Origin of the sequence: Ruegeria sp. SCP11 (genome assembly GCF_040329455.1) — a bacterium.
Classification (GTDB): domain Bacteria; phylum Pseudomonadota; class Alphaproteobacteria; order Rhodobacterales; family Rhodobacteraceae; genus Ruegeria; species Ruegeria atlantica_E.
The window spans coordinates 1-57,671 of record NZ_JBDZYG010000018.1; the positions used below are offsets into that span (position 1 = coordinate 1).

The following is a 57,671-nucleotide window of genomic DNA, read 5'->3' on the forward strand; positions in this document are numbered from 1 at the left end:
GAGGCGCATCAGGCATCACTCAAGGCCATGGAGTATCTCCAACATGGCGCGATCCAACCCATCGACGCGGTTCTGGCCGCGATGGAGGCTCAAGCGCAAAGCCATGCCTAGGTCATGTTGACAAATGACGCGGTCAGAGGCGGATTGATGTGATGTCGATGAAGCCGAGGTAACTTTCTGCGGTATTGTCATAACGGTTGGCGCCGCGGCGGGCATTCTTCAGCTTGTTGAAGCAGCGCTCCACCAAGTTGCGCAGGCGATAGAGCGACCGGTCGACACTGACACGTTTCTTGCGTGGTTTCCGCATGGGGATGACTGGCAGTACGTTGCGGTTATCCATGGATTTGCGAATGCTGTCGGCATCGTACCCACGGTCAGCCAGCAGTACGCTCGGCTGAGGTAGATTGTCTGCCATGACGAGATCAAAACCGAGATAGTCGGAGGTCTGGCCTGGTGTAATTTCCGTCCTCATGGGCAACCTGTTGACCGCCATTATCATCTACTGGAACACAAAACAGCTTGGCATCGCGGTTGCCGCGCGAAAAAAGGCAGGGTTGGAAACGCCCGCCTATCTCCTCTCACACATCTCGCCGTCTGGATGGGCGCATATAATCCTCACAGGTGAATACAGATGGCGACAAATGACAGAAGAAACCACTTAAAGGGGGATTTGACACTCAGCTGCACTCGACGCCAATGAGGGTGGGGTCGTGGTTGTGACGACCTCGAACCGGCATCCCGATGATCTGTACAAGGACGGGCTGAACCGGCGACTGTTGTTACCCTTCAGCACGCGCGCATCTCGCGAACAGGGACCTTTGCATGTCGCCAGCGTTCGATTCTGCGGCGTTCCTCAATGCTCAGTTGAGTGTAAACAGCTCCCATGGCACAATCTCATCATTAGATAACTCATTGTTTTCTAATAGGAGTCGCGCTTGAAGGTTGCGCGCGCTAAGGTACAAACTCGATACAGATAAGCTAAATTATGTTCAATCAACTCCAGGTTTGACATCTGACTCCTTCGCAAATCTGGTTGCGGCTAAACCGGACACGAGCCATCTAACCTAATTTCAGCGCTCGATGCTTGCATCCACGATCGGACGAAGCAGAACCACCTGAGCAGGGGGGAGAATTTCGAACAACTTGTTTCCTGTTTTGCACGAACCATGTCAGCCATTGACGATATGTATGATCCTATCAAGTGCAGAGTAAGGATCACTCATGACAAGCCCAGGCAACCTTATCTTGTTCGTAACGGACAATCATGCGCGAAACTTTTTAGGAGTGGCAGGCCATTCTCACGTACGGACTCCGAACCTCGACAGCCTGGCAAAACGCGGCGTCCATTTCAAAAACGCTTACGCTGCCACGACATTATGTTGTCCGGCGCGGGCCGCCATCGCGACCGGTCGCTACCCGCATCAAACCGGTTTTTGGGACAATGCGACAATGTACGACGGCTCGGTCAAGACTTGGCACCATCATCTGCGCGACGCACAGGTATCGGTCACGGCGATTGGAAAACTGCATTACCGGTCAGTAGAAGATGACAATGGCTTTACCGAGGAAATCCACACCATGCATGTGGTCGGCGGCGTTGGTTCTCCACTGACGCTATTGCGGGCAACCGAAGACGGTGTGCCAAGCCGTGCCGGTCACAAGGCGATTTACGGAAACTCGGGGGCGGGCCAGACCGACTATCAGATCTATGACCGTCAGGTTACTGAACGGGCGCTTGATTGGTTGCGCAGCAAGGCGGACAACCCCGAGCCTTGGGCTTTGATTGTCTCATATCCCAGTCCGCACCCGCCGTTCCGGGCTGATCAGGAATTCTGGGATCTATATCCGCCCGAAGACATGCCTTTGCCGTCCACATGGGATGTGCCAAACCGCTATGACCATCCTGCGATGGCCTATCTAGCGTGGATGAACCAGTTACCTGAGGGCATGGACGAAACCTTTATGCGGAACGCCTATGCGGGATATTGCGCCCTAATTACCCAGACCGACGCCGAAATCGGCAAGGTCATCGACATGGCGGACGAACTTGGCCTGACCGACACGACGCGGATGGCATATACATCGGATCATGGTGAGGCAATTGGCGCCCACGGTATTTTGGGTAAGGCCAATCTGTATGAGCATTCTGCTGGTGTTCCCCTGCTTTTGGCAGGCCCCGGCCTGCCCAAGGGCAAGACCGTGTCCGATTTTGCCAGCCATGTGGACTTGTTCCCGACCATTCTGGATCTGTTCGGCGTTCCCAACGAAAGTGGCGGAAACCTCCCGGGCTGTTCTCTGTTGAAGGTGATCGGGGGACAGCAGGGCCCGCGGTCGGGATTTGCCGAATATCATGCGATGGGCAGTGTGAATTCCAGCTTCCTGATCCGTCAGGACAATTGGAAGCTGATCTATCACGTCGATATGCGTAATCAGCTGTTTGATCTGGCCTCGGATCCTGATGAGGCAAATGATTTGCTTGCGGGCGAAGGAACGCACCCGAAAGAGGCGGAGTTGACCGCATTGCTACGCAGGCAGGTCAATCCCGAGGAACTTAATGCACGCAGCAAAGCAGACCAGCTTGCCCGGATCGAAGAATTGGGAGGTTACGACGCGGTAAGAAACGCTGGATCCATTGCGGCCTCTCCCATTCCGGGCAAAGAGGTCCGTCTGGAAAAGATCTGAGTATTGGGGTCAATCGGCGTCCAGCACCTTGTCCAGATGCTTTCGATAGGTCAGAACCTCTTGCCGGATTGCATCCTTGATGAATGCCGCGGCCCCTTCGACCTCGCGGTCGCGGGGGACAACAAAACCGACGGGAACGGATTGCTTCGTCTTTAGGCGGCGCAGCACAAATTTCTGACCCAGCAAAGTCTTGGGGAATATTCCGTCGTTGATCGACAGACTGCCCGCCGCCAATCCGACACGGATCGAGACATCGACCTTGCCGCTTTCATGTCGAACATTGGGGATCAGGCCGGCGCTATCGAATACCCGTGCGATGCGCTTGCGTAAGATAGACCCACTTTCAATCATCGACAGTGGTTCGTCGGCCAGAGCCTGAACTGGAATTTCACGTTCGTCGGACAAGGCATGGTCTCGGGGTAGGATCACACACAAGGGAAAATCGACGATGGGTTCACCACGAACGCTCGGATGGACAACGGGGACTGTTGTCAGAGCGATGTCGAACAAGCGCGATGCTGCCCACCGCTTTATGTTGTGGCGAGCCTCGACGCTGATGTTGATACGGGTTTCCGACCGGGTTTCGCGATAATAGCGCTGAATGGCTGTCGGCAGGATTTGTTCGGCCAGCCGTGGGAAACTTAATATCCGGACCAATTGTTCTCTAGCAGCACCGTCGCGGATCGCGTCAGAGATGCGGGGTAACTCGTCCATTACGCTCAGTGCGCGAATTGCCTCGGGCAAAAGGGTTTCTGCGGCTTCGGTCGGGATCAGGCGCTGCCGTTCGCGGCGGAAAAGCTTCAATTCCAGATCGCGTTCCAATGCCGACAGCATCCGGCTGGCGGCTGACGGCGTCAGGTGCATCTGTTCCGCTACCTTTGCGATGGTACCCGCCTGCATGACCTCGACAAACAGCTTGAGCGAAGTAAATTTGGGCATTCTCGCAGACATCCATAGTCTCCGGTTTTGGCGTCATATTTATTGTGCTTTGGGAAGCATCTGATCAGTATCGTCCAATTTGCGCACGAAGTAACCAGCAAGATTTCGTAAATTTCCGGATTCAAGTGACGTGGCGCCGCAATCAAAAATCATAAGCTCTACCCCATTGGTCGATAGCGATACGTCACTTCCGCTAGGGTCTGGATTGGCTGCAATGCACGATATTCTGGTCGTAATCTTTGGCTTTCGGCGTGCTATCCGAATTTCGTCTGGCGATCATATCTAAAAGATATTTTTGGAACCGAACCCGCACGGATATCGTTCAATCAACGCGAATGCCGAAGACATGTGCGGCGGATATGGAAGTGAGGAAACAATGTACGAGGACGCTGTTGCGGCCGCCAAAGACGTGATGCACCGCCACGTGCAGGCACTGAATGCTCGTGATGCCGCAGCCATATCAGAGACGCTGCATTTTCCGCATTTTCGCCTGGCAGGTGAAACCGTAAAGATCTGGGATAGCCCTGACAGCTATCTGAAAGATTTCCACGCCCGTGCGGGTGACAACTGGGGGCACACGGAGTGGGGACATCTCAGGCCGCTGCAGTTCGAAGCCAGCAAGGTGCATCTGGATGTCATGGTGAACCGGTTCGACAATTCCGGGCAGCCGCTGGTTTCTTTCCGGTCTCTCTGGGTGATCACGCGAATTGCCGGGGTTTGGGCGGCGCAGATGCGGTCCTCGTTTGCGCAGGAGGCGCGCCAGTAAGCGATCACATTTTCTTCTGCCGTGCGCCGGGATATAGTGATCTCGACTGCGAATTGTATTCAGGTGCGCGATGAATATCCGCCAGCTTCGGTATTTTATTTCAATTGTCGATCAGGGCAGCGTATCCAGCGCCGCGCGGGTCCTTCATATCGCGCAACCCGCGCTCAGCCAGCATATCGCCAATCTGGAAGAGGAACTGACCACCGAACTGCTGGTGCGATCATCCCGTGGGGTCAAGCCGACAAAGGCAGGCGAAGTTCTGTATCATCACGCCCGCAAGATCGTTGCACAGATCAAAGAGGCAACTGACGACGTTCGGAAAGAGGCCGATACCCCGCGCGGTGAGGTCTCGATTGTTGTGCCGCCGATGCTAGGTGTTCACGTGGCACCATTGTTGCTGGAACGAGTTGCCGAGAAGTACCCCGAGGTCGAGCTTCGGATTATGGAAGAACTGGCCCTGAACGTAAAAGAGATGATTGAAAACAGCCGGGTGGATTTGGGTGTTCTGGCGACCCGCGACAAAACCCCCAAGGCTGAATACTTACATCTTTATACAGAACCGCTGTATCTTGCGTCCCGCCGGAAATCTGAAGACAAGCCATGCTCGGGGGATGAGACCGTGGATGTCAAAGCGCTGTTTTCCACACCACTAGTCCTGAGCCAACAGTCGCATGCTGTGCGCGAGATTGTCGAAGATGTCGCGGAAAAGATGGGGCGCACGCTGAACCTGCGTGTGACGACCGAGTCCGCACGTCTGCGGATCAGCTACATTCGCAGCGGCGTAACATCCGGAGTGTTGCCCTGGCCCTCAATCGATGGTCTCTGGCGTCGCGGAGAGATTTCGGCAAAACGGCTGGTCAACCCGGATCTGATCCGCGAAGTGTACCTGACCTGGCCGCGCAATCAGCCGCTGAACGCCGCGTCTCGGGCAGTCAGGCAGGAATTGCTGGATATCTGCCACGAACTATTCGAAAGCGGCGTGATCCGGGGCACGTTCCGGCATGTGCAGCCCGAGGATCAGAAACCGTAAAGACGCGCGGGATTGTCCGTCAGGATTGCGTTTCGGGTTGCCGCCGCTGGCGCCCAAAGCGCCAGTTCATCCAACAAATCGCCGTCATTGGGCATCGCCACCGGAATATGCGGGTGCGGCCAATCGGTGCCATAGACGACCTGATCCGGGTTCGCGGCGATCAGGGCTTGGGCAATGGGCGTAACATCGTCAAATTGCGGCGCGGCCTGGCCGGTGATCCGATACGCGCCCGAAAGTTTGGACCAGGCCTTGCCCTCGTGCATCAGGTCCAGCAGTGCCTGAAACCCCGTGGTCCCGATCCCTTTGCTCACCGGAAAGTGCCCCATATGATCAAAGACGGTTTGTACCGGCAGGGATGAGAAATAGGCGTAAGGGTCAGGAAAGGTGCTGATGTCCAACAGCACCTGAAGGTGCCAGCCCAATGGCGCGATCCTGTCGGCTATGGTGCGCACCTCAGCCATCGCCTTGTCGCCGCTGAACAATAGATTAGCCCGGACGCCGCGCGCACCCTGATCGTGCATCTGCTGCAATTGTTCCTCGGTGACTGCACCATCGACGACCACGATTGCGCGGTATCGTTCGCGGTCGGCTTCGGCCGCCTCCAGTGTCGCGCGATTATCGGTTCCATAAATGCTGGGCTGGACGATCACAGCGCGTTCGAACCCAAGAGTGGTCAGTAGATGTTCGTAGGATGCTAAGGATGCCTCGGGTGGAGTGTATAATCTGTCCGGCACCATTGAGTATTGTTCCTGCGGGCCAAACACGTGGAAATGGCAATCACAGGCTAGTGGCGGCATTGCGAATTGTGGCGCGCGGGAGACCGGATCGGGACCGGCGCAGGTGGGAATTTGGGGGTTGCCGACAGTCATGCGATAGCACCCTTCGAAGCGACGAAGTCAGCTTTTGCGCCGGGGGCAGGCGTTGCGCCAAATCCGCCCCGTTCCAGCACCGCCTCGACCCCGCCATGTTTCTCGATGATTGCCGCCTGATCCGTTTTGGCCTGGCGATCGACCGCATCCGGATCGCAGACCTTGAGCAATTCGGCATGTAGTTCAGCTCGGATTGCATCGTGTTCGGGCGCAGTGCCCAGATCGTTGATCTCAGCAGGGTCAGTGTCGAGGTTGAAGAGCTGCGGATTCAGCCCGGTGTAATAGATGTATTTCCACGGCCCTTTGCGGATCATGAAGGCCCCCGACATTGCCCCCGCGGCATGATATTCAGAAAACACGGCGCGGTTCGGGCAATCTTCTTCGGCGGCAATCTGGAACAGCGACCGACCGGGCAGTTCGGGGTCATCGGCGCTGAGCCCGGCGCAATCCAGCACCGTTGGGAAGACATCAGCCAATGACACTGGCGTCTTACTGACCTTGCCGCCCGGCACATCCGGCCCGGCCATGATCATTGGAATGGCGGCGGCCTCTTCATACATGTTGGATTTGCCCCACATGCCACGCTCGCCCATGTTGTCGCCGTGGTCGCTGACATAGATGACATTTGTGTTGTCGTTCAGCCCGGCAGCTTCGATCGCATCCAGAATTCGGCCCACATTGTAGTCCATGAAGCTGATCAATCCAAAATAACCGGTCAGCGCGGCCTGCGTGCGTTCCTCGTTGAAATTGTCATAGACAAAGCAATGGCGCAGTGCCTTGAGCCAAGGGTGGTCATCCTCGCGCGCGGGTTTCGTCGGCTTGAGGTCCATGTCCTTGTAGAGGTCATAGAATTCCTGCGGTGCGGTCAGCGGGAAATGGGGCGCGACCATCGAGATGAACACGGTCCATGGTTTGTCGCTTGCCGGTTCGTTGCCACGCTCGGCAATCCACGCGCATGCCGCGTCGGTGATGTTGCGGTCATAGGTGGTGTACGAGGTTTCTCCCGCGCCGGCGCTGTCCGCCAGATCGCGTGCTTTCCACCGGCGCGGCATCGGCTCGCGAACGCAGCCCAGCACGTCGCCGACACCATTGACCAGATGCATCGGAATCTGCTGGAAATCCAGCCCCACGGGGTCGGATTCGTTGCGGTAATGCAGTTTGCCGATCGAGCCCACTGGGTTTCCGTTCTGCTGCAGGTAGTGCCCCCAGGATTTCGGCTCGCCGGTGTAAGGTGTGGCGTTGTCCCAATGGCCGGTCTGATGGCCGTATTTGCCGGTTGCAAAGCTGGCGCGTGCAGGCACACAGATCGGCGCATTGGTATAGGCGCTTTCGAACAGGGTACCCCGTGCGGCCAGTCGGTCCAGATGGGGTGTCTTGATGAACGGATGTCCAGCGCATCCCATGATGTTGGACGCGTGTTCATCGGACATCAGGACAATCATGTTATGGGCGGTCATGGGGACCTCGTTTCTTCCAGTGGTTACGGTTCAAGCCGCGCCAGAAGCGCAGAGCAGGGATGTGCGGGTTCGGCATCGCCGAACCGTCCGGCCTGGGACCGGCAGGAAAAACCGGTTGCCAACGCGCCGAGCCCGGCAGTTTCCAGAGGTTCACGCCAGGACAGGTCAAAAAGCTGGCCGGACATGGCGCGGTGTTCAGCCTCGTGACCAAACAACCCTGCCATGCCGCAGCATCCGGTATCGGCGATGTCGAGCGTCAGTCCGAAATGCCGGAACACCGACTGCCAGCGTCGGGGGGTGGCGGGGTCGGCAGTTTTTTCGGTGCAATGGGTGAACAGGGTAAATCGAGCGGCCTCGTCGTCGGGCAGCCGGGGCAGCGCGTGCAGATTGTTGGACAGGAACCGGTCGAGCGACAGGACCTGACCTGCGCCCAGATCGTAATCCTTGTTCAGCAGGTCAGTCACCGCGGGTTCAAGGCTGATTAGTGGCAGATCATCCGCCCCAAATTGTGATAACAGAGCAACCGTCTGATCGCGTTGCGCCTGGAAAGCGTCCATCATGCCACGCACCTGCCGGGCCTTGCCGTTGGCGACCGGTGGAATGGCCCAGACGGTAAATCCCAGTCGGCCCAGCAGAGCCGCCGATTGCCCAATCACTTTGGTATCGAACGCACCGGTGAAACTGTCCAGCGCCAACAGAACGGGGCGTTCTCCCCAGTTCGACGGGCGCGTATTGGGAGAGACCAGTTTGCCCCCGGCGTCTTGCACCGCCTGTTCGGCGGACAAAGCGGAATAGCGGGGGATGTCAACCAGGCCGAACCCCCGGTTCAGCACAGCGCGCGTTAGAGGGTTGCCCGCCAGCAGATTGGCCAGTCGCGGCAGCTTTCGCAGGGCCAGCGAAAGTCGCTCCACGTGGCGCAGCACATGGTCGCGCGCGGGGCGGGTGCGGGTCTTGAAATATTCATGCAGGAAGGCGGATTTCATTGCTGGGACATCAACGCGGACCGGGCATTGACCAGTGCAGGATTTGCACGACAGGCACGTGTCCAGACTGTCCTTCAGCGCCTCTTCCACCGGGGCGGCATCCTCGCCGGTCGAACGCAGCCGCGTCCACTCTCGAAACAGACTGGCGCGGCCCTTAGGGGCCTGAACCTTGTCGCGCGTGGCCTTGTAGGACGGACACATCGGATCGCTGGGCGCCCAGTTATGACAGGCCCCATTGCCGTTGCAGGCGATGGCCCGGTCGAAATCGGCATGGGCCGTTTCGTCGATCTGGGCATCGCGCGCTCCACGCATCGGCACGGCGTCCAGCTTCATCACCGTCATGTCACTGTCGGCCGCCGTCGCCAGCTTGCCCGGATTCAGCCGGTTGTTGGGATCGAAGGCTGCCTTGATCCGACGCATCACGGCGTAAAGGTCAGGCCCTACATATGTTTCGACATATTCGCCCCGCATCCCTTTGCCATGCTCACCCCAGATCAAGCCTCCATGCTTTTGGCACAGCGCCGACACCGCGTCCGAGATCGGGCGAATCTGGTCCCGGTCCGCCGGATCGCGCATGTTCAGCATCGGACGCACATGCACACATCCCACATCGGCATGGCCGAACATGCCGTAAGTCAGGCCGCGTGCATCCAGCAACTGGCCGAACTCGGCCACAAAGGCTGACAGGTTTTCCGGCGGCACGGCAGCGTCCTCGACAAAGGGCAGGCCGATGCGGCTGGTTTCCACCGCAGCCAGCAAGCCGACCGAGCGTTTGCGCATCTCCCACAGTGCCGACATCTCGGCAGGCGCGGCGGTTGTAACCTGCGCGGTCAGGGGGATGTGGTTCTTTTCCAGAATGTGCGCCAGGCGGTCCTGACCGGCTAGCACCTCGTCCTCGTTGTCGCCGGTGAATTCGACGAACAGGAACCCACCTGCTTCGCCGACCTGGCCCAGAACATTTTCCACCTCGCTCCACATCGGAGAAGCAGCAGCCAGCGCAAGAATCTTATCGTCAAGAAACTCGATAGCAGCGGGTTCGGCGTCGGCCAGATAGGGGACGTGGTCCAGCGCCGCCACGCAATCGTCATAGGCCAGCACAGTCAGGGCGCGAGTTTTTGGGATCGGCGTGATACGCAACGTCAGTCGGGTGGTCAGGGCCAGCGTGCCCTCTGAGCCTGCCAACAGTTTGATATAGTTGAGATCGCCCGCGCCCGTCCGCGCCTCGTCCAGGTTATAGCCGGTCAAGCCCCTGTTCATGGCGGGAAAGCGGTGGGCGATCTCTTGGGCGTGGGTGTTCAGATCACGTCGGATGGCCTTGCCGGAACGCTCCAGTTCGGCATCCGAAGTTGCGTGTGTGGTGACCGTGGCACTCTGCCCATTGGCCAGAATGATATCGGCGCTCAGAACATGGTCCGACATGCGGCCATAAATCCGACTGCCCTTGCCGCTGGCATCAGTGGCGAACATGCCGCCCACCGTTGCCCGCGACGATGTGGAAACCGTAGGGGCAAAGAAATAGCCCTGCGGTCTGAGATATGCGTTGAGCTGGTCCAGCACAACGCCCGGTTCAACCGTGACGGTGCCCGCATCCGTGTCCAGGGACAAAATGTCGGTCATATGCCGTGACATGTCGATCACCACACCGTCATTCAGCGACTGGCCGTTGGTGCCGGTTCCGCCGCCGCGCGCGGTCAGCGCGATGCCAAATCGATCCGCAAGCGCTGCGGCCTTGGCCACGTCGGCGGCATCCCGGGGGAACAGGATCGCCTGAGGCGCGATGTGATAGATGCTATTGTCGGTCGCCCCGACCAGCCGCGCGGCTTCGTCCTCGGCAATGTCGCCGCCAAAGCCATCGGTGCGCAGGGCGTTCAGATACTGCCGCAGATTGGATGCGGTGTCGTCCAGCATATTTTCAGAATCCCTGTTGGTGTGCCCGAGCGCCGGTCAGGCGCTCGGGCAGGGGTTTGTTAGGTTTGCAATTCGGCGGGAGCGGCCTTGCGGGCGCGCATCCGTCCGATGATGCGGATACCGATTGCGATCACGGGGATGGCAAAGAAGATCAGCGCGACCGGGCGATGCAGGAAGATGCCGAACCCGTCGTCGGTCAGCAACACCGACTGGCGCAATGCCTGTTCGGCACCGGGGGCCAGCACAAAGGCGATGATCGCCGCAGCAGGGCTGAAGTTCAGCGTCCGCATGAAGTATCCGATCAGACCAAAGATGCAGGCCACCAGCACGTCGAACATCGACGACCGCGCGGTGTAGGCCGAGATCAAGGCCACTGCCAGGATGGTCGGGTAGATCAACTGCTGCGGCACCTTGTCGATAACCCGGCCAATGACAGGCCCCAGGAACCAGCCGATCAGACCATAAAGCGCGATACCGATCAGACCGGCGGCAAACAGGCCATAGACGATGTCGCCCGAGGTCTCGAAGATTTTCGGACCAACCTGAATACCATGGATCAGGAACACACCCATCAGCATCGCGGCAATGGTCGAACCCGGAACGCCAAGCGCCAGCAACGGGATCATCGACGGGCCGGATACCGCGTTGTTGGCGGCCTCGGGCGCAGCCACGCCCTCGATGGCGCCTTTGCCCCATTCGTCCTTGTTCTTGGCTTTCGCCTTTGACGAGCCATATGCCACGAAACAGGCCACCGCCGAGCCGACGCCGGGGATCAGGCCCACCAGCGCGCCGATGAACGATCCGCGCCCGATAAAGGGCAGGCAGCGTTTGATTTCGGCCCAGCTAAGCTGGTCATCCTCGGGCTTGCGGGCCGCGATTTCGTCATGATGCGCCTGACCGGACCGCGCGGCTTGAACCTGCGCAAACACCTCGGAAATCACGAACATGCCGATCAGCAGGGGCACCAGCGAGAAGCCGTTATACAGCTCGACCATGCCGAAGCTGTACCGCGGCTCGGATGTGATCGGATCGAGTCCGATCATCGCCAGCGTTGCGCCAAACAGGGTCGAAGCGATGCCCTTGAGGACGGAATCCGAGATCACCGAACCGATAATCAGGAAGGCGCAGACATAGATCGCAAAGTAATCCGGGGGTCCCAGTTCGCGGGTCAGCTGTGCGATGGTCAGCGCACCGAAGATCAGCATGAACTCACCGACATAGTCGCCAATGACCGACGCGGTTGTCGCGGTCTTGAGCGCTTTGCCTGCCTGACCCTTCTTGGTCAGCGCGTGCCCGTCGATCACCGTTGCAGCTGCGGCCGTTGTTCCCGGAGTATTGAACAGGATGGCCGAAATGGACCCGCCGAACCGCCCTGCCTTGCCGATGACATAAAGGAAAGCCAGCGCTGACAGAGGATCGATGTAATAAGTGATAGGCACCAGCATCGCGATCGCAGCCGAGGCCGTCAGACCCGGCACCGCGCCGACGATCACACCAAGGATCGAGCCCAGCACCACGAACATCAATGTCTCGGGTGTGGTGAAAATGGTGTAGAAACCGTTCAGAAGTTCCATGTCACATTCCTCACTTCAGCCCGATCAGGGACAGGGGGTTGAAGATGGTGGCGGCTGGTTCGAACACTGTCATCAGCTTGAAAAACAGCAGATACAGCACGGCTGTCCCGATCACCGGCAGCAGGATCAGGGCCGGGAGGCGCACGGCAAAAAGCAGCGCCGCACAGAACAGCGTTACGAAACAGGCGACAACGTAACCGAACGCGCCGAACATCCAGACAAAGGCCAGCCCCAGCAGGAACAGTGGCACGGCGTCAGAAAAAAAGCGTTTCGCCTCAAAGCTGCTTTTGTCTGCCGGGGCGGTCTGGCCACGGGCACCAAAAACAATCAGGGTCAAACCAACCAGCCCAAGCGCCACACAGATCGCCTGTGGAAAGAACCGGGGCCCGACACCTTCTTCGTCAACAAAATCCAGCGAGATGTTGAAGGATTTCCAGAAAAAGAAGGCGGCCAGCGCGGCCAGCGCGGCCCCTGCCACAATGTTGTGGCGCGCAGTTTTGCGCGCCATGTTGATATCCACGTTCTGGGTCATTCCAGACCTTCCAGGAGCTTGCCCCATTCAACCTTGGACACATCAATATTTGCGGCAGTATCTATACCATTGACGCTTGCGGTCGGCAGACCGGCGGTGTTCAGCGTGTCAAGATAGGCTGCGTCCTGAGTGATCGCGACAATCGCGTCGGACAGTTGCGCTACGACCTCATCGGGGGTGCGGGCCGGTGCCATCACGATCATCTGCGACGAGACCGGGATGAAGTCGATGCCCAGGGACTTGGCGGTCGGTGCATCCGGAGCTGCCGGGTGCGGATCGTTTGACAGAACCGCCAACAGACGAACTTCGTCTTCGAAACCACGACCCAGATGCGCGCCCATGACCCCGAAATCAACTTCAGAACTGGCCAGTGCCGCACGCACGCCCGAACCACCTTTGAACGGGACGTCCTTGGCTTTGACGTCGTTGGGGTTGAGAACGCCGAGACCCGCCATATGCCAGACATTGCCGCGACCAGTATGGCCCCAACGCAACGCAGTGTCTGAGGATTTGCCTGCTTCGAGCAACTCGTCCAGCGATTGGATAGGCGATCCCGCGGGAACGAAGATACCGGCGGTCAGTTCGCCGATAGTGCCAACCATCTTGAAGTCGTCGGTCGAAACAACCTGCGGCTTGATCAGGTTCTTCAGAACCATCGAGCCTGCCGAGGCCAGATACAGGGTATAGCCGGTGGGAGGTTGGTCCGCCACGAAACGGCCACCGACAAGGCCACCGCCACCAGGCTTATTGACAACAACCACGGGCTGTCCGCCGGTATGCGCCTCAGCCGCGCTGGCCAGCGCACGGGCATAGGTGTCGGTGCCACCACCGGCCTTGAAACCTACGATCATATCGATCGGGCGCTCGGGGAAACTGTCGGCCTGGGCCATTGTTCCTGCCACGGCCAATGCCGCACCAGCGGCCAGGCTTTTCATCCATCCTAGTTTTGTCATGGTTCTCCTCCCATCGAGTACGTGGCATTGCACCAGCGACTATTGTTCCATTCTCAGAGGCTATCGCTGATACGGGCCATTCAGGAAATACTATCTTGCGATTTCCTCCATCGGAAAATCCTATTGGAAGATTTCATGGTCCCTCCAACGCCCGGGGCTCATCTGCCCCTCGGCTAAACTCTTTCCAGCAAAAGTGAAATTCCCTGACCGACGCCAATGCACATGGTGCAGATCGCTCGGGTTCCTCCCTCTCGTTTCAGTTGGCTTGTCGCCGTCAAAGCCAGTCTCGCCCCCGACATGCCCAAAGGGTGACCCAGTGCAATCGCGCCTCCGTTGGGATTCACCTTTGGGGAATCATCGGGCAGCCCCAGCGCCCTTGTCACGGCCAAAGCCTGTGCTGCAAAAGCTTCGTTAAGTTCTACAATATCGATCTGGCTTATATTCATTCCTGCGCGCGCCAGTAGCTTCTGTGTTGCTGGCGCCGGACCAAAGCCCATAATCCGGGGTGCGACCCCGGCCGTAGCCGCGCAAACGATCCGGGCGCGCGGCGTCAGGCCATGACGTTTTGCGGCATCTTCACTGGCAATGATCAGCGCCGCGGCACCGTCATTTACGCCCGAGGCGTTTCCCGCAGTCACCGATCCGCCCTCACGAAACGGTGCGCGCAGTTTGGCCAACCCTTCAAGCGTGGTTTCCGGCCGGGGATGTTCATCGGCGTCAATGACCATCGGATCGCCTTTGCGGCGAGGTATGGTCACGGATGTGATCTCTTCCGCGAATACGCCCGCCTTCTGCGCCGCCGCTGCGCGCTGTTGTGAGCGAAGGGCGAAGGCATCCTGATCTGCCCGGCTGATCCCGAATTCTTCCGCTACGTTTTCAGCTGTCTCGGGCATCGAGTCGACACCGAATTGCGATTTCATCTGCGCGTTTACAAAGCGCCAGCCAATGGTCGTATCGTGGATTTCTGCCGCTCGGGAATAGGCAGTGCTTGCCTTTGGCACCACAAAGGGCGCGCGGCTCATGCTTTCGACGCCGCCTGCGATGATCAGGTCGGCATCCCCGGCCCGGATCGCGCGGGCACCATAGCTGACCGCGTCCAGACCTGACCCGCACAACCGGTTCAGCGTGGTTCCTGACACTGTATCTGGCAATCCGGCCAGCAGGGACGACATGCGTGCCACGTTGCGGTTGTCCTCGCCCGCCTGATTGGCGCAACCGAACAGAACATCATCGACCGCCGCCCAATCCACTTGCGTATTGCGCGCCATCAAGGTCCGCAGGGGAACAGCCCCCAGATCGTCGGCACGAACTGAGGACAGCCCTCCGCCGTAGCGCCCGATTGGCGTGCGGATCGCGTCACAGATAAAAGCCTCGGCCATCAGATCACCCCTGCATCGCGCATTGCCAGAATGGCGGCATCGTCATGGCCCAGCCCACGCAGAATCTCATCAGTGTCCTGACCTTTAGCAGGCGGCGGGCGGTTGAACTCGTTCAGACCGGCCGAAAACTTGGTCGGGTACCCGGCCTGAAAGCTCTTGTTTTCACCTTCGCCCAGCTCTCCGAACATGCCGCGATCCTGCAGGTGCGGATCGTCGAACAGGCGCATGTCCTGATAGACGACCGCCCAAGGCAGATCGGTGGGGCGGAACAGCGCCTCCCACTCGGCCAGGGTTTTAGAAGCGAACATTTCGGACATCATCGCATGCACCTCGTGCTTGCGCTGGTTACGCAATTCGTTGGTGGCATATTCGGGGCGGCCGAGTTGTGGGAAATCTGCCTCCATCAACACCGCCAGCTGCACCCAGAACTTGTTTTCAAAGAGACCAATGGCGATGTGTCCACCGTCGCGGGTTTCAAAGATGTCGTTGTCGGGCATGACAAAGGACATTCTGTCCGGATCACCCTCGCAAAGCTCATGCGCGATGCGCACCAAAGGCGCGGACCAGTTTACCATCGCATCGGTGATGGCAACGTCCAAGTATTGGCCCTGACCGCTCATCTTGGCCGAGCCCATAGCCACCGCCAAAGACAGCGCGCCATACATCGCACCCGCATAATCCGACAGGCGTACTTTCGGACGGGCCAGCTTGTCCTTCACCTGACTGGGCACCGCGAAGTAGCCTGACAGCGCAAGGAAATCGATGTCATGACCCGCGCGATGGCGGTAAGGGCCGGTTTGACCAAACCCGGACAACGAGCAATACACGATCGCCGGGTTCAGCGCGCGGACGTCCTCGTACCCGAAACCCAGACGGTCCATCACGCCGGGGCGAAAGCTTTCGATCACCGCATCCGCGTCTTTCAGAAGGTCGGTCAGCACCGCTTTGCCCTCATCGGATTTCAGATCCAGTGTCAGGGATTTCTTGTTCCGGTTCAGGCGCGCGAACATGTCCTTGCCAAGACGGCGGCCCGGATCACCATGTTTGGGCTCTTCAATCTTGATGACCTCGGCGCCCAGATCGGCCAGCGACTGCGTGGCAAAGGGACCCGGCAGCAGGCGCGACAGGTCTATGATGCGCATGCCGTTCAGGAAGGACCAGTCATTCGTCATTGCGCCGCCTCCGGATGTGCCTGTTTCCATTCTTTCTGGATACCTTTACCGATGGTGTTGCGCTGAATTTCAGAACTGCCGGTCAATACGCGGAACATGCGCAGGCGACGGAACACCCACTCGACTGGGTGGTTCTTGGTCATTCCGGTCGCGCCATGGATCTGGATGGCCTTGTCAGCCACCTGAAAGGCGTTTTCGGCGACAAAGACCTTGCACATGGCCGCCTCGGTCCGAATGTTCTCGCCACGATCAGCCTTGGCGGCGGCGGCGTGGATCATCGAATGAGCCGCAAAATTCGCGGTTTTCATATCGGCCAGCATGTGCTGGATCGCCTGAAAGTTGGCGATGGGTTGTTTAAACTGTACCCGCCGGTTGGCATAATCCACCGTCTGTTCCAGAGCAAACTGCGCATGGCCCAGCATGGTGGGGCATTGCAGAAGACGGTTGATGTTGATCCGCTCCATCCCCAGCTTGAACCCGTTGCCCAATCCTCCAAGGATATTGCGCGCAGGCACCCGGACATTTTCCAGAATGATGTCATTGTCGATATGCTGACCGGACATCGGCAGGTAATGCCCTTCGACCCGATACCCGGGCGAGGCCGCATCAATCAGAAACGCGGTTACGCCGCCTGCCCCCGCTTCCGGGTCAGTCACACACATAACGATGGCAAAATCCGCGGTGCGCGACGCGGTGATATAGCGTTTGTGCCCGTTGATGATGTAGTCGTCGCCATCCTTGACGGCACTGGTTTCAATCCGCATCGCATCCGATCCCGCATTGGGCTCGCTCAGCGCAAAACATCCGGCGCGTTCACCGCGCGCGGCGGGATAGAAGAACTCTTCATTCTGCTCATCAGTTGCGCGGGTGATGATGTACCCGATCCGCATCGGCCCGCCGTTTTCACCCAGCACACACCCATAGAGCGCCGCGTTCGACCGCGTGCAGTCGGTCTTGAGCGTGCATAGTTGATCGATGGACAGGCCCAGCCCGCCAAACTCTTCGGGCAGGTTGCAGCCATAGATGCCCAACTCGCGTGAGCGTTTCCACCATTCTTCCAGCTGCGCCCGTTCGAACCGGGTTTCGTGGGTTAGACCATGCACCTGTTCAAACGGGATCATTTCATCATAGAGCAGATTGTTCACTTTCGACCGCAGGTCGGCAAAGGCTTGGCTCTCAAGGCCCGACGTCGCGCGATTTAGTCCCTGAATCATGGTCACACCTTCCGATCCGAGTTGGCCCAATACCCGTCGCGCACCTGTCGGCGCAGGATCTTTCCAGCGTCGTTCTTTGGCAATTCCTCAACAAGATCGACGGAGTGCGGTTTCTTGAATTTGCCTAGCTTGTCGGCGCAATGGGCGATCAGTTCGGCGGTATCGGGCTGACTGCCATCACGAGCGACCACAACGGCCTTGACCGCCTCGCCCAGATCACCATCGGGCACACCAACGACGCAGGCCTCGAATACATCCGGGTGCTCAAACAGGGCATGTTCCACCTCGTTGGGATAGACGTTGAAGCCCCCGGTGACGATCATGTCCTTCTTGCGGTCGATGATGAAGATATATCCGGTGTCATCGATATAAGCGATGTCTCCGGTGTGGTAATAGCCGTTTTTCAGAACCGGCGCGGTCAGTTCAGGGGCGTTGTGATAGCCTTTCATCACATCCTCGCCACGAATGACCAGTTCCCCCACTTCGCCATTCGGCAGCGCGTTGCCGTCGTCGTCCACAACCGAGACTTCGGTTTCAAACAATGCCCGGCCGCAGGATGAAAACAGCTCCGGCCGGCTCTCCAGGGCCAGCAAGTGATCGGCCTCGGTCAGCAACGTGACCGAGGAACATACCTCGCCCGCGCCGTAACCCTGATTGAGGATCGGTCCGAAAAATTCCACCGCTTCGCGCAGCCTTGTGGGCGAGATCGGCGCGGCACCATAACGCAGCAGTTTGAGCGACGATAAATCGTACTGATCCCGGTTCGGCGCGGCCAGAATACGGTTGATCATGGTCGGCACTAGATAGGTCTGGGTCACCTTTTCCCGTTCGAGGGTCGATAGATAGGTGTCCACATCGAACCGGGACAGGATGATATTGGTGTGCCCCTGTGCCAGCAGCGGCATCAGGGCCATGCCTGACACATGCGTGATCGGACCCACATGCAGGTAAACTTCCTGCTGATCCGGATAGAGCCGCGAGCGGAAGGTGATCTTGCGCAGGATGGCCCGGCGGTTGCGTGCCGTGTGCATCGCGGCCTTCAGAACGCCCGATGAGCCCGACGTGTAGTGGTGCACCATGATGTCTTCGGGATCAAGCTCGACGCAAACGCCGGCGCTGTCGGCCTGCGACAGGGCGTCTTCGTAGCTGCCATTCTCACCCATGACCAGCAGGATCAGACCATCGCGTTCGGCTTGCGCACGTTTGGCGGCCTCCAGATGCGCCTCGTCCGTGATCAGAACCTTGACCTGGCTGTCATCGCAGACATGGACCACTTCGTCCGCTGACAGCCGTGCGTTGATCGGAACACGGACAAAGCCGCCCTTCAACAGCGCCACTTCGGCTTCCGCGATTTCAACCCGGTTCCACGCCAATACTGCAACCCGCTCGCCCCTGGCGACGCCCAATCCGGCCAGAGCCGTCGCCAGACGATTTGTCCGGTCGTCCAGTTCCGCATAGCTGCGCGCAACACGTTCATCCTTGAGCGCAATCCGGTCGGCCCAGAAGCGGGCGGCGCGGGTTACAAGATATCCCAGATTCGTCATGACAACCTCTCAGTTCGTTTTCGGGCCCAGCCTGAAGCGGGGGCATCGCTGATTGTCAGGAAAGGTAGAGAGTGGCGTTCAATAAGGAAAATATCATTTTTGACTGCTGGATATAGCAAAACGATATGGGTGTGATTTGCGGTCCCATAGGGTTTGCGTCTGGATGGGATCGGAACTCTCTATGCCCTTTTTCGGTGAGATCTTCGGTAGAGATACCGGCAGAGGATCATACAAACCGGAGGACAAAGCATGAGCGCAGTGACGGTGACACGGGTTGGGCAGGTTGGAGTGATCCGAGTGGATGCCCCGCCGGTCAATGCAATTTCGCAAGCGGTCCGCCAGGGCTTGTGGGATGCAGTTGAGGCCATTGTCGCCGATCCGCGGGTAGCGGTTGGCGTGCTGATCTGCGCGGGCCGGACCTTCATGGCAGGCGCGGATGCGTCTGAGCTGGGCAAGCCGCCGGTGCCGCCGCATCTGAACGATCTGGTGTTGTTTATTGAATCCTGTCCTAAGCCGGTCGTCGCAGCGATCCATGGTCAAGCGCTTGGCGGTGGGCTGGAAATTGCGCTGGCCTGCTCGCATCGGGTCGCGGTTTCGAATGCCCGTCTCGGCCTGCCCGAGGTCAATCTGGGCTTTGTCCCCGGTGCGGGTGGTACGCAACGCCTGCCCAGGCTAATCGGCGTGGAACCCGCGCTTGAGATGGCCGTCGAGGGCAAGCCCGCTACGGCGCAAAAAGCGCTGGAAACCGGGTTGATAAATGCGATCGCCGAGGATCTGGAACCCGACGCGATGGCCTTTGCGGCCACTCTGCTTGAGGTCGATCCGGCACCGGTCAAGCTGAACCGCCCGATTGCCGCTAACAGTTTTGACGCGGATGTGTTTGATCGGTGGCGGACCATGTGCGGCAGGCGCAAACGCGGGCTGGATGCGCCGCTGGCGGTGATCGACGCGGTTCAGGCGGCCACTGGTCCCGATTTTCAGGCCGGGCTGGACACCGAACGCGCCCTGTCGCTCAGGCTGCGCAAAAGTCCGCAATCCACGGCGCTGCGGCATATCTTCTTTGCCGAGCGCGCGACCTACAAGGTCGACGGGCTCGATCTGTCACAGGCGGGCGACATCAGCAGCGTCGCGGTTATCGGTGCCGGAACCATGGGCGCAGGTATCGCGCAGGTCTTTGCGGCGCAGGACATCCCTGTCACCCTAGTCGAGATTTCGGACAGTGCCGCGCAGGCCGGTATCGCCCGTATTCGCAGCAATCTGGAACAGGCGGTCAAACGCGGCAAGCTGGATGGCGCACGGGTTAGGGCCATTCTGGAGCGGGTGACGCCAACCACTGACTATAATGTGCTGGGGTCCACGGATCTGGTAATTGAGGCGGCGGTTGAGGATATGGCGATCAAGAAGACGATTTTTAAGCGGCTGGATCAGGTCTGCCATCCGGGTGCGATCTTGGCCACCAACACCTCCTATCTGGACATCAACGAGATCGCCACCGCCACATCCCGGCCGGACCGCATGGCGGGGCTGCATTTCTTCAGCCCTGCGCAGATCATGAAACTGGTCGAGATCATTCGCACCGACAAGACTGATTCGGCGGTCACGGCGACATTGGCGTCGATGATGAAAAAGCTGGGCAAAATCGGCGTCATCGCAGGGGTTTGCCATGGCTTTATCGGAAACCGCATGTATCAGGCCTATCAGCGCGCGGCGGGTCTTCTGATGCTGGAATGCGGCTCACCCGAGCCAGTCGATGCGGCGTTGCGGCAGTTCGGCATGGCGATGGGGCCATTTGAAGTGCTTGATTTGTCAGGCATCGATATCGGCTATCTGATGCGCAAGGCGCTGCCAGACGGGGCGGTTCATCCTTTTGCGTTTCAGGTCCATGATCGCCTTGTTGAAATGGACCGCAAGGGGCGCAAGACGCAGGCTGGATTTTACAGTTACGGCGCGGGAAGCATGAATTTGGACGACACTGTACTTACCCTGATACGAGACATTGCAAAAAAGGCGACGATTGCGCATCGTAATTTGTCGGTTCAAGAGATAACGGACCGGTGTATCCGTGCACTGCATGACGAGGGAAAAGCCATCTTGTCCGAAGGTATCGCCGCCAAACCGGGCGATATCGATGTAGTCTTTGTCAATGGCTACGGCTTTCCGCGTCACAGGGGCGGACCGATGTATTATGGAAAACACGTCGTCGGCTAAACGACAATGTCACTTCGGCTGACCTGGCGATGAACCCGACGAGCGCGGGATTGGCGCCAAGTCGTATGGTTCGAATGCGGAGTATTTGCCGTATAGTTATAGGAAAAGTTTGATATGACAGATGATGTTGACGCTAACCTGGCGCGTGGGTTGGAACTTGCTTCGCACGGCAGGCAACAAGACGAAGGCGTGCTGGTCATTCGCACTATAGCCATGCCCGCGGACACCAATCCGTCGGGTGATATTTTTGGAGGATGGCTCATGTCCCAGATGGATCTTGCGGCGGGCAACATGGCGGGTCGCGTATCGCAGGGGCGCGGTGCCACAGTCGCCGTCGAAGCTATGAAATTTCTTAGACCGGTAAAAGTGGGGGACGAAGTGACCCTCTATGCTACATTACGGGCTGTCGGGCGAACTTCGATGCGAATTCACGTAGATGCCTGGGCACGACCAAGATACTCTGGCAATGCTGAGAAAGTGACGGATGCAGATTTCGTATTTGTCGCGCTAGAAAAAGACGGTACTCCGAGACTGGTTTTTGACGAACCATGATCGCTGGCTATTTCCGCAAGAGATCAGCTACAAACTTTTGAACATCTACGTTTGCGGCTTTAGGTTTTGGGCCGCATGTACCGTAAATTAGTTGAAGGCCGGGGTATCTGCGCTTTCTTCGAAAAAAGCAGCGTATCTCCAGCCAATTTCAGAGATACCTGATCCGCACGCTTTGATCCCGGTCGTACCCAAGTTCCTCCAGTATCCTTTCCGCGTCCAAATTGAAGTCTTTCATCAAGTCCGCGACCCGAACCGCCTGAAAGCTATCAAGATTCCGCACCGTCCGACCTTCTTCGAATGAAATCAATTCATGAGATCTGCCTGACCAACGCACAATTCCACCGCAAAGCATCCGTCGTTCGGCGTCGACGATTTCAGCTACCGGGTCCGCAAAGAAGTCGCTCCACTTAAGAAAACCGGTACTGACTGCCCGGGCAACCGCCTGTTCGATCGTCCGGCTCTTTAGCTTGGTGGTGATCGAAGCAGTCAGGACTTCTACCGTTCGCGAAGCGTGGCCCGTTTGCCTGGCAATGACGGAAGGTATCAAACCCGACGCGAGCATCTTCAACACATCTAGTTCATCGCCAGACAGGGAATCCGAGGGAAAGTTGAATACGGTTTCAATGACATCAAGGGCAAGCAAGTGCAGAACCTGTGCTTCATGGCGCAGGGTAGGGAGCATTCTCGTGATCAATGCGTCCCACTCGGGGCGCGGCGCATTGGACGTGACGGTAAATACGCCCCGCTCCCCGAAGGGGTTGATAACCGGAATGGAAAGACCGTTGCGTCCAACGCCAAATTTTCGGGCTGCCTCAAAAAGCGCTGCGTAGTCAGCCTGGTTGTCAAACACTGACCAGTCGATCGGTGCGATCATAGTGGCGCCAAACCGAATGAGGGGATCGACCAGAACCAGGTCGTTTTCAACGTAATGCCTAACCCAATCGGCCGGGAACGTGGTGCAACCGTGGACAACGTTGTGATGCTTGTCGATATGGGCGTAAGACGCATTTTCCAATGCAAACCTTTGGCAAATCTCCTGAAGGCGCGCCTCCCCGGTCTGCCTGAAATCCAACTCCGACCTGCCAATATCTGCGATTTTCATAGGTCGTCTTTCTGTTCCGCGTCGCCTTCGCGACCCAGTAGCAACCTAAAGCTGAACAAACCACTCGGGAATTCCCGTAGCCAATCACAGATTTGAATACGGTTCTGTTCTGGAGGCGGAAACAGAGCGATATCCTGCCGATGAGACACGTCAATTTGAGCAGCTGACGGGCATAGTCCGACACAGCCAAAACCCGCTCTAGTGGTCTTGCGGAAGTCCATCCTCATCCTCCCGCGCCCTTCGGGCCAACAAACCCATGAAACTGGAAATCAGGTTCAATTCACCGCGTTCATCCGCTTGGACCATACCGCGAAGATATCCGCCCGGATTAACCACGGGCGGCAGCCGCGGATCACTCAGCCTCGCATCCGTGATCACTCCAGCCAGGATTGCCCCCATGATGGTTAACCGATCAATCGCCGTATGCCAGGCGGAAATTTTGGTGCCGATCTCTGAAAGCCGGGACCAAACGCCGGTCTCGATTGCGTAGAGGCTTGGATTGGAATTCTGATCTCCAGCCCCGGCAATATCGATGTGCATGTTAAGTTCGGGGGATGCTAGCTCATACAGTATACGGTTGTTTATCCGAGGCAGTTTTTGGGCCTTGCGCGGAGCTATCTCCGTCGGATGATTGCTTTCTAAGCAATGCGGAGGGCCGTCAGGCCCGGAGCCAGAACAATCTGGTTCCGAGGCTCTAGCTGAGGACATTTTCTCCTCGCCCTCGGCGTTACAGGACAGAATTTTTTCTTCAATTTGGTCTTGTATATGGCACCCGAAACGGGCTTCGGGTTCACCCGAACGTTCACCGGGTTTTACAACATGCTCTTCGATCCGCTTCCAAAGGTCGTGAGCCGCCTGAACATGTGATCTGAGCCCATCCAGCGAAATGTATTTCAACTTGTCGGCGCGCGGCCACGACCGAAACGCGTCCATCATCTCGTCGAAGCCTTCAGGAGGGCAGGGGAGTGAATTAAGAATTTCCAGACTGTGTTTCGCATATCGGTAAAGCCGTGATCGATCCCCGCGCAGCTCGTCATGCTCTTTCTTCTCGGCCTTGTTTCGCACGTCTGCGTCGAGCATTTCCGGTACGAGATTCAGGGCAGGGGTCAGGAAGAGGCCAAGCCCCTTGCGCTTGCACCGCGCGCCATTTGCCCCAAGCCTGCGTTCGATCAGGCCAATCCTTTCCAGTTCACGTTCGTGATTGTGGATTGTCCGATCTGTCAAGCCACGGCCGGCAATAAGGGTTTCCTGGCGCGCGTAGCAAAAGGGTTCCTGGGATGGGTCTCGAAAAGCACATGGCGTAATCATATCGATGATGATCTCCATGGTGCGAATACACTGGGCTGAAGCTCCGCCGATTTGGGCATAGCACACGCAAAGCTGCCGAAACCTGTCTCAGTTCCAGCCCTCGGGAAGACCGTTGTGGAAGCGTGAATTTTCGCGGTGATGGGCGGATGCGATCTGCCGAAAGCTCATTGTATTGGCTTCCCTTGGCAAAGGTCAGTATTGGCATCGCGGTTTCGCGGGGCTGGGTATTCGAAATGGTTCAACGGTCTCATGGTCTGCTTCTCATTGGGGAAGCAAGGCGGCTCGAACCTCAGCGAAAAGACACAGAAAAACCGTTCGCACAGATGCGTTTATCCTTGTCAGAATTTTGGGAACTTCCTATAAATCAGGTGATCAAACGTGACTTAGGAAGATCCCCGCTGAGGCCCCGCCTTGCGGGGGTTTTTTTGTTTTTGGGATTATGGTGTTCCTCTGGCCCAGACGGCCTCGTTGCCAATGCGGCTGACACGTTCAATGACTTCTGCAGTGGCAATGCATTCACCTACCAGGCAAACAACGTCAGTATCGGATGAGCTCGTAGTTGCTGAACCCGAATATGTCGGTCCATTCAACACCAACGCCGCGGAAATAACTGGGAGGCTCACAGCGATTGCCAAGGGGCAGCCAAGCTGGGATCGGCGCAGGAGCGTGATCGGACCATTGAAAGCTCGCGTTGTCGTTATAGCTGCCAACGACCAGATCAAGCGAACGCTCGCAGTCACCCTCTCGCGACCGACGGCGATAGCTGTAGTGGCGCACATCCCAAACCCTGATGGACCTCACAACGTCGAAATCAGGGGAGGACAGATCGACGCTGATCGGGGTGGCTTGGAGCCCATCACCGTATTGGTCTTGAAGTGACGGGATCGCTTCTATCGAGATCGCTGCATCTACCAGTAATGGCTCAGTGGTATCGTCAGATGGAAGCTCTGGAACTGGGCTAGCACTGGTGCGCTTGATGGCTTCCAACCGTTCCATGGGACCCAAGTCCGAGGGGCTGTGTGACGTATTCATCGGACAGCGCCAGAGTTGAAGCGGGGGTTCAACCGGATAAGGCGTGATACGCCGAATGAACTCCGTTTTGGCAGCGACGCAATCAGGCGAAGCGGGCCAACCTCCTGCCAGACACAGGAATATTGCACAGTCGATTGGATAGGCACTGGCCTGCGACACCGGCAATGCAGCGAGTGCAACTGCAAAGGCCTTCACGTGGGTTCGAATTCCGGGCCTTGAATGGTTCATGATGGTGTCTCCTGCTTGCGAATCGCCTAAGCAATATCCGGCCAATATGCCCCTGACAATCCAATATAGTATATTGGATTGTTTTCTTATATTGACGTAGATTGTGTTTTAGTCCACAACTTTTGGATGTAGAAGGCGGCCCATGGGGGGTCGTCATGGCGGACAATAAGAGACAATACACTGTGGTAACCATTGAGATGGTTCGGGGCCTGAAAGAGGATCAGGTTCCCTTTACATGCCGCTATGAATTTATCGGACTCGCTTCCCTTGGACGACCTAAGTACCACTGCATTTATAGCTCTCCGAACTATGTCGGGGCCTTGTGCAAGTCGAAGATCTCTCGCGCCGGCGCAGAGCCCAGGGAGTTCGATCTCTGGCCAGGGCTTTTTAAGCATCACCAGGAATTTGGGGATGGGCGCATTCTTTGCGTCAAATCAGATTACACAATCGAGTCTATCACTCCAGAAGGTCTGGAAGCGGCGCAGGCACTGGACGCGAATTCCGAAACCTAACGACTGGCCACGCGCGAACGAACAGCGGATCTGTGGCTTGGGTTGCGGCGCATGAAACGGCTTTTGTTTCTCAGCGCTGCACTCGCGTTGCTGTTCATTACCGCAGCATGGATTGAACCAACCACGCAAACAAAGACTCTGAGCGCATCTGAGGTGATTGCTGTTGACGGTGACACGATCGACCACGGCGACGACCGGTATCGGCTTGTTGGGTTTGATGCGCCTGAGACCTTCCGCGCGCAATGTGAAGCCGAAAGAGTTTTGGGCCTGCGAGCCAAGGATCGCCTGACGAAGATCATTCAGACCAACGGGTACGTGGAACTGGAGATTGAACCGAAACTGGACAAGTACGGCCGCTTTCTGGCGATCGCACGCGCTGGCGGAAAACAGGTTGGATCCATCCTGATTTCTGAGGGCCTCGCGCGACGATACAGCGGTGGTAAACGCCAGTCCTGGTGCAGCTGAAGGAAAGGATCAAACAACGACTTGATAACCAAAAAAACGAAACTAGTGAGCAGTGAGCGGTCCTGTCGATTGCGCCAACAACCGACAGGACAAGAAACGCCCCAAAGCCATCCGGGGCATTCCCCAAACATCAAGAGAGAACCGTAACAATGAAGAAAACAGCAACCCGTGATGCCATTCCCAAAAAGAGCAGAGCAGCGTCAGAGTCAATGGGTACGGCGTGGACCGCATGTCTGTGCGTGTGGCCACAAAGCGCTGACTGACGACCGAGGCGAGCAGGGTATCTAGACACTTCGGCCAAACCTTCAGCCTGATTGATCCGAGCAGAACGCGGGTTTTCTACGAAGCCTGTGAAGGGCTCAGTGCTGTGTCGTGACACCCAATACCAGCTGCCCCGGTGATCCTAAGTCGCGCCCCATAATGACTATTATGTAAACACTACTGACCTATTTTCTGGATGAAAAGTAACCAATATGGGCAGCTATACCTCGTCAACTTCCGCGATGAAGCCTGGCGGTCTCCAAGATGACCTCTCTTCGATGCATGTGGCGCTACACCGAAGAGAGCGTGTGGTGACGCCCAGATGGATCTGTACTCACCACGAGACCACAACCTGCAATCCACCAGGTGCGGTGCTTGAAAGGCTATCGAACACAACCTCTTCAAACCAATACAGAAACAAATCCGATCACGGATTTGTTAACGCGCGCCCGAGCAAATTCCTGAACCCAATCAAATTGCTTTTGGCAGCGTGTTTCACAGCCGCAGACCCGGCATTTTGCCAAGTCATCGAATACGAGCCTGATGGAAGCGTGTTTCTGAACGGTGCGCGAGCAGAAATCGTTAACGGCGTCGTTCGCCCGATCCGGATGCGGGAATACGAGCTGAACGAACAGGCAGAAATACCAAAACCCAAGCCGCAGGAAAAGATCGAGATTGCGGGCAAGGCACCGCGGCCTCGCAAAGCTTCGGGTGGCTGGTCGCAGGAACGGATCGTCAAAGAAATTCACGCAGCGGCAGAACGGCACGACATTCCGGCCGAGCTGTTCATGGCGCTGGTCTGGCAAGAAAGCCGGTATCGGGCTGATGCCCTGTCGCCCAAGGGTGCCATCGGTTTCGCGCAGCTCATGCCAGGAACGGCAAAAGACCTGGGCGTGAACCCAAAGAACCCTGTAGAAAATCTCGACGGTGGCGCTCGCTATTTGGCTGCGCAGTACCGTGAGTTTGGAGACTGGAAACTGGCGCTTGCCGCCTACAACGCCGGTCCCCATCGCGTCGTCCAGTATGGCGGCATCCCCCCTTTCACCGAAACCCGCAACTACGTGCGGACCATCCTCAGCAAAGTGAGCACTAACTCATGAAACGAACCCATTTCATCCAACAGACCGCGTTCTTCTCGCTGACACTGATTATCGTCAGTGCGGCACCTGTCTCCGCCGGCTGGCTGCAAGATGCCATTGGTGATTTCATTAACGAAACTCTGGCCGACTCGAAGGTTGTCGGCGTCAGCCTCGCCGCTGTCGGCTTCATCTGGGGCTGTCTCGCCTATGTATTCGGCTGGGGTTCGCTGAAAGGCCCTGTCGTCGCGATCGTTGTCGGTGCCGTCATTGGCCTCGCCGACACCTTCATCGGAGCCTGAATGATGGCCCGCCGCAATACGGTCTTTCGCGGCCTGAGCCGCCCCGCTGAATGGGGCGGCCTACCCGTGATCTATCTGCTGGTGATCCTCGGGATGACCATGCTTTCGTTCTTCATGTTCGGGATAGCGCCAGCAATCATTGCAGGTTTTGTTTTCTATACCGGGCTTCGCCTCTTTTACGAATGGGAACCCGCTTTCTTCCGCGTCCTGTTCGTAACTCTCTCTAGGGTGCTGTCAGACGAATTCGAACCAGTCTCAGCTAAGCCAGTAGAGCTGCCCTTTATGCTGCACCTAGTTCGCGCCACTCGGCAAGAGCAGCGGTGCGGGTCAGCTTGAAGATGTCTCGGCTGGTGTGCGATCGTTCCTGGTTGAAGTGATTGTAGACGGAGGAATGGACGGAGGCGAATTTCTGTAAACTTCGCATGCGCCTGAATCGCTGCATCGCGCGTTCTCTTCGTCGCAAAGGCAGGTGCGAGTTCTCGACGCGGTTGTTGAGCCACCTGCCCGTCCGCTGTTTTTCGGTAGCTCCGAGCTCTCTGAGAGCAGCCCGATACGACGCGAAGCGATCGGTGACTACTTCTTCAGCTTTACCGTGCCGCTTCATCAATTTCCTGAGGAATTTCAATGCCGCCTGCTTGTTTCGGCGTTTGGTAACGATTGCTTCCAGCACTTCGCCCTCATGATCGACGGCCCGCCAGAGGTAGTGTCTCTTGCCATTCACCTTCACGAAAACCTCATCCACGTGCCACTTCCATTTGGAGTATGCTCTCAATTGCTGAACACGCTTTCTTCGGATCTCAGCAGCAAACATTGGGCCAAACCTGTTCCACCAATATCGGACAGTTTCGTGACTCACGTCGATGCCTCGCTCGTGCAACAGATCCTCGACATTCCGAAGCGAGAGCGGGAAACGGATGTACAGCATCACGGCAAGGCGGATGATCTCGGGGCTGGTTTTGAAATACTTGAAAGAAGCAGGATTGGTCATGGGCAAAAGCTACGCAACACCCCTGCCCGCCTCAAGACAAGTTCTTCTGACAAGACCCTTTAGAGCATGCGCTACCAAAACGACGTTTAGTCTGACAGGTGGGAACAAAGTTTGCGACAGAACCCCAAAAATTTGGCTCTATTTTAGGATACCATGAAGTGCCCCTAAGCCAGCACCAATCTTGGCGCCGTCTCGGGCTCCGCGTCCGCCGTCGACTATACCGCCTACCACGCCTCCAACGATGGCTCCCTCAATCATATCTCCTAGGAATGCCTCAGCAGGTTTCGTGGTGCTGACAATTAACAGCATTATCGTTAGTGTCTGAAAAATGGCGGCTTTCTGCATAATGTTCATTCTATTTGCTCTCCATTCTTCCATGTTTGTGACGTCACACTCCCATCGGCCTGAGTGACGGTAATCGTTCCGTCTGGATACCCATCTTTAAAGTCACCTTCAAAAATCGCACCGTCACTATGGAGATAGGTTCCCCGCCCTCCTGGGACACCGGCAACGAAGCCTCCCGAATACAGACCACCGTCTGAAGTTACCAACAATCCCTGACCGGAAGGGACGCCGTCCGAAAACGGCCCTTCATAGCGGTTTCCATTTGGGTACGTTATTGATCCTGAAACAGGTTCATTATTTTCGAACACGCCGGAAAATAATTCGCCATCATTAGTTTGGTAAGTAACTGGTCCGAAAACAAGTCCATCTTTCCAACTGGCTTGCATAAAGCCACCCTTTGGATCGCGATACATACCTGAACCGGTCTCCAGAGATCCCTTTAGCACACCTTCAAAAACATCTCCATTTGGCCAAGTGACATGCGCTTTTCCGTTTGGAAGGCCTTTGACAAAATTGCCGTCGATCAGCAGAAAGCCACCTTCGTATTCAGCCGATACCACTCCGGGACCTTCAAAAAGCCCAGCGGTCATCTGTCCATCATAACGGCCTAAGAGCTTTCCTTCTCCGGAAACATTCAATACGCCATTTCCGTCTGCAAAACCATCGGAACAGGAACCCGACCAGCTCACTATGTCGATAATATCGTCAGGTTCAACGTCCAGTACAACTTTGCACGAAGTGATTGGGTCAACAAACTCGCGAAACTCCGCCTTTGCCGTCTGGCCAAAAGTAAGTGTAACGCATATCAATAGATAATACCCACCTCGCATACCAACACCCATGTTCTGCGTTTAGCAAGAATAGTACGTTTTAGTATACTCTAAAATCTCGCTGAATTGGCAATAAATTTAGGCTGATCAATTCGTTTAATCGCCGTCTTTACTCCGCAGCGTATTAGAAGTCACGACAACGAGAAAGGAGAAGTGGTTTGACGCGTGATAGGACAAGTACCTGCATTCGATTTGTCGGCGCGGTACTATTTGTTTTTTGTGCAGGAACTGTGTTGCCACAAGAAGGTAATGAGTGGTCACCAGGTGTATTGGAAGCTTCGCGCAGTTGGGATGTTTCTTCACCAATCGACGGCTACATCATTGCGATCAATTTTTCTGAGGGTGACGTGGTAAGCAAAGGCGACCTGCTGGTCGAATTCGATAGCCAAATCGCAGAATTCCAACTTTCTCTAGCGAAAATAAACGCGAGCTTGGCCGAAGCAACTTTCGCTGATCGACAAGCCGACTTGGAGCGCCAAAAGACGCTTCGCGATCATGAAAATGTCTCCGTCGCAACGTTTTTGGATACGAAATTGGCCGCTCACGTGGCCGCACTCGAAGTCGAGCGCGCAAAAATCGAAATGGAGATAGCTGCCATTTATCTTGAGGCACACCTAATTACCTCACCGGCTGACGGGCTGATCTCAGGTCCGCTCGTAAACGAAGCTAGTATTTACAATGCGGAGGGCAGCGGGCCAATTGCAACAGTTGTCCAACTGGACCCGATTAATGTTCGTGTCGCAGTACCCTTGGGCGAAGTGCTGTCGAGGTTGAAAAGAGGGGAATTCAATATCGAAGCAGTACGCGAATTGGAGTTCGAGTTGTTTCTTGAAGACGACACTGAATATTTCCACAAGGGCAAAATAGTTGCTGTTGGTTTTGAGGTAGATCCAAACTCCGGCGAAGGCTCAGTGCTCCTTGAATTCCCTAACCCTGAAGGTGTTCTTCGACCGGGTCTTCCAGTAAAGGTCAAATAAAAATACGAATGCTTTAGCCATCGGCTTCCTGACCAGTGCAACTCGTCGCGAGGCGTGCAGAAAACCTATGAGGCAGATGGCCCCTGCTCAATCCGTGTCGAGATGCGCCATAGTGCAACTGTCATCAGGTGCGGATGAGGGAACTGCACCATGGCCGTGTACTGGGAGTTATGGCTTTAAGTCCTTTAGTAGTTCGTTCAACAGGTCCGCTGCGTCCAAAAGGCCATTGCCAAGGTTGAATGTGACAGCTCCCCCTTCGCTATCAATCGAGCCCATTTGGATGATCGTGATGCCGCTGTCCTTGTTGGAATAGAACATCTGCCCACCATATCCGAGGTGGGCCATTCCACCTTTGTCGTTGTAGTACATCTGGTGAGTGTACCACCACTGCGACGTGGTGCCGGCAAAGTACTTGGTGGCGGCGTCGTCCCCGTAGACATGCGTGTCGATATAGCCTTTCGGGAGGATACGTGCTCCGTTCGGTGCAACCCCATCATTGCCGATCGTTGAATACAGCATGGCGGCGTCACGAGGCGTGAACGCGAGGTAACCGGAAGCGTGTCCGAACCCGGTCTGATCGTTCAGGCCGATACCGTTTGCAGACGCTCCGATGTGTTTAAAAAGATAGAAGCTCACCGCGTTATTGTAGTTCATGCCAGTCTTGCGCTCGATGACCCAGCCGAGAACCGAAGTGACAGCAGAGTTGTAAAGCGTGTTGTTTTCGGGATTGTTGCTCGGGTCGTCGGACGTCAGCTCCGTAAGAAAACCTCGAACACCGCGAGGGTCATTCTCACACCCTTCGCCCCAGCACTCGGCCACAAAGATCCGCTGACCCTCGCTGTTTGGGTCGGTGTAGTCCTCACTGAAATTCATCACGACATTCATGTTCAGCGCTTGGTGTACGGTCACGCCATCAAACGCCGTGCCCAGTTCCGGGATGATGTCCTTGATCAAGGTGTCGAGCTGAAGCTTGCCCTCGTCGATCAGGTTGGCGATGACTAGCGCAGCAATGACTTTGGACGAACTCATCATCGAGTGTGTTTGATGCGGCTGCAGCTGGCGCGGGTAGGCTTCGTAGATGATCTTGCCATCTTTCAGAATAACCAACGCGTCCGCGCGGCTCTCGTAGAGGTAGCGCGAGAGGTTCATGTCCTCGGCTTCCCGCCAGGGTTTTATCCTAAAGCCTTCGACATGCCGCCAGCCTTCCGGGACCACAGGCAATGTATGAAATGGCCCCGTGCCCCGGCTGATGATCGACGGGTATGGGTGAACTTTCTCGAAGTTCGAATAAGTGTAGTGCCGGTTCCGCGGATTGTCCCACTTGGCAGTCGTGACTTCCGCGGCCTCGTAGTTTAGCACTGGTTGCTCACGAGGAGCCAGGTCTTCTGATCCGGTCGGGTTTAGGGGAGCCTCTTCGGCAATTATTGTCATACTGCTGGCGACCGTAATAGCAGTAGCCAAGGAAACCAGCGCCGAGTGATTGTGAAAAATCATATGTCTTCTCCTTTTGTCTAAGGAACGTGACTAACACTCCAATTTGAGCGCCCGAGGAACGCCCGTTGGCAAATCCGATAACAAACATCGGGCATTCGGTTCTGGATCAATCGAACGTCAACCTGTTTGGCTAAAGAAGGGCGCGAATTGCTTCGCACCTCCCAATCTATGTCCAGTAATCGATCGATCTCGCGCAACGCGTGATTGGAGGGAACATGAGCACCCAGATCAAACTCATAGAACCGCTGAGACTCGGCTTTCTGAATACCCATCATCACAATATCCTCCAGATCCAAAAAAGCCGAGTGATTCAAGCGACTTGAATCATCGCAACGTAGAGTTTTTCAACACTATTGGCGGTATGCGGACATTAGCTGTGCTGTGCTTCGACGTCCGCTTTGACTGAACCGCGTCACCCACAGAACTCTATTCTGGTTCGGATGTATATCGCGTCCCGGGGTTGAAAGTTGCTTCAGGTATGATCTCATCGACTATGTCGTACGTGGCGTCATAGACCACGTCGCCACCGACCACTGTTCGCTCGACATTTGTTTTCCACAACTGCTGAACGGGTATCTCGAACGGGTTTTCTCCGAGTACGATGAAGTCAGCAAGTTTTCCGGCTTCGATTGATCCGAGCTTGTCCTCCCAGCCCCTGCCGAGGCAGTGCGCTCCTCCTTGAGTAAAGGCATAGATTGCCTCCTCAAGCGAAATCGCCTGATCGGGATTCAGTGATGGACCAGAAGGGTTTTCCGGATCGGTCCGTGTTATCCACGCCTGCATCTGGTGAAAACCATTTGGATCGGGGATTAAGGCCGAAGACCAATCGCTTCCGAAGCCGATTGGAATTCCCATACTGATACCCCTTGCGGTCTGGAAGGCTTTGATGGAGTCGGCGACGTTGAAGAAACTATGATAGCGGTCGCCCACCGGCGGCGCCATGCTTCCTTCGATTTCGGCTGCCGGATAGGCCAGAGCCGGCGAGAAATCTAAGCAGACACCTTCAATTTCTGCTAGAAGTTCGAAATCCTCTAACTGAGTCATCCACGCATGCGAAAAATGTAATAGCGGTCCGTCAGGGCCAATTTCAGCACGAACACGTTCAAATATCCTCGCAAGTTCCCGGCCACTGCCGTCGCCTGCCGTGTGCACAATCACGCCAAGCCCTTTTCTGTTAAAATCTAAAATTGTCGCCTCGAATTCCTCGGCCGGCATCGTCGGACCGCCAGTGAAACCGGGTCGGTCGACATAATCATCAAGCAGGTATGCTGTGAAACTGTCAGGAGAGCCATCATGAAACATCTTAACCGCGTTGGGTATTACCATGGCACTTTGGTAATTAGCCCAATTCGCAATTGTGTCTGCCTGTTCGTCGACTGATTGCTCCATATAATGGCTCAACCAGTCCCAAGAGGCAAAGACACGAATAGTCAAGTCCCCCCTTTTATCGAGCATCTGAGCAGCTCCAACCGGTACTGGATGACCTTCAGCGGCTTTGATTGAAGTGAATCCGAAAGAATTGAATTCGGCCAATATCTTTGCCTGAGCGTCCGCAACTGGTTCCATTTCAACCCCAGGAAGGGATTGTAGGATTATCCCCATTGCGTACTCTCGAATGGTTCCACTTGGTTCATTCGAGTCCGGATATCGGTCAAAGATAATCTTGTCGGTGTTTTCAGTGTTCTCGGTGACCCCCGCAACTTCGAGAGCCTTGGAGTTAACCCAGGCTGAATGTCCGGTTTGGCTAACCAGATATACAGGTCGATCAGGCACAATAGCGTCGAGCAAATCTTTAGTTGGGCTGTCACCATCAAACACGCCGAGGTTCCAACTGCCTCCACGGATTAATTCGAGATCAGGATTTGCCTTGGCGTAAGCCGTAAGTTCGCTCAGCATGGTGTCCACATCCGTCGGATTGGAAAAGCTGAGGTTCGCCCTGTCTATTCCGACGGATAATGGGTGAGAGTGTACATCGATCAACCCTGGCATTGCGAAGGCGCCGCCTAAATCTATAACTTTAGTTGTGTCACCCGCAGTTGCCAGAGCTTCTTCATTTGTTCCAACAACTTCGAAAATTCCATTGTTGATCGCCACAGCCTGAGCCCAAGGTTGGCTTTCGTTGACTGTGTAAAATCTACCATTCATGTAGACGGTGTCAGCGTCCTGCCCAAATACCGAGCTAGCAAAAGTTGTCGCAAAGAGCATCGGCAGAAAAAATACACGCGAGTTTTTCATCGAGGCGCCTCCAAACATAACTTTGGAGTTAGACTACTGGAATGGTAGATTTGAAATAGATGTTACTAACACCATAGTTTAATGATTCATTTTAGTGGGGGAGGCAAAAGTGAAAGGTCACGATCGAACGCTGGAAGTTTCACCTGAACCTTTGAACCGAGCGGTTGAGCGCATCTGTCAAAGTAAGGAATTTCGCGGTTCGTCGTTCCTTGGACCTCTATTGCGTTATCTTGTTGGGTGCGCAACTGGTAATGTTGGGCAAAAGGCAACCGCGCAATCCATTGCTGTTGAGGTTTTCGGACTTGGTGCGGATTTCAGAAGCAAATCCAATTCAAGGGTCCGTGTTGCAACAAGCAGGTTACGGACAGCATTGGAAATCTATGACAGACGATACCTCCCTGAAGTATCAATTATCCTTCACCCAGGTAGCTATGTCCCTGACTTCTCACTCCGTGAGTTCGAACCAACTGAAGTGACAAAGGGATTGATGCTGGCAGATTGGTATCAATGTGTCGCCAGTGAACAGGCACATGCTATTGTGCAACATAGATTGTCGAAATTGGTTGAGATTGCCCCGGAAGATCCAAGCCTGCTGGCCGCTTATGCCGACGCAATGAATGATGGGTACAAACACGGTTTCGACGCACATGGTGCCCAACTTGATCACGCGGAAGGTCTGGTTGAGCGAGCACTTCAACTTGACCCCAGAAACCCGAGAGCACTGATGTCTAGTGCCTTTGTTGCTCTGGAGCGCAACGAATACGATAAAGTGCACCAATGTGGGCGTGCTCTAATGGAAATCGGGGATGAGGCGTCTGAAACAAATGGCCAATGGATGCTCGACATATTGAAAACAGACGGGCCAGTTGAATCCGTGTCTTTGTCGGTAGCCACCAAATCTGATGAGACGCCGGGCTGGATGAATCACAACTTGTTCGTCGCCGCATACCGGCGTGGCGACTACGAAACAGCTCTTGTCCACGCAGTGCAATTCGGGATGCCATTGTTTTTCTGGTCAAGCATTGAACGAGCGGCCGCGATGGCCCAGCTAGGGTTAATGTCCGCATCAAAGTTGGAACTGCAACGCTTAACCGAACTCAATCCACTGTTTGCAAGAAATCCAACCAAATACCTGTCTAGCTACATTCCATATCAGGATGACATTCTCCACGTTTTAGAAGGCTTGGAGAAGGCCGGATTGCGAACATCTAAATAGGGATGTGTGGCAAACTCCGGATCTTTCTTTTTGGTTGATTGAAGCATCTGATAGATGCATGCCCAAATTTGACGGGGGCAAGTCGTGACAATCCCTTTCCAAGGCGTGCATTTTCCGAGGGGCGTAATTTTACACGCTGCTTTCTTCTATCTGCGTTACACCGTGTCCTACCGGGATCCAGAAGAAATCCTTGCCGAACGAGGCGTCGACATTGATCAGGCGACTCTGAACCGGTGGATCATCACGTAGGCACCGCTTATTGCCGACCGGGTATGCTGTTAGAAGCGGATAAGCTACCGCCCACCGGCATCGGAAGCCATCGTTCCGATGGAACCGAGGCCACTGATGGACAAACAGTCAAATCGGACCACTCAAGTGGGGCGGATCAAAGTTCTTCTGACAAAACCGCCTGAACAATAGCAAAATATCATGCCGAGAACCGGCCTTAATCGCCTCTTGCATCTCGTCGAGCGGCGTTGCCCTGTTTTACCGCCCCCTGCGCAAACGAAATTGGCTGGCATCCCGAACACAGGGTTTCCGCGACGGGTGAGTTTTTATGTAGATAGGGCCACCACGCGGTGCTGTCGAGCGGAGTACCTTAACTGACGGGTCCGTCAGCCTGCCGTGAATGGCAAATGGATGGGGGCTTCGGGCGAATGGTTGGCCAACAGGTCGCGGCTCACCTCTCAGGTTCAATGTACCGGAACGAAAATCGACCTCGCCGGTCAGGACCAACTGAACAGACCGGGTTTCGAGAACCCCGTCGCGAACCAGAACACGACCGTTCTGCAAGCTCAGCGGTGCCACCGCACAAACGATATGAGTTTGGCCCTTGCTCAGTTCCTTAGAAAATACCCAGGGCAGCACACCAAGACCCGCAAGTTCAAGAACACTGCTTGCCAGCCTTCCATCGCCAATCCGCAGTTTAGCAACTCCGTTCAGATTTTTGATGGAAACGGGTGCATTCAGGTTCAATTTGACATCGAAGCCACCGCTAAGCACTCCTGAAGCCGCCAGTTTCACCCCCGCAGACTTTAGAACCTTTCCTACGTCCACGCCCTTCATGCTCCCTTCAAGGCGCATGGTATCCGGTGTTTCAAGCAGGTTGACCTCTGCTTTCAGGTCAAAGGCTGCCACATCAAACTTGGCGTGGACGGGCGCAATACGCAATCGCCCGTTTTGTATCGTCAGTTTACTTTTCAACGCTGAAACGCCCTGAGTGCCTCGTAGATGCTTGACGTCGACATCGAGTTCCACATCAAGACCAGATATCAGACCCTTAGGCGAACTTGGGGAATGGTCGGCGCTGGACGGATCCAGAACAAGTGGTTTTGCCTTGCGTGCCCTGGTATCCAGCATGAGCGGTTTCGGGGTCCGGTTGGAACGTCTGAGTGATATTGCAGAGCTTTTCGGATCGATGACAGCGATGATCACGGAAATAATCTCCGGCAAATCGCCAGTAGCCAAAGCGGGGCTTGTGATACCTCCGCGAACAAGTGTCTTTTCCCGAGATTGCATGGCGCGCGCGTCAATTTTCAGGCTGGAATCTCTAACCTCCAGGTTGGATTTGAGTGTCCGTTCGGAGCCATCCGAAGAAACATCTACGTTCGCAGAAAGCCGACCAGCACGAACGTCCGCGGTCCCAACAAGTGCGAAAAACTCTCGCGCTTCACTCCATTCGGCCGCGCCTTTTGCCTGAAAGATATTCGGTTCCTCAAATTCTGGGACAGAAGCGTCAACTTCGAGCGACCAGAAATCAGTCTCCAACACCCTGCCGGATAATTTTTTCAGACCAAGCTTTGCATCCTCGTCCGACAATGTGAAACTACCGGAAAATCGACCAAGTTTTTCTACCAGTTTAGCGGACACAAGATAGCTTGCCGGGAAATTCAACTTTCCGTTCAGTAATATATCCCGAAATGACAGCAAATCCCCGACCTCGCCGGATGCCGACAAATAGGGCATTTCGGAAGGCCCTATCTGAATATTGATACCTTTGAGCGTCAGGAGGCCTTCGCGGGTTCTGGACAGGCTTTGCGCAGAGATCGGCCCCAGATTATGCAGATCCCGGGTGACGCTGTTGGTTTCAATCACCGCGTTGTCGAACTTGAACTTACCGTCGTCAGAGGTCAAATGCGCAACGGCGCCAAGGATTTGGTAGTCCTCAATGTAGACCGCTGACGGAATTGGGTCTTCATCAGGAACAAGCCGCAGCCGGGCGTTGAGATCAAGCCCGTCCAGTCGTGCCAGATCAGCAAACTTCCCTTCAGCTTTTAGGGAAACATCATCTTCAAAATCCGCTTTAATACTGATGTCGCGTAAACCCAGTTTGCCGCCCTTATATTCAGCTACCGCTGTGAAGTGGGCGGACCCGTCGGCTTCGGCTTCAGCTTGCAACCCCAAGGTTTGAAAGGTGTTCAACAAAGACGACGTGCTCAGATCAATATCTGCTGAAAGTGAATTCTCCGAACTGAAATGTTCACGCACAGAAATCGTCAGGTCCCCAAATCCTGCCTTTGCAGCAAAAGACTCCGACGGCTCGAAATGACCCTGCATATCGAAAGGTTGGCCATTCACCGACCCGCTGGCTTCAACTTTGCCCGGCTTATCAATCGTCGCCTGCTGTAGCACAAAGCGGTCCAGAACATACTTGAAGTCAAAACCCGACCGTTCATTTGTCGAGGTGAACTGTATGCTTTCGAGCGTCAATTCCCTTGTTCGAAAATAGTCAAATAGCCCATATTCCACGCTGTCCCGAGCGCCAAAATTGAAAGCGTTAAGCCCTTCATCGAAATTCATACGGTCGGCTTGATCTCGTTCCATGCTTGCAACGACGCCGGATATTGTGGCTTTGCGTATGTCGAAATCGCCAACAAGCAGAGTCGTTGTATCAAAATCCAGCCTGGCGTGTTCAAGTGAGATCTCAAGCTTCGCATAGTCACCATCCTGCAGTATCTCGAGGTGATCGGCCTGAATCGTCGATGTCCGGCCGAGGATCAATCGAACATCTCCGAGGATTTGGAACTCGGCGCCTACTTCATTGGATAAGATATCAGAGAAAACGGTCTTTCTGAAATTTGCAAATGCTTCTGCAGAAAGAACCATCCAAATTCCCGCTGCAACAAAGATGATTGCGATGCCAATGGAGAGGAGTATCTTACCTAACCGAAGCATGGCGGCGTCCTCATTTAGTCTGATGACGCAGGCTCTGGCTGCGCATCCTGGCAATCATTCAATTCACTCAATGCCTGCTTTGTTCCGTCCAGAGGTATTTCAACCATTTCGCCGCCTGTCTCGCCAACGCTAAGGGTCGATTTCCGCGCGAATAAATCCTCAACTTCAGGATTGTTTGTAAAAATCCGGCTTCCTGCCCAGTCGCCTTCTGTGATTTCCAATGCAGTGCCTTCGAAAAGATCGCTTCCGAAATCAACATCCACATTCATCTGTTGTCCGGCTACTATGTCGCTCCATTCCTGGCTAAGAACCTCTAAGTAGTAACCATTTTCCAAGGGCCGCAGCCCAAAGCGAACTTTGATGCCCTTGTCAAACAGACGCTCCATGAAACATCCGTCGTCAGTATTGGTATCCACTAGAATTTGCCAACCACGTGTTTCACTCCAAATCGAGGCCGAAGTGACAACACTTGGGCAGAATGAAAGCAAAACCGTCATAAATTGGAGCAAGAAAAATCTGAACATGCGTGCGCCCCCACTCACCGATCAGATCATACACGATTACGACCGTTGCTCAAAATATGGTGATAGCACAGAGTCATAGATAACGAATTGATTTGTCTTGGGGGATGCTTGTCGCGACTGGTCTTAGCGCCGGCTTCTACGAAGTTTACGCATTCTTTTGAGTCTTGCACCCGTCTTAATAGTGAACGGCTTTTTTTTGATGTCAGCGTCGTGTGCGCAATAGTTATGAGGTTACGGTTCGATCACATCAGGAAAGTTGATAAAACTGGATAGATAAAGGCTGAATGAAACATATTCTTGCGACACACGGAATTGTTTCTCCCACTAACTCAGCGCTCAGCGAGAAGATCCTCAACATCGGCGATGTTGAACGCAATGCGATGGTACACCCAAACGGCATAGGCGATGGTTTCGCGCAGAAAGCGAATACCCTTCAGGCGTGGCAGTTTAGGCGGTATCTTCATGCGTGACGCATAACCAGGTCAGAATGCGCAAACAGGTTGGCAATCTCCGTGTTGCGCCTATGGTTTCAATCTCAAATCCAGCCGTTCGAACCCGCGCACGCCCATCTGTTTGCTGAAGGTCACGGCCTTATGCGTGTCAGCCAGACGTAGAGCGGGAAAGCGTGTGAAGAGGCGCTCCAGCGCGACCTGGGCCTCGATCCGAGCGAGTTGCATGCCAAGACAGACGTGCAATCCGTGCCCAAATCCCAGATGCGCATTCGGCCGCCGATCCAGACGCATCTCTTCAGGTCTGTCAAACCGGGCCGGATCGTAGTTGGCACCGATCAGAAGCGCCGATACCCGGTCACCTCGCTTGATAGGGACGCTTTCGAAGTCGAGGTCCTCGGTCGCGAAATGCGGCTTGGTCATAAGGACCGGAGTATAGAAGCGCATAAACTCTTCGACGGCAAGCGATAGCCGCGCCGGGCCCGAGACGATGGAAGAAGGTGGTTCCGGCAGATCAAGCAAGCCGACGATCGCATCCGAGATGAGATGAACCGTCGTTACGTGGCCGGCGGCAAATAGGGTGAAGACCATCGACAGAAGCTCGTTCTCGCTCAGCATGTCGCCATCGGCCCCGACACGAGTTAGTTCGCGGATCAGTCCGGCAGGCACGCGCTCGGGATCGGTGCGGACCTCTTCGAAAAGTTTCCGAAAATACCTCACAGTCCGGTAGAGTCCCGGTAGCGCCCGAGAGAGTGTCAGAACTCCTCTTGGTCGCGAGATGGGTGAGATCCACCGTGAAACTCGCGGTCGATCTGCCTTCGGCAAGCCGAGCAGAGCGCAAATCGCCATCAATGGCAGGGGTGCTGCATAGGCCCGGACGATCTCGACCGGCACGTCAGTTGGCAACGGGTCGAGCAGCCTGTCTGCCATCACAGCCAGTTCGGGGCGCATGTCCTCAATGGAATGCCGCGAAAAAGCGTGATCGACAAGAGAGCGAAGACGCTTGTGCTCGTCACCATCCTTGGCCAGCATTGATTCCATCAGCGGTCGGATGAAGGGCGGCATCCACCAGAAATAACGCTGAATCGGCTTTCCGCCCGCCGCTGCAGGGTCGCGGCTGAAACGACTATCCTTGAGTAGGCTACGGGCCGCCTCGTCGCCGGTCGTCAGAAACAGCTCTCCGAAAAGTGGCAGGCACGTGCGAACCAAGGGCCCCTCGTTGCGCATCCGGTTCAGAACTGGTGACGGGTCGGCAAGGAATTGTGGCGCCGTAAGATCATAGAGAGACAGGTCGTGGTCATTTGATCGAGGCATGACCGAACGTAACGGCAGCACAGAGGTCGCGTCAAATCTGGCCAGTGGTATCCAGAAGCACAACGCAAAGCGGTCTTTTCAGAAGAACTTGCATTGATGCAGGCAGGGGGCCTTCGTAGCCTCGCCCCATGACCAAGCCAAGCCCATTCAAAATCTTCAAGACCAGTGCTGTGATCATTCGTCTGGCCGTGATGCTTTACGTTCGGTTTCCCCTTTCGCTTCGAAATGTGAAAGACCATCTGCACGAACTTGGCATCTAAGTAAGCCACGAAACAGTCCGCTGGTGGAACCGTTTCGGCCCTATGTTCGCATCAGAAATTCGCAGAAAGCCGGTCCAGAAAATGCGGGCATAATCAGAAGCGAAATGGCATGTCGATGAAATGTTTGTGAAGATTTTTGGTAAGCGGCACTACCTGTGACGCGCCGTTGATCACGAAGGCAAGGTGTTAGAAGTCATTGTAACTAAACGCCGAAGTAAGCAGGCAGAATTGAAGTTCCTCAAGAAATTGATGAAGCGCAAAGGTGCTGCGGATGAAGTCGTCACGGATCGATTTGCGTCATATCGAGCCGCGCACAAAGAAATTGGTGCCAAGGAAAAACAACAGAAGGGCAAGTGGCTTAACGACGGGTTGAGAATTCCCATCTGCCATTCCGACGGCGAGAACGAGCAATGCAGCGTTTCAGGCGGATGCGAAGTTAGCAGAAGTTCGCCGCCGTTCATTCCTCTGTCTACAACCACTTCAACCAGGAAAAATCGCTCACCAGCCAAGATACCTTCAAGCTGATTCGGTCCGCCGCTCTTACCGAGTGGCGCGAACTTTGCGCGGCATAAAGGACAGCTCTACTAGCTTAGCTAAGACTGGTTAGAATTTGTTTAACAGCCCCGTTTCGTGATGATTGGCGGCGTTCAGGCTCAGCAACCGGGCCTCTTGCTATTGGATGAGTCGACCAATCACCTGGATATTCATCATCAACTGTCAATCCTGAGTTGTGTTCGGAACCTCAAGGTGACGACGGGGAGGGCGCTGCATGATCTGAACCAGGCAATGACTTGTGACCAGGTGGCCGTTTTGTCCAAAGGGCGCTTGGTTGCTTATGGGCCGGAAGCTGATACGCTCTGGCTCACCCACAGAGGTCTGCTAAGCGGACATTCCTGCCGTTTCTTTCTACGTTGGACGTGGACAGATCTTCATATGTTGTACTCTGGCGTGCTGAGTCGCAGCCTGCGGTGTCTTGCACTCGTGTAAAGAGTAACACGCTCCCGAACCATTGGGTATTGACCGCATCAGTTGATGTTGTGGCATCGCACACGTATCGTTTCTGGTGCAACGGAAACCAAAATGGTGATACCAGCTATGGCATTTATGTCGGTATTAGAAATCGTTCTGTGGTTTTTTCTCCCTGCCATTGTGGCTATGTTGCTTTATTGGACTGCGCATATGCTGGTGGCAAAGCATGCCTCTGAATCCACAATGGATGCTGCCAAATGGGCGTCGGTTAGAGTGGGGGCCATCCATGCGCTGATCCTCGCCCTAGCCTTTTCCGGATTGAGAGCAGAGCACAATGAATTGCAAGAAGGGATCGACAATGAGGCTCTGGCAATCGAGCAATTGTACCGAGGACTGGAAAGTTTCGGAACACCACAAGCCCAAAAAATTCAAGCGAATCTAGCAAACTATACACGGCTGGTCATTGAAGAGGAGTGGCCAAGCATGGTGGCTGGAGCACCACTGGAAAAAGCCGATCTGCTAGTAGACACGATTTATCGTCAGATCATTGAGTTGTCGGGCAATACCAATAATTCGGGGCTGGCTTCGACCTTGTTGAATGACATAAATGATATCGAAAACGCGCGGGGTCAGAGGAGTTTTGACATTGACGAACCCATTAGTGTGGTGTTCTGGCTGATTGCGATTGTCGGCTTAATATTGACTTGTGTGTCTTTCTTCCCGACGCCCTATTCGTCTTTTAGATCCCTGTTTCTGGGCATGTTCGCAGGTATTAATGGGCTGATCTTCTTTGCGATTTCAGAGTTCTCCCATCCATTTTCAGGCGTGTTTCCAACCGAGCCCACGCCCTTCGTGGAGGTATTGGAAAGGACTATAGAGGCTGGAGGCTGAGTGAATTCAGTTGCCGGTCTTTTTGGCGAACAAACTGACCAGCCGTGCGACCACCACGGCGAGATAGAACTGGCCGATCAAAGCCTGAACGACAGCGGCACTGGCAATTCTTGCGTTGTCGGGAGTGATGTCACCGTATCCGAGAGTCGTCAGTGTCACGAAACTGAAATAGGTGGTGGCAAAGCCTCGCAGGTCCGGATCATTCTGGGAAAACCCGAAACCGGCCTCATAAACTTCGCCTGCCATTCCGAGCAGATTGTAAACGGCACCGAATGCCAGGCCGATCAACAGATACACACTGAGGGCATTCAAAACCACGCGCCATGTGACCGTACCCGTCTCGTCAAAAACCCGAAGCAATAAAACTCCCGACAAAGAGACAGCAAACAGCAGGTCGCACCAAATCACTATGCACTCAAGGATCGGATTCCGGTCCTGCGAGATCGTGTCCAAGACGAGAGCGCCAATTCCGAAGGCCAGAACGGGAATCAACCGGAAACGCTGCGAGCTTGAAGCCACGGCAGCCGACAGTATGATGGTCAGAAAGACCGCTTCGAAAAACTGTTCGGAAAGCTCAGATCCCTGAGCGAAAGGCCACCCCAAGATCATGAACAATAAGGCGGGAAGCAATGCGACCTCGGCCAGCGTGGCATAGGTCGGCGGTTTCAGCGCTTGACTCATATCACACGATGATATGGTTCGCGCCGGAAATTTGCGACCCTGAAATTGTTAAAGCTATCGCATTGGATAGCAGGCAACGTTGCGCTTAATGTATCCAAAGGGTTCTGTTGCGAAGTTTTTTGCTGACCGAAGAGGTCACTTCGGACCAACGGGATGTGTCGCCAACATGATCCGAAAGCAGCAATTCCCCAACTCCACGACCTCCGTTTTTTGGCTGTTTGCCAAGATCGCAGGATAGGTGTGTCCAGTAAGTCGTTGGTGCTGGCCGCTTCCAAAGTTTGCGACACATCCCTTTGCCGAAACTCAAAATGAAGTTGGTTTGAAGCTTCTGGAGCTGCCGACCACCGATTCCGGTTACATCTAACGCCTCGTCAAAAAGTGTTCCCAAATAGAGGTCCGCTTTGAATAACTTTGGGTCACACCTTTGCGCCCGCAGCGAAATTCCGGTTCCCGCCGTTCGTGCCGTACTTCAGCCCCTTACCCGTTCAGCTTTAGCCAATAGCGTGTGTATCGGAGTTCACCAGTTCGGGTCAGAGCCCCCTTCTCTACCAGGTCCTGCAAATCCCGCGTCGCCGTCGCGCGCGACGTTCCGGTGATCGAGATATAGTTCTCAGCACTTAATCCCCCTTTGAACCCATCCGGTCCAGCCTTGAACAAACGTGCGATTACTTTGCTTTGCCGGGCGTTGAACTGATCACGAAACCGGTCATAGAAATGCGTCTTGGATATAAAGAATCCAACCCGCTCAAGCGTCACCTGCTGTGCTGTAAGGACTGTCGTGGCAAACCAGATAAGCCATGGTGTAACGTCCAGTGTCTTTTGATGGCGTTCGAGCTGATCGTAGTAAGCCTTCCGCTCTCTCTCGATCGTGAAAGCAAGAGCAATCAGACTTGGCTGACCAATGTTTTGCGCCAGGGACTTTTCAGCCAGCGCCCTACCCAACCGGCCATTGCCGTCTTCAAAAGGGTGAATGCTCTCGAAATACAGATGGCTCAACCCCGCTCGGATCAGTGCGCGCAATGGTTTGGGACCATCCGGCGCGGTCCGGTTGAACCAGGTTACGAACTGGTCCATTTCAGCCGGAACCTGATGTGAAGGTGGCGCTTCGAAATGCACCGTTGGGCGGTCGAGCCTGCCTGAGACGATTTGCATCGCATCCTCATGGCTCCGGTATGATCCAATCTTTTCCAGATGCCTATCATGGGACAGAAGCATGTCATGCCACCGAAACAGGGTGTCGTGTGACAGTGGTTCCGAATAGTTGGAATAAACATCCACCATCATTTCAGAAACTCCCTGCTCGCGCGGTTTGGATGGATAGCTGTCGGGAGCCAATCCAAGATGCCGACGCAAGGAAGATTGCACGCTGAGTCGATCCAGCATCTCACCTTCGATCGCGCTGGTCTTCATCGCTTCTTCGCTTAGCAGGTCGATACGAAATTGATCTCGATCCGATGAGTTCACATGATGAACCGCTCCAAGAACTTCCCCTGAGGACAACAGGAACTGTTGCTCGTATGGTTCGAGTCTTGCGGCGTCGTAACGAAAATTCGGCCAATCATGGCTCTGCCAGTTCCACATCGTGAGGTATAAGCCTCCTTTCTATAGCTCACCATTTATGGATATGTGATTTATAGAGGTCAATCCTATTGCTCACCTTTTTTCAAACTCTTCAATTTGATCATCGATTGGATGTGTATTCTGAAAACGGTAAATCTCATCCTCTTTCCCAAATTTACGTAGTATTGGAGGTTCGCGAGAGCATTGCTTTTGGAGACAACTCACCGTTTTCGATCTTAGCCAGCAATGATATCAGGTAAGCCCCTGGAGATTGTATGTTTTCAGCACGTTGAAGGATGTAACCGAGAACGATGAAGCGAATAGCTGGGCCGAAGGTTGATTTCATTGCATACCAGGTTTGGCCAAGCCGTAGATACTCGGCGATATCATCCATAAGCCTATCACAGTGGTGCTGATCTTTCGCGTAGCGTAGTTCTAAGCATAGCCGTGGAAAACTGCGCTCCATTTGGTCTGGAGAAACCTGAATCTGAGAAAGTTTTTCTTTCTTAACTTCCGGATTCAAAGAGTCCTCTTTGTGCCCCTCAATTTCACTGTCACTGGCCCTCAAATTTTCTGTATCTGTCTGTGTTATCTCGGAGATTTCCACAGAGATTTCTGCCAGAAGCGTGCTGAGTACACTCGCATCTGGTTTGCGACGCAGAGCATTGCGTACGGTGGTCATCAAATCAGAGATCGCGGTGTCATTTGCTACGAGGTCCCTAAGGCGCGCCAGAGCGGCGGAAACCTTGTCGCGGAGTACAGTGAACTCGAGAACGCGATCAGCATGCCGCTGGGCTTCTTGGATGAACTCCGCATGCCTTTCAGACAATGGCATCAAGGACAGCCCAGTTGCGGTGACCACCCTGCCCTGTCGATCCCGGCGCGCCCATCGCTTGCCGTTTGCGCTTATGACGCGGCGGATAAGTCCAAGCTCAACCAGCGTCGATATATGACGCTCAACGGTCTGTACGCTGACATGAGTTCGTTTGGCGATCGCCGCGTTGGAAGCGAAGCAGATGTGATGATCATCCTGGTCCGCAGCAATCTGATCAACGCCCACAAAGGAAATCATCGCTCTCAGGACATTGAGAGTTGTGGATTTCAACCCAAGTGGTTCTCTGGCCTCTTCAACGGCGCGAAGAAGGTTCCATTTTTTGGACGTAATAGCCCCCTGCCCTGCCGTTCCCGACAAGGTTGCTCCATTTGGAGCCAATGCAGTTAGTGTTTTCATGAAATTTTGTCAGCAGACAAAGAAAACCTGTTCACCCAGAGGCGTTTTTTATTGTGTCGTGATTCGCGGGCTGTTAGGGTTTAGGTGTCTAATCTATAACCACTAGTTGGTTTTCAGCCCTCGGAGCCTCAGGTTTCGGGGGTTTCTTTTTTGCTTTTCTCCTCTTTGCTCGTTACCTCATGTAGAGTTAACACTTGTTAACTCGCTTAGTCCTCGGCGCTTTCTTTGAAACGCTCGTAGGAATCTTGAATGAGTTGACCAAGGTTGTCCGAAAGCCAGCTAGTGTAGGCTTCATTGTCCCCTGCCCTTTTGATCGTCATGTTCACCGCAGAATTGCTGGTCTTGATGACAACGTCGGGCGCCGGTCGGACTTCCTGTGCTTCTTTCTTAGGAGTCAAGCTGCCTAGGAGCCCGTTTAACCGATCGTCTGAATTAGCAACGTTGAGCGTCTCCAGGAGCTTCTTAGCCTTGTCCGCTGTTATCACCCCTTTCCGCAACGCATCGGCGAGTGCTGTCCATTTGGGTCGCCCGGATTTCGGTGCTGGGCCAATCATATCCCCGAGATCGTCCGGAATATCGTTTGTGACTCGCTCCAACTGTGACAGCGTGTTCTTGGAAATCGCTAGCGCTGTGATCGCTTCCGAGCGGTCATACCCCTGGTTTAGAATTTCGCGTGCGAACCGGGCTCTTTCGTAATAGCTGAGGTCAACCCGGGAAGAGTTCTCCAGACCCTTTGCCTGAAGCGCTTCCTTATCATCAAGCGTCCTTACCAGCGCGCGAACTGGCTGGTTTAGGTGCTGACAAGCTAAGATGCGACGGCGGCCGTAGATAACCTCGAAGTGACCGTCGACTTCCTCGGAAGGACGCAACAGGACGGGTACCTGTTGGCCTCCTGCATCCTTGATGCTTTCAGCAAGTTCCAGAACAGCTGAATCGACGTACGCCTCGGCGTCAGAGTTAACAGGTGTTAACTCGATTCCAAGCCTGTCTTTCGGGCCCCAAGGCAAAATGAGTGAGGTATCGATGTCTTGGATGCCACCGGCTCCAACACGGACCGATGCAATCGTACCGCGTGGAAGTGCCGCATTGGCGCGTTCCGTTTTTGTAGGTGGAATTGGCGGGTTTCCTGCTGCCGCTGCAATCGCTGCAGCCATGCTGGTTTTGTTTTGTTTAAGTGCCATTTCAACGGCCCCACGCGGTTTGAATCATGTTTGAAACTTCGTGCCCGACGGCATCCATGCTTGAGCGGGCGCGATCATAGGTCGACCGCGTCATTTCTGATCGAACGACTTCGTACATTGTCATTTTCAGCATCGCGGCATCAGCAATGGCAGTGCTTCGTAGCGCAGTTGCACCGATCACCCGATCCTGAAACAACGCCCGCATCAGGCTGACAATTTGCTGAGACGGGGTATCTGAGGGGTCGTCCCGTGTTATGAGAAACTGGAAATTGTCATGGACGATCGGAATCCCGGAGTTTTCAAACTCTTCAAGGTACGCCGAAGTCATTTCAAGAAACTGCTGTGTGGAGGCTACGTCCAACATGCTCGGTGTCAGCGGCACAATCACAGACGTTGCCGCGAACAATCCCGCCAGCGTCAGGAAGCCTAAAGAAGGCGGGCTATCGATAATGATCACATCATAGTCTGTCTCAACCGTCTCGATTGCGTTAGCGAGCCGATTATAAAAGGGGACACCTTTTCGGGCGTAGACAGCGGTTTCTGTTTCAAACTCTGACAAGATCAACTGGGCGGGGGAAAGGTCCAAACCCGGGAAGTAAGTGGCCCGAATGCAATCGGACATCGGGACCGGATCCTCGTAGCGTAAAGCGTCGTAGATCGAGTTACCCTCAAATTCGATCTCGGGCTGAATACCGCAGAATCCGGTCAAGCTGCCTTGCGGGTCAAGGTCGACCGCCAGAACGCGATAACCTTGAAGCGCAAGATAGTGACATAGGTGAATGGCCGAAGTGGACTTTGCGCTACCGCCTTTGAAGTTCATAAGCTGAATGACCTGAAGCCGGTCGCCATCGCGACGACCGGGCAGGTATTTTCCAGGCTTTCTGGAGCTGCCTTCAAGGATCTGGCGCATCACCGAGATCTCGGCTCCGGAGTAAAAGCGTCGACCATTCTTGTTGACTTCCGGCTCTGGAAGAGAGCCCTCGGCATGGCCTTTTCTAAGGAACTGCCCGGTTGTGCCAAACAGGTCGGCAACTTCTGTCGCACTGAAGAGACGGAGGGTCTTTGACAACTCGGGAGAATACGCCTGAGTCAAGTGGGTCGTCAGTGCAACTTGTAGACGATCAGAGATTTCACGTGTAACGTGAGACTGCGTATTCGCAGCAATGGGGGTGGTCTGTAACATAGTTGCAGTTTTCCTGCTCATTTTTGTATGGTTGCGCAACTTGAGTTCATTTAGGCACTCGTATTCCGATTCATGTCAAGAGAAAAATCAATAACTTGTGGACCGTTTTGCAACCAGCACAAGCGCCCTGGAGTTAACAGCTGTTAACTCCAGGGCGCTTGTAGCACTCCAAAGGCGATTAGTGACAGCAGGTTGCCAGTCCGAATTCGATCTCAGAGCTCGCATTTAGGGCAATCAGGCATCAAGTGCGATGTCTTATTTTGACTAAGCGACGATCTACAACTCGTATAATAAAGCAGTCGCTCCTTGCGTAAATTACAGGCGGGAACCTCAATTAGGCGCAAAGCCGTAAGGCGTTTTGGTACCGGATAGGTGGGTGCTCTTGGCAGGTTTCGACACATTGTCCGGCGTGTTAGGGCAGGGCGGGTGTCCATTTTGACTGCAGAGTCGCTCAGTTGACGAATTGTCCCTGTAGTTACATCTTTTCAGGTTCTAACCTATGGGGAGATGAAAGCGTTGATCAAACAAATGATGGGGTGGCGGATCAATTGAACCGTTGCTGACCTCACCCCAACAAGTCAGCCGCCGGATTCTCAGCAATGTCGACATCGTCATAATATTTCTGGGCCTGCGCAATGGAGCGGTGCAGGGAAAGGCGCATGGCGGCCTGGATCGGGGCACCGTCCAGCGCAGCCTGGGTCAGGAAGCCGGACCGCAGCCCGTGGGGCGAGGCAAAGTCATCGGGTAGCCCGGCCAATGTCAGTCGATGCTTTATGATCTGATAGATGGCGTCGGGGCTGAGGCGGCGCTTGAGGACGCGGTCAGTTTTGGAGATCGGGCGGAAGAGGGGGCCGTCACTGATCTCACCCACCTCGATCCAATGCACCAGCGCCTGCGCGGCACGGGTCTTCAACATCAGCCGCGGGGTTTCGCCCTTTTGGGTGGTCTTGGTCTCCAGCAGCGAGATCCAGACCACACCGCTCTTATCGAACTCCTTGAGAGAGACATCCTCGCGCATGAGGCCAGTGATCTCTGACCGGCGGCGGCCACCGCTGGCCCAGCCCAGCATCAACAACGCCCGGTCGCGGCAACCCCGGCGCGATCCGCGACAGGTGGCCAGCAGCTGTTCCAGTACATCGCGGGTGATCGGATGCTGCGATTTCGGGGCAGGGGGGCGGGCGGCGGCGCGTCTTGCCTTGGCCCGGGCCTGTTTCACCTGGGGGGCTTTAAACGGGCTGGCGAGGTTCTTCATCCGGTGAAAAGCCAGCCAGGAGGCGATGCGCCGGTCCAGCGTCGACGGGGCAGGGCAGGCCAGCGATTTGCGCAAGCCCTGCGCGATCAATGCTTCCGCCGTTTGACGCGCGATATCTTCTTCTGGCGCGCTGCTAAGATCGCGCGCATGATCGAGAATGAAGGCCAGTGCTGTGGCCTCAGACTCGGGCCAGTCCAATGCGGCGCTGAACCGGGCAGATTTCCACGCTGTGATATAGAGCAGGTCGCGCTCATAAGCGCGCAGCGTGTTGGCAGGCGTGCCGCGGACGTAAAGATCGGTCAGCGCCTGTTGATCTGCCGCAGAGAGGGCAGGGGAGGGGGTGGGAAGATAAGGGGCAGGCGCTGTCATGGGCGTCATTCTGCGCGGTTTTCCCGGCAAGGTCAATCAGACGTGATAAGCGATACTTATCAGGTATAATGGTGATATGAACACCCAACAGATCTAAAGAGCAAAAAAGTCTGTTTTTGCGCGTAAAAAGGTCAAAGGTGCTGAAAATCGTTAAAATCAAAGTTTGAGACACAATCGGTCTGCTCCTGTCATTTGGAGCTCTGTTGCAAACTTTTGGAAATTGACGGACTGGTGGCTGGCAGGTGAATGACTTACGGCCTTAACCAGCTGAAAGCCCACTCATGATTTCCTTCCAAGGCGCACAGTATCCGAAGGATGTTATCCTGTTCGCGGTCTTCTTCTACGTTCGATATGGTGTTTCCTACCGCGATCTGGAAGAGATCATGGTCGAACGAGGTGTTCCGGTTGACCACACCACGCTGAACAGATGGGCACGCGATATTCCGGCGCAATCGCTGAAGCGGCGCGTCGGCGGAAAGAGCCATGCGACCGCTCCTGGAGAATGGACGAGACTTCCATAAAGGTGAAAGGTACGTGGGTCTATCTTTACCTTGCCGTAGGCAAACATGGCAAAACGCTTGATTTCATGCTTTCAGAACGTCGCAACAAACCTGCCGCCACAAAGTTCTTTGCCCGGACACTGGAGGACAACGGACTTCCGAGAAAGATTGTCATCGACAAAAGCGGAGCTAACACGGCTGGCATCAAGGCCATAAACAAGATGTTGAAAGGCTTTGGTTGCCCGATCTCAATTGAAATGGTCAGGCGGAAATACTTGAACAACATTGTGGAACAGGACCACCATTTCATCAAAAGACGAACCCGCCCGATGCTGGGGTTCAAAGCCTTCACATCAGCAGCTGCAGCGTTGGACGGAATAGAAGTGGCGCACATGATCCGCAAAGGTCAATTAACGTCCGGACTCTGTCCGTTTCGCCAATTCGCGGAACTTGCCTCTTAATCCTGCTGCTACAGCGCGTTCTCTTCATCCAACCGAAACTTCGCAACAGTACTGATCGCCAGATACGGCCCGAATCCGGCGGTCACGTCACCCGCGAAGAAATTAACCCCCAGCAATTGGCGGTTCAACGGCGTGGAATCGAGTGAGTCCGTTAATACTTCTGTCATGATCCCGCGCGAAACTACGTACCTCGCTCGCCCATAATTTCATTAAGATCCCGGTCTGAAACGCCGTACCGAACGTAGAAGAACACTGCGAACATGATCACATTCTTGGGTTACTGCGCGCCTTTGAAAGAAATCGTGGCCTGACTTCCGCCTTGATAGTACCCACTGCCATTCACTCGCAAAACTCATGGACCTCGAGGGCCAAAGTTCGCAGCAGAAACCCATACAGCTCTTATGCAAACTATTGGTGCAAGTCAGGATAGGTCCGCTTCCAGTTCTGCACCCAAGGGTAGTCGGCCCAAATAACCATGTGGTCATTGACTGTGTAGATCGACGGATAGGCTAACCCCTTGGCCGACTGTTTCCGCTCACGAATGGACTGAAGCGCGGTTCTGACGTCCTCCACATCGCCGATGGTCTGTTTAGGTGCGCCCTGCTTGGTGATCAACCGATGTCCGCTGTAAATGCGGATGTCATCATTCGTGGAGTCTTTTATGTAATTGGCCGTGTATTCAAGATCGGCCATGCTGCCGTTTGGGAGTAACTCAAGGAGTATGGCTTCGGTTATGACGTCACCGGTAAAAATTATATTATTTTCTTTATCATAGAGTGACATGCTGCCATCGGTGTGGCCTGGCGTATAGAGGACCTTCAGCGACCGCCCCCCAAGATCGATTTCGCTGCCGGGCTTCAACCACTCCGCCACGGTAAGTGTCGGCGCTTCGATTCCTTCCACCCGCCCCAGATGCTGAAGCGGTGTTGGCGTTAGTTTGTCATTGACGGCCTGAGCGCGAAGGTGCGGCAGGTCTATCAACGCAACCCGTTCGAAGGTGATTTCGTTGCCGACATGATCGTAGTGGAGATGCGAGAAACCCACAGTGAGCGGTTTGTCGGTCAACGATTTCACTACCGGTCTAATGTCGCGGATCCCGGGACCTGCATCCAACAGAAAGGCTCGTTCCTCGCCGACTATCAAATAATTGAAATTGTGCTGCCAATAGCGCGGTTCGCCAATTGCATAGGTGTTTTCGGCAATTTTCTCAACGATATAGTAGTCGTCAAACCACGTAACATTCGGACCTTCGTCTCGTGCCTCGAGCAGCGGACGCGGCTCGTCGGAGGAAAGCGCAAAGATCAAAACATGAAACCTGAATGTGAAAAGAAGAGCGATGCCAGCAATCAGCAAAATCGCAAAGGCGGCAATGAATTTCATCCATTTTCGGCCTCGCTTCAGTATTCTGACGTCATGCTTGTTCATTCATACCTACCTTTATCTCAATGCTATCTGCTTGCTCAGTAATTTAACTTCCAGCTTGTCCGCCTCGGACTGTGTCACGTGGACTTGACTGCCTCTGGGAAAGCTCCAAATGAGAAAGTTCATTGCCGGGTTGAAGGGGCCGGTTTGAACAATCGGACCGAGAACGGTCGCCAACTTCGTGTCCCACTCGAAGACGTATCCGGGGATGAGACGGTTCGCGAACTTGATGTAGTTACAGCGCAGTAACATCTTTTCCTTCAGAAGCTGGTTGCCGGAGTCGTCCGAGGCGTTCATCAAAAAACGAAACCGACGCAAAGTCTTCGCAGATCTCGCGTCCCTCTCGGCAGCGCACGCCGCGATACGCTGTTTTTAGCAGTGATCGATATGGCGTTCGCTTTTCTTGATGTCTGCATGCTGGCAGTATCTCGTTTTTCCCTACGTAACTCAGACGGTTTTAGGCTATCTCCCTACTTTCAGGACTTTGCCAAAACAACCTAAAGTAGATAAATTAGGGTCGACGCTGCTTTGCTTGTCAATAATCCACCTGATGGTATTCCAATTTTGCATTAATGAGGTTGTGTGGTTGTGTCGCAAAATATTATGAAAACCAGTGTCGGCGTCGTGCTGGACGCAGTTATCCTGCGATCTCGGCAAACATCCGAAAACCTGAGGGGATGCGTCGCTAACTTTTGAAATGACCAGAGGGTTCTGAAGGTGTAGACGCCTCCATTCAGGTTGTTTGCAAACCCACAATGGCACACCGAGGCCAGCGGGGGCGTCTACACCTTCAGAACCGGTTCAGTGCCATCGGGGCGGTCGCTCCGCAGCAAACATATCTGTTCCAATCTGATCGCAACTTCGGGACGCTGAGCGGAGGGTTGGATATTGAGATGAGCGAGGACTTCAACATTTCGATGCTCGCTGAGGCCGCCTTTTCAGAACATAGTGAAACTTATGGTGGTTTCCTTCGGCTCACCTATAAGTTCTAAGCTCGAACCGTTTTTGCTACGTCAACTTCCTGGCCGCCTAGGAATGCCAATTCTCAGGATTCAAGCGAATCCAATAGCGGCATTCCAGGCGGCAAAAGCCACGAGGTGGTGACATCGGATTGTTAAGGCTGAACGACGACGAGCTGGGACACGGAACCAATTCCGAATGGCAGTGTTGCAAACTTTTTTCTGGATTGATGAGAATGTGGGATCCGACGTTTGTTCCCGTCAAATAGAGTTCGAATAGGATTCAGTATGAACTCATTGAAAGGCTGCCTGTTGAACGTCGCACAAACTTGACCCAACCGTCATAGTTAGACCAGAAACAAGGGGACGATCGGCATCATAAGGCAACCCAAGTCAAACATTCTGTTTCTATGAAATCGACCGGTGCTTCACAATAGGTCCCAAACGCAACGACTTGGATGTTTTAGACCCAGTCGGGATATCCGGTTTGATACACATTCCGCAATTCGGTTGCGGAAAAACCAGTTGCTCCAGGTCAAAAATGCGTAGCTTTGCCAGCTTTTGCCTACGCAGCAATTGCTGACGCCCACGCTTGCCAGCGGTCCCCAGACCATCTCAGGGTCAGACGAAATCGACAGCAATCCGCGCTGCTTCAACGCGGTGTTATACGAAGGTCAGTTCTTGGTCATGTAGTTCGAAGGGTGCCAACTACTTTTTTCGTCCAGCTATCTCTCTGGATGCAAACAGTTAATCTCCGACGTGATTTACGCAACAAAGCCGCAGCCACTCTGAAAAGGTTTTTGCGGCAGGTTTTCTCGTTGCTCTTTTTGGCATTGCGACTGAGTACCAAACACATCTGATCTTACGCGGGTCCATTTGAACAAGAGTGCCTTTAAGCATCTCTTTTTCACATAAGAAGTCATCGGCCAAAATGATACCCTCGCCATCCAACGCGGCGTCAATGGCTAGGGATAAGTCAGAATAGAGGCGTCCCTGCTGCCAACGATTACTACCGGGTTCATGTGTAAGATACCATTGATGCCAAATTTCATGGCCGTTATCATGGATGAGCGGCACTTCATTCCAATTCACACAACCTTCTTCCCCAATCAATTGGTCACGAACACGTGGAGCGCAGGCCGGGTACCCATCAATTGGAAACAGGCGGTGGATTCGTGCCCCGGTCGTTGGCAACCGCGTCTCGAAATGAATGACTAAATCAGCGTGACCGTCGCCCAGTCTGGGCGGTTGCCACGCAGGGCGCAAGTCCACGTTGATCTTGGGATATTTTTCGCAAAATTCGGTGACCCGCTTTCTGAGCCATTGTGAGGCCAAGGCCGGCTCTGCGCTAACGATCAGCGTGTCTTTTTGGGTGGTGCGCAGAAGATCACTACAGGCATCCTTAAGGGTTTGCATCCCGCTAGAAACGCGGGGCAGCAAGGCCCGACCGCTTTCGCTGAGCGTGATACTATTGCCTGAGCGAACAAACAATTCAGCGCCAAACCAATCTTCCAGTGTTTTCACGTGTTGACTGACTACGGAATGGCTGACGTTTAGTTCATCTGCGGCCTTGGATATACTTTGATGTCGCGCCGCTGCCTCAAAGGCCCGCAGTGCGTTTAGATGTCGGAGTGAAGAGTTCATGTCGCAGGCGTAGCTAAAACAGACGCTGAGTGCCAGTTTTTCCTGATTATCAGAAAACGGCTAATTCGCTACCCATTGGACAACTTACGAGAGTCGACAGGAGACCGTATTGCCTTATTTTCGGCACCCCCCCAAAACCAATCACTCGCTAATGGTGAGTGACCTTCACAAATAATATGGAACCGTCGAATTCCTGAAGCGGGTGTCCCTTGCAGTTCGGCAAACTGAAGACTTTCAATAGAACCCGGTCCCGATCTGATTAATGTCTCGCAACCAACAACAATTCTTCCAATAGGGCGGAAGGGTATCCCATGGCCGAAACCAGCTCGAAGAAGCGCGACTTGATCGAGGGGCGTGCCGCACTGATCGTCATAGATATTCAGAAGTCCACCTTCGCGCCCATGGCGAACGATGAGCGGGCTATCGCACATATGCCCGACTACGCTGACCGCATGGCGCGGACCAAAGTAGCAATCGACAAGGCCCGCGAGGTGGGTATTCCGGTGATTTTCATTCAGGAAATCCATCGCTCGGATCTTGTTGACATGGGCCGGGAAACGGATGGCGACGAAGACGTTCATTGCCTGGACAACAACCCGCTAACCGATCTTGCGGTAGACGAGCTGGGCATCCTGCCGGACGACTACAGAATCCAGAAACGCCGCTACTCGGCGTTCTACGGCACCGACCTGGAAATCTTGCTGCGCGGATTAAAGGCGGAAACCCTTCTTCTGACCGGAGGTTTGACCGATGTTTGCGTGCACTACACCTTCGTTGATGGGCATCAAGGCGATTACTTTTGTCGCGTGATTGAAGATTGCGTTGCAGGATCGAGCCTTGAGGCGCATCAGGCATCACTCAAGGCCATGGAGTATCTCCAACATGGCGCGATCCAACCCATCGACGCGGTTCTGGCCGCGATGGAGGCTCAAGCGCAAAGCCATGCCTAGTCAGCAGAACATCACGGCAGCGGGTTTTGCGCTCGCTGCCTCGGCCATTCTGAGCTTCATAGACAACTTTGTTGCGTCGGTGGCGGAAGAAGCGGGGCTTTGGCAGTTTCAGGTGTTCCGTACGATGTTTGCACTGCCGATGTTGTTGGTGGCTAGCCGGATGATGGGGCGACCTCTGCGCCCGGTTAATCACAAGGGACTGATTGGTCGCAGCCTCATCGTGTCTGTTGGGTTGTTGATCTACTTCGCCTCGCTGGGCAACCTGCCTGTGGCACAGGCGGGCGCGGGGCTGTTCAGCGCACCTCTTTGGGTGGCGCTATTGACGGTCTTTCTGTTTCGCCAACGGTTGGGAGCGATAGGTATTGTCGCTGTGGTGCTGGGTTTCGTCGGAGCGCTGATGCTGTTGCAGCCGGAATTCCGAAACTTCACGACATTGTCCCTCATGCCGTTGGCTGCGGGGTTATTTTATGGCTTGGGAATGATGCTGACGCGGCATTGGTGTGCGGATGAAAACCCGATCACGCTTGCAATTGGCATCTTTCTGTCCATTGGAATTGCAGGTGT

The 57,671-nt window shown here is 54.8% G+C and carries 47 protein-coding genes and 8 pseudogenes (1 of these 55 running past the window's edge); 21 read left to right on the plus strand and 34 right to left on the minus strand.

The window, feature by feature from the left end:
* Window positions 1-133: 133 nt before the first annotated feature.
* A pseudogene (locus ABLN94_RS21385) lies at window positions 134-478 on the minus strand (transposase); the annotation flags it as partial.
* Between ABLN94_RS21385 and ABLN94_RS21390 the strand changes: the two are divergent.
* Together ABLN94_RS21390 and zapE are read left to right on the plus strand one after the other, a co-directional pair.
* Window positions 477-662 (plus strand): annotated as a pseudogene (locus tag ABLN94_RS21390) (Tn3 family transposase); the annotation flags it as partial. The pseudogenes ABLN94_RS21385 and ABLN94_RS21390 sit on opposite strands and share 2 nt — an antisense overlap.
* A gap of 39 nt (window positions 663-701) precedes the next feature.
* Window positions 702-788, plus strand: a pseudogene (zapE, locus tag ABLN94_RS21395) (AFG1/ZapE family ATPase); the annotation flags it as partial.
* A 10-nt stretch (window positions 789-798) separates the two neighbouring features.
* Here the strand turns inward: zapE and ABLN94_RS24765 are convergent.
* A pseudogene (locus ABLN94_RS24765) lies at window positions 799-885 on the minus strand (helix-turn-helix domain-containing protein); the annotation flags it as partial.
* Window positions 886-1,221: 336 nt separating this feature from the next.
* On the opposite strand from ABLN94_RS24765, the gene ABLN94_RS21400 reads away from it, so the two are divergent.
* Window positions 1,222-2,682: a sulfatase-like hydrolase/transferase gene (locus ABLN94_RS21400; protein WP_352996263.1), complete on the plus strand. Its 1,461-nt coding sequence runs from the start codon at window positions 1,222-1,224 to the stop codon at window positions 2,680-2,682.
* A gap of 9 nt (window positions 2,683-2,691) precedes the next feature.
* Here the strand turns inward: ABLN94_RS21400 and ABLN94_RS21405 are convergent, their stop codons facing one another.
* Window positions 2,692-3,621 (minus strand): LysR family transcriptional regulator, encoded by a 930-nt coding sequence (locus ABLN94_RS21405; RefSeq protein WP_352996265.1) that lies wholly within the window; start codon window positions 3,619-3,621, stop codon window positions 2,692-2,694.
* 376 nt (window positions 3,622-3,997) lie between these two features.
* Here ABLN94_RS21405 and ABLN94_RS21410 point away from each other — a divergent pair, with 376 nt between their 5' ends.
* Window positions 3,998-4,387, plus strand: coding sequence for a hypothetical protein (locus ABLN94_RS21410; RefSeq protein ID WP_352996267.1), 390 nt, complete (start codon window positions 3,998-4,000; stop codon window positions 4,385-4,387).
* A 70-nt stretch (window positions 4,388-4,457) separates the two neighbouring features.
* Entirely contained in the window at window positions 4,458-5,417 is a 960-nt protein-coding gene (locus tag ABLN94_RS21415; RefSeq protein WP_352996269.1) for a LysR family transcriptional regulator, read from the plus strand.
* Here the strand turns inward: ABLN94_RS21415 and ABLN94_RS21420 are convergent.
* The 10 genes from ABLN94_RS21420 to ABLN94_RS21465 form a co-directional block, all read right to left on the minus strand.
* Complete coding sequence (locus ABLN94_RS21420) at window positions 5,405-6,286, minus strand: amidohydrolase family protein (protein ID WP_352996271.1); 882 nt, start codon at window positions 6,284-6,286, stop codon at window positions 5,405-5,407. The two genes, ABLN94_RS21415 and ABLN94_RS21420, sit on opposite strands and share 13 nt — an antisense overlap.
* Window positions 6,283-7,743, minus strand: a complete 1,461-nt coding sequence (locus ABLN94_RS21425) for a sulfatase-like hydrolase/transferase (protein WP_352996273.1) — start codon at window positions 7,741-7,743, stop codon at window positions 6,283-6,285. Before ABLN94_RS21425 ends, ABLN94_RS21420 begins: the two co-directional genes overlap by 4 nt.
* A gap of 23 nt (window positions 7,744-7,766) precedes the next feature.
* Window positions 7,767-10,634 (minus strand): FAD-binding and (Fe-S)-binding domain-containing protein, encoded by a 2,868-nt coding sequence (locus ABLN94_RS21430; protein WP_352996275.1) that lies wholly within the window; start codon window positions 10,632-10,634, stop codon window positions 7,767-7,769.
* Window positions 10,635-10,693: 59 nt separating this feature from the next.
* Window positions 10,694-12,208, minus strand: coding sequence for a tripartite tricarboxylate transporter permease (locus ABLN94_RS21435; RefSeq protein ID WP_352996277.1), 1,515 nt, complete (start codon window positions 12,206-12,208; stop codon window positions 10,694-10,696).
* A 10-nt stretch (window positions 12,209-12,218) separates the two neighbouring features.
* Entirely contained in the window at window positions 12,219-12,740 is a 522-nt protein-coding gene (locus ABLN94_RS21440; RefSeq protein WP_352996278.1) for a tripartite tricarboxylate transporter TctB family protein, read from the minus strand.
* Window positions 12,737-13,693 carry a tripartite tricarboxylate transporter substrate binding protein gene (locus tag ABLN94_RS21445; RefSeq protein ID WP_352996280.1) on the minus strand — a complete coding sequence of 319 codons (957 nt, stop codon included), beginning with the start codon at window positions 13,691-13,693 and terminating at the stop codon, window positions 12,737-12,739. Before ABLN94_RS21445 ends, ABLN94_RS21440 begins: the two co-directional genes overlap by 4 nt.
* 173 nt (window positions 13,694-13,866) lie before the next feature.
* Window positions 13,867-15,072, minus strand: coding sequence for a 3-oxoadipyl-CoA thiolase (gene pcaF / locus ABLN94_RS21450; RefSeq protein ID WP_352996282.1), 1,206 nt, complete (start codon window positions 15,070-15,072; stop codon window positions 13,867-13,869).
* Complete coding sequence (locus ABLN94_RS21455) at window positions 15,072-16,244, minus strand: CaiB/BaiF CoA transferase family protein (protein WP_352996284.1); 1,173 nt, start codon at window positions 16,242-16,244, stop codon at window positions 15,072-15,074. Before ABLN94_RS21455 ends, pcaF begins: the two co-directional genes overlap by 1 nt.
* A complete protein-coding gene (locus ABLN94_RS21460) occupies window positions 16,241-17,458 on the minus strand; it encodes an acyl-CoA dehydrogenase family protein (protein WP_352996286.1) in 1,218 nt (405 codons plus the stop codon). The genes ABLN94_RS21455 and ABLN94_RS21460 overlap by 4 nt, the downstream gene beginning before the upstream one ends.
* 2 nt (window positions 17,459-17,460) lie before the next feature.
* The gene (locus ABLN94_RS21465; RefSeq protein ID WP_352996288.1) at window positions 17,461-19,002 is read right to left on the minus strand and encodes a class I adenylate-forming enzyme family protein; all 1,542 of its coding nucleotides are present in this window, start codon (window positions 19,000-19,002) and stop codon (window positions 17,461-17,463) included.
* A 249-nt stretch (window positions 19,003-19,251) separates the two neighbouring features.
* Between ABLN94_RS21465 and ABLN94_RS21470 the strand changes: the two genes are divergently transcribed.
* Both ABLN94_RS21470 and ABLN94_RS21475 read left to right on the plus strand, forming a co-directional pair.
* Window positions 19,252-21,210: a 3-hydroxyacyl-CoA dehydrogenase NAD-binding domain-containing protein gene (locus ABLN94_RS21470; protein ID WP_352996289.1), complete on the plus strand. Its 1,959-nt coding sequence runs from the start codon at window positions 19,252-19,254 to the stop codon at window positions 21,208-21,210.
* A 114-nt stretch (window positions 21,211-21,324) separates the two neighbouring features.
* Window positions 21,325-21,762, plus strand: a complete 438-nt coding sequence (locus tag ABLN94_RS21475; protein ID WP_417750539.1) for an acyl-CoA thioesterase — start codon at window positions 21,325-21,327, stop codon at window positions 21,760-21,762.
* A 148-nt stretch (window positions 21,763-21,910) separates the two neighbouring features.
* Here ABLN94_RS21475 and ABLN94_RS21480 read toward each other — a convergent pair whose 3' ends face one another.
* The 3 genes from ABLN94_RS21480 to ABLN94_RS21490 all read right to left on the minus strand — a co-directional run bounded on the left by ABLN94_RS21480 (window position 21,911) and on the right by ABLN94_RS21490 (window position 25,432).
* The gene (locus ABLN94_RS21480) at window positions 21,911-22,864 is read right to left on the minus strand and encodes an autoinducer binding domain-containing protein (RefSeq protein ID WP_352996291.1); all 954 of its coding nucleotides are present in this window, start codon (window positions 22,862-22,864) and stop codon (window positions 21,911-21,913) included.
* Window positions 22,865-23,062: 198 nt separating this feature from the next.
* Window positions 23,063-24,238: a helix-turn-helix domain-containing protein gene (locus ABLN94_RS21485; protein WP_352996293.1), complete on the minus strand. Its 1,176-nt coding sequence runs from the start codon at window positions 24,236-24,238 to the stop codon at window positions 23,063-23,065.
* A 471-nt stretch (window positions 24,239-24,709) separates the two neighbouring features.
* Window positions 24,710-25,432: a hypothetical protein gene (locus ABLN94_RS21490; RefSeq protein ID WP_352996295.1), complete on the minus strand. Its 723-nt coding sequence runs from the start codon at window positions 25,430-25,432 to the stop codon at window positions 24,710-24,712.
* 155 nt (window positions 25,433-25,587) lie between these two features.
* Here ABLN94_RS21490 and ABLN94_RS21495 point away from each other — a divergent pair, with 155 nt between their 5' ends.
* The 5 genes from ABLN94_RS21495 to ABLN94_RS21515 all read left to right on the plus strand — a co-directional run bounded on the left by ABLN94_RS21495 (window position 25,588) and on the right by ABLN94_RS21515 (window position 28,384).
* Window positions 25,588-25,944 (plus strand): hypothetical protein, encoded by a 357-nt coding sequence (locus ABLN94_RS21495; protein ID WP_352996297.1) that lies wholly within the window; start codon window positions 25,588-25,590, stop codon window positions 25,942-25,944.
* A 51-nt stretch (window positions 25,945-25,995) separates the two neighbouring features.
* Entirely contained in the window at window positions 25,996-26,409 is a 414-nt protein-coding gene (locus ABLN94_RS21500; RefSeq protein WP_352996299.1) for a thermonuclease family protein, read from the plus strand.
* An 812-nt stretch (window positions 26,410-27,221) separates the two neighbouring features.
* Window positions 27,222-27,770: a lytic transglycosylase domain-containing protein gene (locus tag ABLN94_RS21505; protein ID WP_352996301.1), complete on the plus strand. Its 549-nt coding sequence runs from the start codon at window positions 27,222-27,224 to the stop codon at window positions 27,768-27,770.
* Complete coding sequence (locus ABLN94_RS21510) at window positions 27,767-28,048, plus strand: hypothetical protein (RefSeq protein ID WP_352996302.1); 282 nt, start codon at window positions 27,767-27,769, stop codon at window positions 28,046-28,048. Before ABLN94_RS21505 ends, ABLN94_RS21510 begins: the two co-directional genes overlap by 4 nt.
* Window positions 28,049-28,384, plus strand: a complete 336-nt coding sequence (locus tag ABLN94_RS21515) for a VirB3 family type IV secretion system protein (RefSeq protein ID WP_352996304.1) — start codon at window positions 28,049-28,051, stop codon at window positions 28,382-28,384.
* Here ABLN94_RS21515 and ABLN94_RS21520 read toward each other — a convergent pair.
* Entirely contained in the window at window positions 28,329-29,036 is a 708-nt protein-coding gene (locus ABLN94_RS21520) for an IS6 family transposase (RefSeq protein ID WP_352996305.1), read from the minus strand. The two genes, ABLN94_RS21515 and ABLN94_RS21520, sit on opposite strands and share 56 nt — an antisense overlap.
* Before the next feature lie 350 nt (window positions 29,037-29,386).
* The gene (locus ABLN94_RS21525) at window positions 29,387-30,211 is read right to left on the minus strand and encodes an MORN repeat-containing protein (RefSeq protein ID WP_352996307.1); all 825 of its coding nucleotides are present in this window, start codon (window positions 30,209-30,211) and stop codon (window positions 29,387-29,389) included.
* A 158-nt stretch (window positions 30,212-30,369) separates the two neighbouring features.
* On the opposite strand from ABLN94_RS21525, the gene ABLN94_RS21530 reads away from it, so the two are divergent.
* Window positions 30,370-31,188, plus strand: coding sequence for an efflux RND transporter periplasmic adaptor subunit (locus ABLN94_RS21530; RefSeq protein ID WP_352996309.1), 819 nt, complete (start codon window positions 30,370-30,372; stop codon window positions 31,186-31,188).
* Window positions 31,189-31,356: 168 nt separating this feature from the next.
* On the opposite strand, the gene ABLN94_RS21535 is transcribed toward ABLN94_RS21530, so the two are convergent.
* Window positions 31,357-32,682, minus strand: coding sequence for a serine hydrolase domain-containing protein (locus tag ABLN94_RS21535; protein ID WP_352996310.1), 1,326 nt, complete (start codon window positions 32,680-32,682; stop codon window positions 31,357-31,359).
* Between the two features lie 426 nt (window positions 32,683-33,108).
* Window positions 33,109-34,917: an amidohydrolase gene (locus ABLN94_RS21540; RefSeq protein ID WP_352996311.1), complete on the minus strand. Its 1,809-nt coding sequence runs from the start codon at window positions 34,915-34,917 to the stop codon at window positions 33,109-33,111.
* Between the two features lie 109 nt (window positions 34,918-35,026).
* On the opposite strand from ABLN94_RS21540, the gene ABLN94_RS21545 reads away from it, so the two are divergent.
* Both ABLN94_RS21545 and ABLN94_RS21550 read left to right on the plus strand, forming a co-directional pair.
* Window positions 35,027-36,133: a hypothetical protein gene (locus ABLN94_RS21545; RefSeq protein WP_352996313.1), complete on the plus strand. Its 1,107-nt coding sequence runs from the start codon at window positions 35,027-35,029 to the stop codon at window positions 36,131-36,133.
* 84 nt (window positions 36,134-36,217) lie between these two features.
* Window positions 36,218-36,373 (plus strand): annotated as a pseudogene (locus ABLN94_RS21550) (IS6 family transposase); the annotation flags it as partial.
* A 246-nt stretch (window positions 36,374-36,619) separates the two neighbouring features.
* Here ABLN94_RS21550 and ABLN94_RS21555 read toward each other — a convergent pair.
* The 4 genes and pseudogenes from ABLN94_RS21555 to ABLN94_RS21570 all read right to left on the minus strand — a co-directional run bounded on the left by ABLN94_RS21555 (window position 36,620) and on the right by ABLN94_RS21570 (window position 41,594).
* A complete protein-coding gene (locus ABLN94_RS21555) occupies window positions 36,620-39,307 on the minus strand; it encodes an AsmA-like C-terminal region-containing protein (protein ID WP_352996315.1) in 2,688 nt (895 codons plus the stop codon).
* Window positions 39,308-39,321: 14 nt separating this feature from the next.
* Window positions 39,322-39,831, minus strand: a complete 510-nt coding sequence (locus tag ABLN94_RS21560; protein WP_352996317.1) for a hypothetical protein — start codon at window positions 39,829-39,831, stop codon at window positions 39,322-39,324.
* A 332-nt stretch (window positions 39,832-40,163) separates the two neighbouring features.
* A pseudogene (locus ABLN94_RS21565) lies at window positions 40,164-40,295 on the minus strand (IS6 family transposase); the annotation flags it as partial.
* Window positions 40,296-40,352: 57 nt separating this feature from the next.
* Window positions 40,353-41,594 carry a cytochrome P450 gene (locus ABLN94_RS21570; RefSeq protein WP_352996318.1) on the minus strand — a complete coding sequence of 414 codons (1,242 nt, stop codon included), beginning with the start codon at window positions 41,592-41,594 and terminating at the stop codon, window positions 40,353-40,355.
* A gap of 128 nt (window positions 41,595-41,722) precedes the next feature.
* On the opposite strand from ABLN94_RS21570, the pseudogene ABLN94_RS21575 reads away from it, so the two are divergent.
* Both ABLN94_RS21575 and ABLN94_RS21585 read left to right on the plus strand, forming a co-directional pair.
* Window positions 41,723-42,426 (plus strand): annotated as a pseudogene (locus ABLN94_RS21575) (IS6 family transposase).
* 508 nt (window positions 42,427-42,934) lie between these two features.
* Window positions 42,935-43,714, plus strand: coding sequence for a hypothetical protein (locus ABLN94_RS21585; RefSeq protein WP_352996320.1), 780 nt, complete (start codon window positions 42,935-42,937; stop codon window positions 43,712-43,714).
* A gap of 6 nt (window positions 43,715-43,720) precedes the next feature.
* Here ABLN94_RS21585 and ABLN94_RS21590 read toward each other — a convergent pair whose 3' ends face one another.
* From ABLN94_RS21590 to ABLN94_RS21615, 6 genes are all read right to left on the minus strand, one after another.
* Window positions 43,721-44,395: a potassium channel family protein gene (locus ABLN94_RS21590; RefSeq protein ID WP_352996322.1), complete on the minus strand. Its 675-nt coding sequence runs from the start codon at window positions 44,393-44,395 to the stop codon at window positions 43,721-43,723.
* A gap of 477 nt (window positions 44,396-44,872) precedes the next feature.
* Window positions 44,873-45,976 (minus strand): Fic family protein, encoded by a 1,104-nt coding sequence (locus tag ABLN94_RS21595; protein ID WP_352996324.1) that lies wholly within the window; start codon window positions 45,974-45,976, stop codon window positions 44,873-44,875.
* Between the two features lie 154 nt (window positions 45,977-46,130).
* Window positions 46,131-47,186: a helix-turn-helix domain-containing protein gene (locus tag ABLN94_RS21600; protein WP_352996325.1), complete on the minus strand. Its 1,056-nt coding sequence runs from the start codon at window positions 47,184-47,186 to the stop codon at window positions 46,131-46,133.
* A gap of 206 nt (window positions 47,187-47,392) precedes the next feature.
* Window positions 47,393-48,367 carry a plasmid partitioning protein RepB gene (gene repB, locus ABLN94_RS21605; protein ID WP_352996326.1) on the minus strand — a complete coding sequence of 325 codons (975 nt, stop codon included), beginning with the start codon at window positions 48,365-48,367 and terminating at the stop codon, window positions 47,393-47,395.
* A gap of 1 nt (window position 48,368) precedes the next feature.
* Entirely contained in the window at window positions 48,369-49,550 is a 1,182-nt protein-coding gene (repA, locus tag ABLN94_RS21610) for a plasmid partitioning protein RepA (RefSeq protein ID WP_352996328.1), read from the minus strand.
* Window positions 49,551-50,115: 565 nt separating this feature from the next.
* The gene (locus ABLN94_RS21615) at window positions 50,116-51,171 is read right to left on the minus strand and encodes a tyrosine-type recombinase/integrase (protein ID WP_352996329.1); all 1,056 of its coding nucleotides are present in this window, start codon (window positions 51,169-51,171) and stop codon (window positions 50,116-50,118) included.
* A gap of 281 nt (window positions 51,172-51,452) precedes the next feature.
* On the opposite strand from ABLN94_RS21615, the gene ABLN94_RS21620 reads away from it, so the two are divergent.
* Window positions 51,453-52,132 (plus strand): IS6 family transposase gene (locus tag ABLN94_RS21620; RefSeq protein ID WP_352996331.1). Its coding sequence is split into 2 segments (ribosomal slippage): window positions 51,453-51,606 and window positions 51,606-52,132, totalling 681 coding nucleotides; the frame shifts between segments, so codons are not numbered across the junction.
* An 8-nt stretch (window positions 52,133-52,140) separates the two neighbouring features.
* Here ABLN94_RS21620 and ABLN94_RS21625 read toward each other — a convergent pair.
* The 3 genes and pseudogenes from ABLN94_RS21625 to ABLN94_RS21635 form a co-directional block, all read right to left on the minus strand.
* Entirely contained in the window at window positions 52,141-52,299 is a 159-nt protein-coding gene (locus tag ABLN94_RS21625; protein ID WP_352996333.1) for a hypothetical protein, read from the minus strand.
* A gap of 20 nt (window positions 52,300-52,319) precedes the next feature.
* A pseudogene (locus tag ABLN94_RS21630) lies at window positions 52,320-52,400 on the minus strand (IS6 family transposase); the annotation flags it as partial.
* 140 nt (window positions 52,401-52,540) lie between these two features.
* Window positions 52,541-53,557: an MBL fold metallo-hydrolase gene (locus ABLN94_RS21635; RefSeq protein WP_352996335.1), complete on the minus strand. Its 1,017-nt coding sequence runs from the start codon at window positions 53,555-53,557 to the stop codon at window positions 52,541-52,543.
* A gap of 752 nt (window positions 53,558-54,309) precedes the next feature.
* Here ABLN94_RS21635 and ABLN94_RS21640 point away from each other — a divergent pair.
* Window positions 54,310-54,546, plus strand: coding sequence for a hypothetical protein (locus ABLN94_RS21640; RefSeq protein WP_352996337.1), 237 nt, complete (start codon window positions 54,310-54,312; stop codon window positions 54,544-54,546).
* Between the two features lie 714 nt (window positions 54,547-55,260).
* On the opposite strand, the gene ABLN94_RS21645 is transcribed toward ABLN94_RS21640, so the two are convergent.
* The gene (locus tag ABLN94_RS21645; protein ID WP_352996339.1) at window positions 55,261-56,157 is read right to left on the minus strand and encodes a LysR family transcriptional regulator; all 897 of its coding nucleotides are present in this window, start codon (window positions 56,155-56,157) and stop codon (window positions 55,261-55,263) included.
* 311 nt (window positions 56,158-56,468) lie between these two features.
* Here ABLN94_RS21645 and ABLN94_RS21650 point away from each other — a divergent pair, with 311 nt between their 5' ends.
* Window positions 56,469-57,107, plus strand: coding sequence for a cysteine hydrolase family protein (locus tag ABLN94_RS21650; protein WP_352996341.1), 639 nt, complete (start codon window positions 56,469-56,471; stop codon window positions 57,105-57,107).
* Window positions 57,100-57,671, plus strand: partial view of a DMT family transporter gene (locus ABLN94_RS21655; RefSeq protein ID WP_352996343.1) — the 5' portion only. Its footprint extends 349 nt past the window's final position; the window shows 572 of its 921 coding nt (coding positions 1-572); it begins with the start codon at window positions 57,100-57,102; its stop codon lies beyond the right edge, outside the window. The genes ABLN94_RS21650 and ABLN94_RS21655 overlap by 8 nt, the downstream gene beginning before the upstream one ends.

Bases quoted from the DNA above. Each gene is read 5' to 3' on its own strand.
- ABLN94_RS21400 (WP_352996263.1), top strand. From the start codon at position 1,222: ATGACAAGCCCAGGCAACCTTATCTTGTTCGTAACGGACAATCATGCG.
- ABLN94_RS21405 (WP_352996265.1), bottom strand. From the start codon at position 3,621: ATGCCCAAATTTACTTCGCTCAAGCTGTTTGTCGAGGTCATGCAGGCG.
- ABLN94_RS21410 (WP_352996267.1), top strand. From the start codon at position 3,998: ATGTACGAGGACGCTGTTGCGGCCGCCAAAGACGTGATGCACCGCCAC.
- ABLN94_RS21415 (WP_352996269.1), top strand. From the start codon at position 4,458: ATGAATATCCGCCAGCTTCGGTATTTTATTTCAATTGTCGATCAGGGC.
- ABLN94_RS21420 (WP_352996271.1), bottom strand. From the start codon at position 6,286: ATGACTGTCGGCAACCCCCAAATTCCCACCTGCGCCGGTCCCGATCCG.
- ABLN94_RS21425 (WP_352996273.1), bottom strand. From the start codon at position 7,743: ATGACCGCCCATAACATGATTGTCCTGATGTCCGATGAACACGCGTCC.
- ABLN94_RS21430 (WP_352996275.1), bottom strand. From the start codon at position 10,634: ATGCTGGACGACACCGCATCCAATCTGCGGCAGTATCTGAACGCCCTG.
- ABLN94_RS21435 (WP_352996277.1), bottom strand. From the start codon at position 12,208: ATGGAACTTCTGAACGGTTTCTACACCATTTTCACCACACCCGAGACA.
- ABLN94_RS21440 (WP_352996278.1), bottom strand. From the start codon at position 12,740: ATGACCCAGAACGTGGATATCAACATGGCGCGCAAAACTGCGCGCCAC.
- ABLN94_RS21445 (WP_352996280.1), bottom strand. From the start codon at position 13,693: ATGACAAAACTAGGATGGATGAAAAGCCTGGCCGCTGGTGCGGCATTG.
- pcaF (WP_352996282.1), bottom strand. From the start codon at position 15,072: ATGGCCGAGGCTTTTATCTGTGACGCGATCCGCACGCCAATCGGGCGC.
- ABLN94_RS21455 (WP_352996284.1), bottom strand. From the start codon at position 16,244: ATGACGAATGACTGGTCCTTCCTGAACGGCATGCGCATCATAGACCTG.
- ABLN94_RS21460 (WP_352996286.1), bottom strand. From the start codon at position 17,458: ATGATTCAGGGACTAAATCGCGCGACGTCGGGCCTTGAGAGCCAAGCC.
- ABLN94_RS21465 (WP_352996288.1), bottom strand. From the start codon at position 19,002: ATGACGAATCTGGGATATCTTGTAACCCGCGCCGCCCGCTTCTGGGCC.
- ABLN94_RS21470 (WP_352996289.1), top strand. From the start codon at position 19,252: ATGAGCGCAGTGACGGTGACACGGGTTGGGCAGGTTGGAGTGATCCGA.
- ABLN94_RS21475 (WP_417750539.1), top strand. From the start codon at position 21,325: ATGACAGATGATGTTGACGCTAACCTGGCGCGTGGGTTGGAACTTGCT.
- ABLN94_RS21480 (WP_352996291.1), bottom strand. From the start codon at position 22,864: ATGAAAATCGCAGATATTGGCAGGTCGGAGTTGGATTTCAGGCAGACC.
- ABLN94_RS21490 (WP_352996295.1), bottom strand. From the start codon at position 25,432: ATGAACCATTCAAGGCCCGGAATTCGAACCCACGTGAAGGCCTTTGCA.
- ABLN94_RS21495 (WP_352996297.1), top strand. From the start codon at position 25,588: ATGGCGGACAATAAGAGACAATACACTGTGGTAACCATTGAGATGGTT.
- ABLN94_RS21500 (WP_352996299.1), top strand. From the start codon at position 25,996: ATGAAACGGCTTTTGTTTCTCAGCGCTGCACTCGCGTTGCTGTTCATT.
- ABLN94_RS21510 (WP_352996302.1), top strand. From the start codon at position 27,767: ATGAAACGAACCCATTTCATCCAACAGACCGCGTTCTTCTCGCTGACA.
- ABLN94_RS21515 (WP_352996304.1), top strand. From the start codon at position 28,049: ATGATGGCCCGCCGCAATACGGTCTTTCGCGGCCTGAGCCGCCCCGCT.
- ABLN94_RS21520 (WP_352996305.1), bottom strand. From the start codon at position 29,036: ATGACCAATCCTGCTTCTTTCAAGTATTTCAAAACCAGCCCCGAGATC.
- ABLN94_RS21525 (WP_352996307.1), bottom strand. From the start codon at position 30,211: ATGCGAGGTGGGTATTATCTATTGATATGCGTTACACTTACTTTTGGC.
- ABLN94_RS21535 (WP_352996310.1), bottom strand. From the start codon at position 32,682: ATGATTTTTCACAATCACTCGGCGCTGGTTTCCTTGGCTACTGCTATT.
- ABLN94_RS21540 (WP_352996311.1), bottom strand. From the start codon at position 34,917: ATGAAAAACTCGCGTGTATTTTTTCTGCCGATGCTCTTTGCGACAACT.
- ABLN94_RS21555 (WP_352996315.1), bottom strand. From the start codon at position 39,307: ATGCTTCGGTTAGGTAAGATACTCCTCTCCATTGGCATCGCAATCATC.
- ABLN94_RS21560 (WP_352996317.1), bottom strand. From the start codon at position 39,831: ATGTTCAGATTTTTCTTGCTCCAATTTATGACGGTTTTGCTTTCATTC.
- ABLN94_RS21570 (WP_352996318.1), bottom strand. From the start codon at position 41,594: ATGCCTCGATCAAATGACCACGACCTGTCTCTCTATGATCTTACGGCG.
- ABLN94_RS21585 (WP_352996320.1), top strand. From the start codon at position 42,935: ATGGTGATACCAGCTATGGCATTTATGTCGGTATTAGAAATCGTTCTG.
- ABLN94_RS21590 (WP_352996322.1), bottom strand. From the start codon at position 44,395: ATGAGTCAAGCGCTGAAACCGCCGACCTATGCCACGCTGGCCGAGGTC.
- ABLN94_RS21595 (WP_352996324.1), bottom strand. From the start codon at position 45,976: ATGTGGAACTGGCAGAGCCATGATTGGCCGAATTTTCGTTACGACGCC.
- ABLN94_RS21600 (WP_352996325.1), bottom strand. From the start codon at position 47,186: ATGAAAACACTAACTGCATTGGCTCCAAATGGAGCAACCTTGTCGGGA.
- repB (WP_352996326.1), bottom strand. From the start codon at position 48,367: ATGGCACTTAAACAAAACAAAACCAGCATGGCTGCAGCGATTGCAGCG.
- repA (WP_352996328.1), bottom strand. From the start codon at position 49,550: ATGTTACAGACCACCCCCATTGCTGCGAATACGCAGTCTCACGTTACA.
- ABLN94_RS21615 (WP_352996329.1), bottom strand. From the start codon at position 51,171: ATGACAGCGCCTGCCCCTTATCTTCCCACCCCCTCCCCTGCCCTCTCT.
- ABLN94_RS21625 (WP_352996333.1), bottom strand. From the start codon at position 52,299: ATGACAGAAGTATTAACGGACTCACTCGATTCCACGCCGTTGAACCGC.
- ABLN94_RS21635 (WP_352996335.1), bottom strand. From the start codon at position 53,557: ATGAACAAGCATGACGTCAGAATACTGAAGCGAGGCCGAAAATGGATG.
- ABLN94_RS21640 (WP_352996337.1), top strand. From the start codon at position 54,310: ATGGCACACCGAGGCCAGCGGGGGCGTCTACACCTTCAGAACCGGTTC.
- ABLN94_RS21645 (WP_352996339.1), bottom strand. From the start codon at position 56,157: ATGAACTCTTCACTCCGACATCTAAACGCACTGCGGGCCTTTGAGGCA.
- ABLN94_RS21650 (WP_352996341.1), top strand. From the start codon at position 56,469: ATGGCCGAAACCAGCTCGAAGAAGCGCGACTTGATCGAGGGGCGTGCC.